53 protein-coding genes (2 of these 53 cut by a window edge) are annotated in these 55,584 nt (G+C 65.1%); 22 read left to right on the forward strand and 31 right to left on the reverse strand.

Annotated features, from left to right (window positions below):
• The 5 genes from F3J44_RS15065 to gabP all read right to left on the reverse strand — a co-directional run.
• Positions 1-70 carry the 5' portion of a DotG/IcmE/VirB10 family protein gene (locus F3J44_RS15065; RefSeq protein ID WP_167273769.1) on the reverse strand. 1,358 nt of this gene lie to the left of the window's left edge, so only the first 70 of its 1,428 coding nucleotides appear in the window; the start codon lies at positions 68-70; its stop codon lies off the left edge, out of view.
• On the reverse strand, positions 67-1,080 hold the full coding sequence (locus F3J44_RS15070) for a DotH/IcmK family type IV secretion protein (protein WP_167273771.1): 1,014 nt from the start codon (positions 1,078-1,080) through the stop codon (positions 67-69). The genes F3J44_RS15065 and F3J44_RS15070 overlap by 4 nt, the downstream gene beginning before the upstream one ends.
• Positions 1,081-1,082: 2 nt before the next feature.
• Entirely contained in the window at positions 1,083-1,847 is a 765-nt protein-coding gene (locus tag F3J44_RS15075; protein ID WP_167273773.1) for a DotI/IcmL family type IV secretion protein, read from the reverse strand.
• Positions 1,837-2,103, reverse strand: a complete 267-nt coding sequence (locus F3J44_RS15080) for a hypothetical protein (RefSeq protein WP_167273776.1) — start codon at positions 2,101-2,103, stop codon at positions 1,837-1,839. The genes F3J44_RS15075 and F3J44_RS15080 overlap by 11 nt, the downstream gene beginning before the upstream one ends.
• A gap of 983 nt (positions 2,104-3,086) precedes the next feature.
• Positions 3,087-4,478 (reverse strand): GABA permease, encoded by a 1,392-nt coding sequence (gene gabP, locus F3J44_RS15085; RefSeq protein WP_167070196.1) that lies wholly within the window; start codon positions 4,476-4,478, stop codon positions 3,087-3,089.
• A gap of 511 nt (positions 4,479-4,989) precedes the next feature.
• Between gabP and F3J44_RS15090 the strand changes: the two genes are divergently transcribed.
• A complete protein-coding gene (locus tag F3J44_RS15090) occupies positions 4,990-6,189 on the forward strand; it encodes an NAD-dependent formate dehydrogenase (protein WP_167070194.1) in 1,200 nt (399 codons plus the stop codon).
• Positions 6,190-6,191: 2 nt separating this feature from the next.
• Positions 6,192-6,668 (forward strand): HPP family protein, encoded by a 477-nt coding sequence (locus F3J44_RS15095; RefSeq protein ID WP_167273779.1) that lies wholly within the window; start codon positions 6,192-6,194, stop codon positions 6,666-6,668.
• 107 nt (positions 6,669-6,775) lie between these two features.
• Here F3J44_RS15095 and F3J44_RS15100 read toward each other — a convergent pair whose 3' ends face one another.
• From F3J44_RS15100 to F3J44_RS15110, 3 genes are all read right to left on the reverse strand, one after another.
• Entirely contained in the window at positions 6,776-7,678 is a 903-nt protein-coding gene (locus F3J44_RS15100) for a LysR family transcriptional regulator (protein WP_167273782.1), read from the reverse strand.
• 348 nt (positions 7,679-8,026) lie between these two features.
• Complete coding sequence (locus F3J44_RS15105; RefSeq protein ID WP_167273785.1) at positions 8,027-9,370, reverse strand: MFS transporter; 1,344 nt, start codon at positions 9,368-9,370, stop codon at positions 8,027-8,029.
• A gap of 122 nt (positions 9,371-9,492) precedes the next feature.
• The gene (locus tag F3J44_RS15110) at positions 9,493-10,440 is read right to left on the reverse strand and encodes a 2-hydroxyacid dehydrogenase (RefSeq protein ID WP_167273788.1); all 948 of its coding nucleotides are present in this window, start codon (positions 10,438-10,440) and stop codon (positions 9,493-9,495) included.
• 99 nt (positions 10,441-10,539) lie between these two features.
• Here F3J44_RS15110 and F3J44_RS15115 point away from each other — a divergent pair, with 99 nt between their 5' ends.
• Positions 10,540-11,427: a LysR substrate-binding domain-containing protein gene (locus F3J44_RS15115; protein ID WP_167273790.1), complete on the forward strand. Its 888-nt coding sequence runs from the start codon at positions 10,540-10,542 to the stop codon at positions 11,425-11,427.
• 73 nt (positions 11,428-11,500) lie between these two features.
• Here the strand turns inward: F3J44_RS15115 and gudD are convergent, their stop codons facing one another.
• Positions 11,501-12,850: a glucarate dehydratase gene (gudD, locus tag F3J44_RS15120; RefSeq protein ID WP_240158391.1), complete on the reverse strand. Its 1,350-nt coding sequence runs from the start codon at positions 12,848-12,850 to the stop codon at positions 11,501-11,503.
• Between the two features lie 25 nt (positions 12,851-12,875).
• A complete protein-coding gene (locus F3J44_RS15125; protein ID WP_167273796.1) occupies positions 12,876-14,228 on the reverse strand; it encodes an MFS transporter in 1,353 nt (450 codons plus the stop codon).
• A 263-nt stretch (positions 14,229-14,491) separates the two neighbouring features.
• Here F3J44_RS15125 and F3J44_RS15130 point away from each other — a divergent pair, with 263 nt between their 5' ends.
• Complete coding sequence (locus F3J44_RS15130) at positions 14,492-15,190, forward strand: FadR/GntR family transcriptional regulator (protein ID WP_167273798.1); 699 nt, start codon at positions 14,492-14,494, stop codon at positions 15,188-15,190.
• Between the two features lie 211 nt (positions 15,191-15,401).
• Here the strand turns inward: F3J44_RS15130 and F3J44_RS15135 are convergent, their stop codons facing one another.
• The 5 genes from F3J44_RS15135 to F3J44_RS15155 are packed head-to-tail and all read right to left on the reverse strand — an operon-like array spanning position 15,402 to position 21,354.
• The gene (locus F3J44_RS15135; protein ID WP_167070175.1) at positions 15,402-16,160 is read right to left on the reverse strand and encodes an ABC transporter ATP-binding protein; all 759 of its coding nucleotides are present in this window, start codon (positions 16,158-16,160) and stop codon (positions 15,402-15,404) included.
• Positions 16,157-17,218: a FecCD family ABC transporter permease gene (locus F3J44_RS15140; protein WP_370526759.1), complete on the reverse strand. Its 1,062-nt coding sequence runs from the start codon at positions 17,216-17,218 to the stop codon at positions 16,157-16,159. Before F3J44_RS15140 ends, F3J44_RS15135 begins: the two co-directional genes overlap by 4 nt.
• On the reverse strand, positions 17,215-18,324 hold the full coding sequence (locus tag F3J44_RS15145) for an ABC transporter substrate-binding protein (RefSeq protein ID WP_167070173.1): 1,110 nt from the start codon (positions 18,322-18,324) through the stop codon (positions 17,215-17,217). Before F3J44_RS15145 ends, F3J44_RS15140 begins: the two co-directional genes overlap by 4 nt.
• Positions 18,325-18,340: 16 nt before the next feature.
• Positions 18,341-19,021 (reverse strand): Fe2+-dependent dioxygenase, encoded by a 681-nt coding sequence (locus F3J44_RS15150; protein ID WP_167070171.1) that lies wholly within the window; start codon positions 19,019-19,021, stop codon positions 18,341-18,343.
• Positions 19,021-21,354 carry a TonB-dependent siderophore receptor gene (locus F3J44_RS15155; protein ID WP_167273801.1) on the reverse strand — a complete coding sequence of 778 codons (2,334 nt, stop codon included), beginning with the start codon at positions 21,352-21,354 and terminating at the stop codon, positions 19,021-19,023. The genes F3J44_RS15150 and F3J44_RS15155 overlap by 1 nt, the downstream gene beginning before the upstream one ends.
• Before the next feature lie 179 nt (positions 21,355-21,533).
• On the opposite strand from F3J44_RS15155, the gene F3J44_RS15160 reads away from it, so the two are divergent.
• On the forward strand, positions 21,534-22,256 hold the full coding sequence (locus F3J44_RS15160) for a response regulator (protein ID WP_167070167.1): 723 nt from the start codon (positions 21,534-21,536) through the stop codon (positions 22,254-22,256).
• Positions 22,253-23,617, forward strand: a complete 1,365-nt coding sequence (locus tag F3J44_RS15165) for a HAMP domain-containing sensor histidine kinase (RefSeq protein ID WP_167273804.1) — start codon at positions 22,253-22,255, stop codon at positions 23,615-23,617. The genes F3J44_RS15160 and F3J44_RS15165 overlap by 4 nt, the downstream gene beginning before the upstream one ends.
• 159 nt (positions 23,618-23,776) lie before the next feature.
• On the opposite strand, the gene F3J44_RS15170 is transcribed toward F3J44_RS15165, so the two are convergent.
• The 4 genes from F3J44_RS15170 to F3J44_RS15185 all read right to left on the reverse strand — a co-directional run bounded on the left by F3J44_RS15170 (position 23,777) and on the right by F3J44_RS15185 (position 27,157).
• Positions 23,777-24,787 (reverse strand): NAD(P)-dependent alcohol dehydrogenase, encoded by a 1,011-nt coding sequence (locus F3J44_RS15170; protein ID WP_167273806.1) that lies wholly within the window; start codon positions 24,785-24,787, stop codon positions 23,777-23,779.
• 236 nt (positions 24,788-25,023) lie between these two features.
• Positions 25,024-25,614 carry an HAD family hydrolase gene (locus F3J44_RS15175; protein ID WP_167063513.1) on the reverse strand — a complete coding sequence of 197 codons (591 nt, stop codon included), beginning with the start codon at positions 25,612-25,614 and terminating at the stop codon, positions 25,024-25,026.
• Positions 25,611-26,480 (reverse strand): acyl-CoA thioesterase II, encoded by an 870-nt coding sequence (gene tesB, locus F3J44_RS15180; protein WP_167273809.1) that lies wholly within the window; start codon positions 26,478-26,480, stop codon positions 25,611-25,613. The genes F3J44_RS15175 and tesB overlap by 4 nt, the downstream gene beginning before the upstream one ends.
• A gap of 104 nt (positions 26,481-26,584) precedes the next feature.
• A complete protein-coding gene (locus F3J44_RS15185) occupies positions 26,585-27,157 on the reverse strand; it encodes a GNAT family N-acetyltransferase (RefSeq protein ID WP_167063507.1) in 573 nt (190 codons plus the stop codon).
• A 166-nt stretch (positions 27,158-27,323) separates the two neighbouring features.
• On the opposite strand from F3J44_RS15185, the gene F3J44_RS15190 reads away from it, so the two are divergent.
• From F3J44_RS15190 to F3J44_RS15200, 3 genes are all read left to right on the forward strand, one after another.
• A complete protein-coding gene (locus F3J44_RS15190) occupies positions 27,324-28,010 on the forward strand; it encodes a histidine phosphatase family protein (protein WP_167273812.1) in 687 nt (228 codons plus the stop codon).
• 72 nt (positions 28,011-28,082) lie between these two features.
• On the forward strand, positions 28,083-28,997 hold the full coding sequence (locus F3J44_RS15195) for a histone deacetylase (protein ID WP_167273814.1): 915 nt from the start codon (positions 28,083-28,085) through the stop codon (positions 28,995-28,997).
• Between the two features lie 116 nt (positions 28,998-29,113).
• On the forward strand, positions 29,114-30,388 hold the full coding sequence (locus F3J44_RS15200) for a TIGR03862 family flavoprotein (RefSeq protein ID WP_205299910.1): 1,275 nt from the start codon (positions 29,114-29,116) through the stop codon (positions 30,386-30,388).
• A gap of 108 nt (positions 30,389-30,496) precedes the next feature.
• Here F3J44_RS15200 and F3J44_RS15205 read toward each other — a convergent pair whose 3' ends face one another.
• From F3J44_RS15205 to F3J44_RS15220, 4 genes are all read right to left on the reverse strand, one after another.
• Entirely contained in the window at positions 30,497-31,828 is a 1,332-nt protein-coding gene (locus tag F3J44_RS15205) for a DEAD/DEAH box helicase (RefSeq protein WP_167273817.1), read from the reverse strand.
• Positions 31,829-31,883: 55 nt separating this feature from the next.
• The gene (gene yedA / locus F3J44_RS15210) at positions 31,884-32,798 is read right to left on the reverse strand and encodes a drug/metabolite exporter YedA (protein ID WP_167063497.1); all 915 of its coding nucleotides are present in this window, start codon (positions 32,796-32,798) and stop codon (positions 31,884-31,886) included.
• Between the two features lie 104 nt (positions 32,799-32,902).
• Positions 32,903-33,382, reverse strand: a complete 480-nt coding sequence (locus F3J44_RS15215; RefSeq protein ID WP_167273819.1) for an NYN domain-containing protein — start codon at positions 33,380-33,382, stop codon at positions 32,903-32,905.
• 136 nt (positions 33,383-33,518) lie between these two features.
• On the reverse strand, positions 33,519-34,295 hold the full coding sequence (locus F3J44_RS15220; RefSeq protein ID WP_167273822.1) for a DUF2076 domain-containing protein: 777 nt from the start codon (positions 34,293-34,295) through the stop codon (positions 33,519-33,521).
• 155 nt (positions 34,296-34,450) lie between these two features.
• On the opposite strand from F3J44_RS15220, the gene F3J44_RS15225 reads away from it, so the two are divergent.
• A complete protein-coding gene (locus tag F3J44_RS15225; protein ID WP_167063484.1) occupies positions 34,451-35,107 on the forward strand; it encodes a YciC family protein in 657 nt (218 codons plus the stop codon).
• A gap of 11 nt (positions 35,108-35,118) precedes the next feature.
• On the opposite strand, the gene hrpB is transcribed toward F3J44_RS15225, so the two are convergent.
• Entirely contained in the window at positions 35,119-37,647 is a 2,529-nt protein-coding gene (gene hrpB, locus F3J44_RS15230) for an ATP-dependent helicase HrpB (protein ID WP_167273824.1), read from the reverse strand.
• A 117-nt stretch (positions 37,648-37,764) separates the two neighbouring features.
• On the opposite strand from hrpB, the gene F3J44_RS15235 reads away from it, so the two are divergent.
• Complete coding sequence (locus F3J44_RS15235) at positions 37,765-38,184, forward strand: polyribonucleotide nucleotidyltransferase (RefSeq protein WP_167273827.1); 420 nt, start codon at positions 37,765-37,767, stop codon at positions 38,182-38,184.
• 16 nt (positions 38,185-38,200) lie between these two features.
• A complete protein-coding gene (locus F3J44_RS15240) occupies positions 38,201-39,070 on the forward strand; it encodes a cation diffusion facilitator family transporter (RefSeq protein ID WP_167273829.1) in 870 nt (289 codons plus the stop codon).
• Between the two features lie 18 nt (positions 39,071-39,088).
• Here F3J44_RS15240 and F3J44_RS15245 read toward each other — a convergent pair whose 3' ends face one another.
• Positions 39,089-39,904, reverse strand: a complete 816-nt coding sequence (locus F3J44_RS15245) for a DUF6515 family protein (protein ID WP_167063461.1) — start codon at positions 39,902-39,904, stop codon at positions 39,089-39,091.
• A 407-nt stretch (positions 39,905-40,311) separates the two neighbouring features.
• Between F3J44_RS15245 and F3J44_RS15250 the strand changes: the two genes are divergently transcribed.
• Both F3J44_RS15250 and F3J44_RS15255 read left to right on the forward strand, forming a co-directional pair.
• Entirely contained in the window at positions 40,312-40,788 is a 477-nt protein-coding gene (locus F3J44_RS15250; RefSeq protein ID WP_003249795.1) for an Lrp/AsnC family transcriptional regulator, read from the forward strand.
• Positions 40,789-40,841: 53 nt separating this feature from the next.
• Entirely contained in the window at positions 40,842-41,045 is a 204-nt protein-coding gene (locus tag F3J44_RS15255; protein ID WP_027592638.1) for a DUF2788 domain-containing protein, read from the forward strand.
• Positions 41,046-41,117: 72 nt separating this feature from the next.
• On the opposite strand, the gene F3J44_RS15260 is transcribed toward F3J44_RS15255, so the two are convergent.
• From F3J44_RS15260 to F3J44_RS15280, 5 genes are all read right to left on the reverse strand, one after another.
• Positions 41,118-41,747: a pseudouridine synthase gene (locus F3J44_RS15260; RefSeq protein WP_167273831.1), complete on the reverse strand. Its 630-nt coding sequence runs from the start codon at positions 41,745-41,747 to the stop codon at positions 41,118-41,120.
• Positions 41,748-41,753: 6 nt separating this feature from the next.
• Complete coding sequence (gene amn, locus F3J44_RS15265) at positions 41,754-43,217, reverse strand: AMP nucleosidase (protein WP_167063450.1); 1,464 nt, start codon at positions 43,215-43,217, stop codon at positions 41,754-41,756.
• Positions 43,218-43,342: 125 nt separating this feature from the next.
• On the reverse strand, positions 43,343-44,995 hold the full coding sequence (locus F3J44_RS15270; RefSeq protein WP_167273834.1) for an acyl-CoA dehydrogenase family protein: 1,653 nt from the start codon (positions 44,993-44,995) through the stop codon (positions 43,343-43,345).
• A gap of 215 nt (positions 44,996-45,210) precedes the next feature.
• Positions 45,211-45,840, reverse strand: coding sequence for an isochorismate family cysteine hydrolase YcaC (gene ycaC / locus F3J44_RS15275; RefSeq protein WP_167273838.1), 630 nt, complete (start codon positions 45,838-45,840; stop codon positions 45,211-45,213).
• Between the two features lie 215 nt (positions 45,841-46,055).
• Entirely contained in the window at positions 46,056-48,047 is a 1,992-nt protein-coding gene (locus tag F3J44_RS15280) for a hybrid sensor histidine kinase/response regulator (RefSeq protein ID WP_167273841.1), read from the reverse strand.
• A gap of 265 nt (positions 48,048-48,312) precedes the next feature.
• Between F3J44_RS15280 and F3J44_RS15285 the strand changes: the two genes are divergently transcribed.
• The 4 genes from F3J44_RS15285 to F3J44_RS15300 all read left to right on the forward strand — a co-directional run bounded on the left by F3J44_RS15285 (position 48,313) and on the right by F3J44_RS15300 (position 51,836).
• Positions 48,313-49,110, forward strand: a complete 798-nt coding sequence (locus tag F3J44_RS15285) for a hydroxymethylpyrimidine/phosphomethylpyrimidine kinase (RefSeq protein WP_167063439.1) — start codon at positions 48,313-48,315, stop codon at positions 49,108-49,110.
• A 13-nt stretch (positions 49,111-49,123) separates the two neighbouring features.
• Complete coding sequence (gene thiE, locus F3J44_RS15290) at positions 49,124-49,747, forward strand: thiamine phosphate synthase (RefSeq protein WP_167273843.1); 624 nt, start codon at positions 49,124-49,126, stop codon at positions 49,745-49,747.
• Between the two features lie 17 nt (positions 49,748-49,764).
• The gene (hemL, locus tag F3J44_RS15295) at positions 49,765-51,048 is read left to right on the forward strand and encodes a glutamate-1-semialdehyde 2,1-aminomutase (RefSeq protein WP_167063433.1); all 1,284 of its coding nucleotides are present in this window, start codon (positions 49,765-49,767) and stop codon (positions 51,046-51,048) included.
• Positions 51,049-51,290: 242 nt separating this feature from the next.
• On the forward strand, positions 51,291-51,836 hold the full coding sequence (locus tag F3J44_RS15300) for a tetratricopeptide repeat protein (RefSeq protein ID WP_167273846.1): 546 nt from the start codon (positions 51,291-51,293) through the stop codon (positions 51,834-51,836).
• 6 nt (positions 51,837-51,842) lie between these two features.
• Here the strand turns inward: F3J44_RS15300 and F3J44_RS15305 are convergent, their stop codons facing one another.
• On the reverse strand, positions 51,843-52,169 hold the full coding sequence (locus tag F3J44_RS15305; protein WP_167063427.1) for a DUF1820 family protein: 327 nt from the start codon (positions 52,167-52,169) through the stop codon (positions 51,843-51,845).
• 162 nt (positions 52,170-52,331) lie between these two features.
• Between F3J44_RS15305 and F3J44_RS15310 the strand changes: the two genes are divergently transcribed.
• The 4 genes in view from F3J44_RS15310 to lnt are tightly spaced (at most 25 nt apart) and all read left to right on the forward strand, a layout consistent with a single transcriptional unit that may run on beyond the window.
• On the forward strand, positions 52,332-53,330 hold the full coding sequence (locus F3J44_RS15310; protein ID WP_167063424.1) for a PhoH family protein: 999 nt from the start codon (positions 52,332-52,334) through the stop codon (positions 53,328-53,330).
• Positions 53,323-53,796 carry an rRNA maturation RNase YbeY gene (gene ybeY, locus F3J44_RS15315; protein WP_167063422.1) on the forward strand — a complete coding sequence of 158 codons (474 nt, stop codon included), beginning with the start codon at positions 53,323-53,325 and terminating at the stop codon, positions 53,794-53,796. The genes F3J44_RS15310 and ybeY overlap by 8 nt, the downstream gene beginning before the upstream one ends.
• Before the next feature lie 25 nt (positions 53,797-53,821).
• Positions 53,822-54,661: an HlyC/CorC family transporter gene (locus tag F3J44_RS15320; protein ID WP_167063419.1), complete on the forward strand. Its 840-nt coding sequence runs from the start codon at positions 53,822-53,824 to the stop codon at positions 54,659-54,661.
• Positions 54,662-54,669: 8 nt separating this feature from the next.
• A protein-coding gene (lnt, locus tag F3J44_RS15325; RefSeq protein ID WP_167273849.1) for an apolipoprotein N-acyltransferase crosses the window boundary here: on the forward strand, positions 54,670-55,584 show its 5' portion. It continues 603 nt past the right edge of the window; the window shows 915 of its 1,518 coding nt (coding positions 1-915); the start codon lies at positions 54,670-54,672; the stop codon falls past the right edge of the window.

Raw genomic sequence — 55,584 nt, forward strand, 5'->3', positions numbered from 1 at the left:
GCTCGGCCACCAGGTGTTCGTCATCTTCATCGAAGCCAGCGTCGCTTGGCGGCAGGTTGTTATCACTCATTGCAGGTTCCCTTGCTCGATGAAGACAGTCACGGCTTGCCCGCCCGTGGTGAACGTGACGCTGTTCTGCAGGCCGGCGTAGCGATACACCGCAACGCCGGTGGTGCTGCGCGCAGCGTTGGTGTAGGCCGGGTACTGCGCGTCTGCCTTGGCTTTCACATACATGTTCGGGCCATAACTCCAGGCTTCCACACCGTCGAGCCCGGTCACTTTCAGGCGGTTGGCTTCCTTGGGTGGCACGCCATCGAGGAAGTAGGTCAGCGCCTCGTCGATCGACGGCATGCGCAGCATGGCCACGCTGGCGGCGGCATCCGGGTTGCGCCCAGGCACCTTGGCATCCACGCGCATGTCGACCTCTTGCTGCCCGGCAGCCAGAATCAGAATGATCGGCGTCGACAAGCCGCGCAGGGTGACCGTGACGTTGCCATAGGCCGCCGCCGTGGCTGGGTCCAGCGTGAGGATGTTGGTCGGCGCGACGCTTCCTGCCTTGCCGCTCTGGCCACCACCATCACGCCCGTCACTGAACAGCTCACGGTTGATCGACACGTTCTGGATCATCCACGGCTGGCCGGCATAATCAGAGAACACGATCGACGACTGCTGCCCTTTGCTCAGGCGCACGATGGGTGGGGCCACACCGGGGTCCAGGTTCAAGGCCAGCGTTCGGGTCACAGGCTTTGGCGGGCTCACGTAAGCGGTGGCCTTCTGCTTCTCGCGGTCGAGCCAGAGCCGCTTGATCAGCTCCACCTGGCCCGGCGTCAGTTGCGAGTCGTGCACTTCCTGGACCGTGTCACTGATGACATCCTCCGGGCGTGGATACACCACTTGAGCAGCGCTGGAGACCTGTTGTCCCAGGCCGTTCATCGGCGGCTGCGGAGGTGCGTCGCTTTCCTGCAGGGCACTGGCACGGCCCAGGTCGGCCTCGGCAGCCTCAGCGGCTTGCGTCTCGTTCGCACAGACAGGCATAGCGATGGCGCCCGCAAGCGACAATGCGATCAGATGCTTCTTCATGGTCACTTCCTTGGGGTGTACGGCGACAGCTGAACAGAATCGACGGCGATGCCTTTGGTGTTGGTGGCCGAAGCAGGGATCTGAACGATGGTCACGGCGGCGAGGAAGTCCTGGCGCGAGCGAGGCTGTTGATCACCGCCCACATAGAACTCGATGGCGATCGGCACCTGTACCAACCAGTAGTTCTGCCCGCTCGCCAGCACGCCGGCTTCTTCAACCTGGGCAACCTGGGTGGACATGGCGCGCAGGATCATCCGCCCCTTGAGAACGCGTTCAAGGTTGCCGGAGGCATCCAGGGTCTTGAGGAAGGCTTTGCGCCCCTCGTCGGTGTACCAGCGGGCCCCTGCGGCATTGAGGTTGGACCGATAGTTCACATAGTCGTAGGAATACGAGTTGACCACCGCGTCCTTGGCGTAGTCGGCCAGCGTTGCCGGCGTCACACGCGGGTTGTTCTCGGTGGACACTTCACAGATGGCGTGGTTGTCGGTGGTCGGAATCCAACGGTACTTCGGGTACCAGAACACCACGGCAGCGATGGTCAGGCCGAACACGCAGGTCAGGGCGAGCAACTGCCCCCACACCCGCTTGTTACGGCGCTTGAGGTCCAGGCACTCCAGCTGCAGGCGCTTGACCTCCCTGACGGTGGCAGCAGCTTCACCGGGCGTTTCATCCAGCGCCAGCTCCAGCAACCGCTGTTCATCCGTACCCCGCTGAACCTCTGGTGCCTCGCCACCTGGGGTTCCGTGTTGGGTTTCCTTACTCGACATTGCGGATTTCCCCTGTCGTTCCGTCGTAGATGCAAATCGAGTCGGTTCCGTCATAGAACACGACATTTTCAAAGTTCGTTTGCGTCACCAGCCAGATGGCAGCGACCGCAACGCAGGGGAGTAAACCGATGCAAGCCCACTCACCGATGTCCAGCAACACACCCAGCATCCGGTTGTAACGCCGCAGCGCGCGAACATCCACGTCCTCGCCTGCCCCGCTGCCCCATGCCGTTGTGGTTGATTCGAGTTCGTCCATATCTCGCTCCATGAAGCAGCATTTTCATTCAAAACTTAGAAAGGTGCAACAGCGAAATTTTGACAGATTGGAGTATTCCGTGCAAACCACGACGTGTTTTTGCACGCCATAGCCGCTCCAAAACCGATCAAGTTGCCCTTTCTTAACGCAGCGGCTTAACACTTGCCTCCCTACTGGGAAGGCCCAATGCAACGCAAATTCACCAGGAAATCTCAGCCAAACCCGTATATCACGCGGGTTCGCGAGGTTCGACGAACAGCAGCCGAAGGCCTGCGAAGGAACGCCGCTTTACATTCGCGCACTCAGTTTAAAAAATGTATGCACAGTCAAAAAAATGATGCTAATCCGCACCCCGTATAGGGTCTTACCAAGGCTGTAGAGACAGCGCAGCAGGCTGATTCAAGCGGCGCGGCGAGCATTGCCGGGCCTGGCTTAGGGGCGTTTGGCCGGCGAGGCTGCCGGCGGGCTAGCGAAAGGTCTACACGACATCCTCCATGACGGCCATTGCTCTAGGCCTTATCCATAGGCCCTTCCATAGACAGGGCCATTGCGTTTGCAGCATTACAGCGTCGAACCCTGTTGCTACCCCTTTGGGGATACCAGAGATCGCTGGGGGGCGGGATTTTCTACCATTCACTCATTTTTTTGCGATAGCAGCTTTTTGCCATCATTCGCTTACCACGCCCTCACAGCACACCTACCCGCAATTGCGAAAATCGTTGTAGCCCTTGGGAGCAAGGCGCTGTAGCCAATGACCGGCAGCATTCGGAGGAGTTTCGAGGGGAGTAAAAAATAATTGCAAAAAGCCATATGGAAGCCGTTTGCCAGCTCGCGAAAGGAAGCCAGAAAGCATCGAGAACACGCGGCGAAGCCCGCCAACGCCTGGCCTGCGTCACCATGCGTCGCACACCGGTGGGCTGGCAAAAAAAAACAAAGGGCACCCATCCACAGGTGCCCTTTGCCTTATTGCAAGGTGAACTCAATCACCCCATCGACCGCGCCCCCACCGCTTGCGCATGGCCCCGCGAGGTGACGATTCCAAGGAAGGAAATCACGATCGCCAGGCCCAAGGTCGAACTCACTTCCATGCGGTGCTCCGGCGTATACATCATCACCGCCAGCGCAGCGGCGATGAAGATGATCACCGCCCAGGTCAGGTACGGGAACAGCCACATGCGGAACTTCAACTCGGTGTTCTCGCGCTCCAGGCGGCGGCGCATGCGCAGCTGGGAGATGGCGATGACCAGGTACACCAGCAGCGCGATGGCGCCGGAGCTGGCCAGCAGGAACTCGAACACGCCCTTGGGTGCGAAGTAGTTGAGGATGGCGATGGCCGCGCCGATCAAGGTGCTGCCAAACACCGCCGCACGCGGCACGCCGACCTTGGAGGTGCCCTTGAGCATGGCCGGTGCATCGCCACGCTTGGCCAGCGAATACATCATCCGCGAGGCAATGTAGATCGACGAGTTCATGCAGCTGGTCACCGCCACCAGCACCACCAGGTCGACCATGAATGCCGCGTTGGGGATGTTCATGATTTCCAGTGCCCGCTGGTAGGAACCCACCACCGCCAGCTGCGGGTCGTTCCACGGCACCACGGAAATGATCACGAAGATCGACAGGATGTAGAACGTGCTGATGCGCCAGATCACCGAGCGCGTGGCCTTGGCGATGTTGCGCGACGGGTCGCTGGACTCGGACGCCGCGATGGTCACCGCCTCGGTGCCGATGAAACTGAACATCACGGTGATGAAGGCACCGACCACCGCCGCCCAGCCCTTCGGCGCAAAGCCGCCGTGCTCGGCAATCAGCCCGCTCAAGCCGCTGACTTCACGGTTGGGCAGCCAGCCCATCAAGGCGGCGAAACCCAGGCCGATGAAGCCAAGAATCGCCGTGACCTTGAGAATGGCGAACCAGAACTCGAACTCGCCGTATTTGGCCACGCTGAACAGGTTGGTGCAGGCCAGCAACAGCACCGAGGCCAGGGCGAAGATCCAGCCTGGAATGTCGGGGAACCAGGCGTTGAGCACGTGCCCTGCTGCCAGCGCCTCGATGGGGATCACCAACACCCAGAACCACCAGTACAACCAGCCGATGGTGTAGCCGGCCCAGCGGCCGATGGCCTGGTCGGCGTAGGTGGAGAACGATCCGGTATCCGGGTGCGCTACGGCCATTTCGCCGAGCATGCGCATGACCAGCACCACCAGGGTTCCGGCCACGAAGTAAGAAATTATGGTGGCGGGCCCGGCGGCCGCGATGGCATGGCCGGAACCTACGAAAAGTCCTGCGCCGATGATGCCGGCGATGGACAGCATCGTTACATGACGTGGCTTGAAACCTTGTGCAAGGTTGCCATCAGATCCCACGGTGTTCATTGATGTTGTTCTCTTTTTGCTGACACAAGGATGGACGGGCAGGCGTAGGCGAAAATATCTCCTTTTAAATCAATAAGTCGACAGGATGCAGGCGTGCTGTTGTTGATCTTTGGCACGCATCACAGTGCACATTGCCGGAGCGGTTCGGGCTTCATTTAAGCCCCGCGAGGCTGTGGGAAATTACACGAGAACGCCTCGGAACTGTTCGATCACGACAGGGCATTTCCATTCGCGCCAGATGTCGTGAATGGCATGCTCGATCGCGTCATCGGGCCATTTGGCGCTTTTGTTTTTCATCTGGATGTGTGTTGCCAGTGCCGGCCCTTTCGCGGGCAAGCCCGCTCCTACAAGGACCGCACAGCATTTGAAATCTTTGCGCCTGGCAACACCGGTTTGATAACCACCGCCTATCGCGCCATCCGATCAAACGATTGGCCCGCCTTTGCCCTCCTGGTGAACCATCGGCGCCAGCGGCCACCCTGCGCCGCTCGCCAAATCCAAGGAGAAGAAGATGGCCAAGATTGTGTGTGTGCTCTACGACGACCCGGTAACCGGTTACCCGCAAAGCTATGCCCGCGACGACCTGCCGGTGCTGGAGCGCTACCCCGACGGGCAGAGCCTGCCCACGCCCAAGGCCATCGACTTCAAGCCCGGCCAGCTGCTGGGCAGCGTTGGCGGCGAACTGGGCCTGCGCAAGTACCTGGAAAGCAACGGCCACCAACTGGTGGTGACCTCCAGCAAGGACGGCGCCGACAGCGTGCTGGACCGCGAGCTGCACGACGCCGAAATCGTCATCTCGCAGCCATTCTGGCCGGCCTACATGACCGCCGAGCGCATCGCCAAGGCGCCCAAGCTGAAGATGATCGTCACCGCCGGCATCGGCTCGGACCACACCGACCTGCAGGCGGCCATGGAACGTGGCATCACCGTCGCCGAAGTCACCTACTGCAACAGCCACAGCGTGGCCGAGCACGTCGTGATGATGATTCTGGGCCTGGTGCGCAACTACATTCCGTCCTACAACTGGGTGGTCAAGGGCGGCTGGAACATCGCCGACTGCGTGGCCCGCGCCTACGACCTCGAAGGCATGAACGTCGGCACCGTGGCCGCCGGCCGCATCGGCCTGCGCGTGCTGCGCCTGCTCAAGCCATTCGACGTCAAGCTGCACTACATGGACCGCCACCGCCTGCCCGAGAGCGTCGAGCGCGAGCTCAACCTGACCTACCACAGCACCCTGGAAAGCCTGGCCAAGGTATGCGACGTGGTCACCCTGAACTGCCCGCTGCACCCAGAAACCGAGCACATGATCAACGCCGACACGCTGAAGTACTTCAAGCGTGGCGCCTACCTGATCAACACCGCGCGCGGCAAGCTGTGCGACCGCAATGCCATCGCCGGCGCCCTGGAAAGCGGCCAGCTGGCCGGCTACGCCGGTGACGTGTGGTTCCCGCAACCGGCCCCGGCCGACCACCCATGGCGGCACATGCCGCACCATGGCATGACGCCGCACATCTCCGGCACCACCCTGTCGGCCCAGGCGCGCTATGCCGCCGGCACCCGTGAAATCCTCGAGTGCTACTTCGACAACCGGCCGATCCGCGACGAGTACCTGATCGTCCAGGGTGGCGAACTGGCGGGCGTCGGCGCGCACTCGTACAGTGCCGGCAACGCCACCGGTGGTTCCGAAGAAGCCGCGCGCTTCAAGCGTTGAGCATGACGGCCTCGACCACCGCCAGCAGCAGCTTGGCCCGGCGCCGTCCAGCAGTGATCCTGCTGGCCGGCCTCGGCTCGCTCGCAGGCCTCGGTGCGCTCGGCGCCCTCGCCCACTACAGCGGCAACGCTTGGGTGATGGGTTCGTTCGGCGCCTCCTGCGTGCTGCTGTTCGGCTTCCCGGAAGGGCCGTTTTCGCGGCCACGCAACCTGATCGGCGGGCACTTGCTGTCTACCACCGTGGGGTTGCTGGTGCTGCATTACGGTGGAACGGACTGGTACTTCATGGCCCTGGCGGGTGCGCTGGCATTGATGCTGATGCTGGCCACCGACACCGTGCACCCGCCAGCGGGGAGCAACCCGGTGATCATCTTCCTGGCGCAGCCGGGGTGGGATTTCCTGGTGATGCCGACCTTGGCGGGGGTGCTGGTGCTGTTGGTGATCAGCCAGGGTTGGCGCTGGGGTTCGAAACCTCGGTGAACCTGTGGTGGCCTCTTCGCGGGGCAAGCCCGCTCCTACAGGGGGTTGTGTTGGCCCTGTAGGAGCGGGCTTGCCCCGCGAAGAGGCCGGCACTGCCACCCCACCTATCAAGGCAGCACCCGATCCGCCCAGCCTTGCAAGTTCAGGCTCTCCAATTCCCTCAACGCCGCCGCCAGCAACGGGCTGCGCACCGCCTCGTCACGCACCAGCAAGCCCATCTCGCGGCTCAGCTCCGGCACCAGCACCCGCGCCGCCAGCGGCCCGTCCGCCTGGCACAGCACGCTGTGCGGGAGAATGCTGAACAACCCCGAATGCCGCACATGGGCACACAGCGCCGTCAGCGAATCGGTTTCCACCCGCGGCTCAACCGCCAGCCCCTGGCGCTGGAACATCGCATCGATCCCCTGCCGGCACTGCATTTTCGCCGCCAGCAGGCACAACGGTAGGTGCGCCGCCGCTTCCCAGCTCATCGGTTGGTCACCGTCGAAACTGCCCTCCCCGGCGGCCACCAGCACATAGCGCTCGCGAAACACCGTGCGCACCGAGCAGGCCGCCAATGGCTGGTCGTCCAGGTAGCTCAGGCCCAGGTCCAGCTCGAAGGTATCGAGCTTGCGCTGGATCTCCTGGGCCGACAGCGTGTGGATTTCATGGCGCATGCGTGGAAAGCGCGCCAGGCAGCGCTGGGTCAGCAGTGGCGCCAGCGGCAAGGCTGCCGGAATCACCCCCAGGCGCAAGGTGCCCACTGGGTCGCCTTCATCGGCACGGGCATCCTGGCGCAACCCTTCGCAGTCGGCCAACACCCGCCGGGCCCAGGCCAGCACCCGCTCGCCATCCTGGGTAAAGCCCTCGAAGCGCCGGCCGCGCTGGACGATGACGATGCCCAGTTCTTCCTCGATGCTGCGAATGGCGCCGGACAACGCCGGCTGCGAAACATGGCAGGCCTGGGCGGCGCGGCCGAAGTGTTTTTCCCGGGCCAGGGCGACCAGGTAGTTGAGCTGGCGAATGAACATGGCAGCAAGGGCTCCTGCCAGGCCACTCCGGCGCATCCGTGGGCCTGGTCGTGTTGTAGTTGCTGCAGTATTAGCGCATCCCTTGCTTGGGCTCAACTTGGGGGGCGCTTCGCACGACTTGCTCACGCCCACGGAACAAATCGTAAATATCTGATTTGACAAAGAATCCTGTAGGAGCGGGCTTGCCCCGCGAAGCAGGTAACGCGGTGCATGGCACCGGCTTCGCCGGTGTTCGCGGGGCAAGCCCGCTCCTACAGGGAATGGCGGCGCGCCCGCTGGCGATGCCGCTTAATCCAGCCGAATAAAAAAGCCCCGGTTTCCCGAGGCCTCTGCTGCCAAGGCGTCTGCCTACGCCTGCCCGGTTCGCTCGAAGCGCCTGGCCAGCAACAGGTAAGCGAAGATCCCCAGCACACCATGGGCGGCCACGAACCAGAGTGCGTTGTGGAACGAGCCCGTACTCGCCACCACGTAACCAATCACCAACGGGGTCACGATGCCCGCGGTATTGCCGATGCCGTTGAACACGCCACCGCACAGGCCGACCATCTTCTTCGGCGCCACATCCGACAATACCGCCCAGCCCACCGCCGCCAGGCCCTTGCCGAAGAAGGCCAGGGTCATCAAGGCGATCACTGCCGCGTTGCCGTCCACGTAGTTGGCCAACACCAGGCTGGTGGACAACGCCATGCCAATGATGAACGGGGTCTTGCGTGCCTTGGACGGGTGCACGCCACGGCGGATCAGGTAATCGGAAACGAAGCCCCCGAGCACCCCGCCGCTGAAGCCGCAGATGGCCGGCAACGCAGCGACCCAGCCGGCTTCCATGATGCTCATGCCGCGGCCCTTGATCAGGTAGATCGGGAACCAGGTGATGAAGAAGTACGTCAGCGCAGTGATGCAGTATTGGCCCAGGTAGATCGCCCACAGGTTGCGGCTGGTGAACAGCTGCATCACCTCGGCGCGGGTCGGCTTGCTCTTGGCGCTTTTGCGTTCCTTCTCCAGGTCCACCAGCGCGCCACCTTCACGCATGTAGTCCAGCTCTTCCCGGCTCAACCCAGGTGCACTGTGCGGCTCGTGATACAGGCGGAACCACAGCACGCTCAGGGCCAGGCCGAGTACGCCCATCCAGATGAACACCTGTTCCCAGCTCAGGGCGTGGGTCATCCACGCCATCAACGGGGCGAACACCACCACCGCCATGTACTGCGCCGAATTGAACAGCGCCGAGGCAGTGCCGCGTTCGCGGGTCGGGAACCAGCAGCTGACGATGCGCGAGTTGGCCGGAAACGCCGGCGACTCCACCAGGCCAAGCAAGAAGCGCATGGAGAACAGCGCCACCGCCGCCGACACCCCGGCCAGGCCCATCCAGCCCACCGTGCCCTGCAGCAAGGTGAACAGCGACCAGAGGATCAGGCTGGTGCCATATACCCGGCGGGCGCCGAAGCGGTCGAGCAGCATGCCGCCTGGCACCTGGCCAAGGGCGTAGGCCCAGGCAAAGGCGGAGAAGATCATGCCGAGCATGACCGGGTCGAGGTTGAGGCTTTTGAGCACCTCGGTGCCGGTGATCGACAAGGTGGAGCGGTCGGCGAAGTTGATCACGGTGATGACGAAGATCAGTGCCAGGACCTGGAAACGATGACGGCCGGTCCCGGCCATGGCCTGCGGTGCGGCGACGGCGGATTTGCTGTTCATGTGGACCCTCTTGCTTCTCGGTGGAAGCGATTGTTCTTGTACAGAGAAGGTGTGGCCCATGGGCCTGTGGTGGTTGGGCGTTGTGGTGGTTGTGCCGGCCTCTTCGCGGGGCAAGCCCGCTCCTACAGGGAGACCTGGTTTGGCGGCACCTCGCCGCTGAAGCAGGCTTCTAGGTTGTTCAACACCATGCGCCCCATCGCCAAGCGGGTCTGCAGCGTGGCGCTACCGCGATGCGGCTGCAGGCTCACCTGGTTCAAGTCGCGCAGCGCTGGCGGCACATGCGGCTCATCGACGAACACATCCAGCCCGGCCCCGGCAATGCGCTGTTCACGCAGGGCGGCTTCCAGCGCCAGCTCATCGACCAACTTGCCGCGCGCCACATTGATCAAATAGCCCTGCGGCCCCAGCGCATCGAGCACTTCGCGCGTCACCAGCACCTGCCCGCCATCGGCCGAGGCGGCCACCACCAACACATCCACCGAGCGCGCCAGCGCCACCAGGTCAGGCTCATAGCAGTAGCCCGTGTGGGGTTGCTCACGGCGCCCGTTGTAGGCAATGCGCATGTCGAAGGCAGCGGCGCGGCGGGCGATGGCCTTGCCGACCTCGCCCAGGCCAACGATGCCCAGCGCAATACCGCTGACCTGGCGCGCCAGTGGCAGGTTGACCGTGCCCCACAGGCCATCGCGTACCAGCCGCTCACCCTCCCCCATGCGCCGCAGGGTGTTGATGATCAGCCCCATGGCCAGGTCGGCCACATCGGCGGTGAGCACGCCCGGCGTGGTGGTGACGTAGATGCCGCGGCGGGCGGCGTGGTGCAGGTCCACCGCGTCGGTGCCGATGCCACTGATGGCGATGATTTCAAGCTGTGGCAGCTGGTCCATCAGCGCGTTGGACAAGCCCTTGGCGCCGCCGGTGACCACAGCGCGAATGCGCGGGCCTACCTCGTCGAGCAGCGCTTGCGGGTTGGCGTACTGGTACAGGCGATGCACCTGGTAGGCGCTGGCCAGCTGGGCATCGATTGCCTCGGGCACGGGCTGGGTCAGCAACACATCGATGGCGTGGTCGTTCATCGTGGACATCCGGCAGTTCGAAGACATGAGTCGATGCTAGGCCGGCATTTGATACAGGTCTAATATAGATGCTGGATTGAATAATTCAGGAATTGAATCATGGAGCTGCACCAGCTGCGCTGCTTCGTCGCCGTTGCCGAAGAGCTGCACTTCGGCCGCGCCGCCACCCGCCTGCACATGACCCAGCCGCCGTTGAGCCGGCAAATTCAGCTGCTGGAGCATTCACTGGGGGTGCTGTTGCTGGAGCGCAACAACCGCCAGGCACGCCTGACCCTGGCCGGGCAAAGCTTTCTGGAAGATGCCCGGCGCATCCTGCACATTGCCGAAACCGCCAGCCATTCGGCGCGGCGCATCGCCCACGGCGAAGCAGGCCGGCTGACCCTGGGTTTCACCGCCGTGGGGGCCTACAGCATGATCCCGCGCTTGCTGGTGCACGCCGGGCACACCCTGCCGGACATCGAGCTGGTGCTCAGCGAGAGCGTTTCCAGCACCCAGGTGCACGACCTGGAAGCGAGCCTGATCGACATCGGCCTGGTGCGCCAGGTGCTGCCCAGCGCACGGGTGGAGTACCTGCCGATCCACCGCGAGCCGTTCGTGGCGGCGCTGCCGGCCGGGCACCCGCTGGCGCTTCGTGAACGGATCACGCCCAGCGATTTCCATGGCCAGCCGTTCGTGATGTATAGCGCCGGCGAAGGGCGGTACCTGCATGACCGCATCGCCAACCTGTTCGCCACGCACCAGGTTCAGCCGCGCTATCAGCACCGCTTGGGGCAGACGCACTCGATTCTGGGGTTGGTCAATGTGGGGCTGGGGTGTGCGGTGGTGCCGGCCTCGGCGCAGGCGTTGAGGCTGGAGCAGGTGGTGTTCAGGCCGCTGGTGGGAATGGAGCAGCAGGCGGAGATATTCCTGGCGTTTTGCCGGGATAATCCGAACCCGGTGTTGGGGGCGTTTGTGGAGATGGCGCGGGCGTTTTTTGCAGGGGGGTAAGCAGGGCCGGCCTCTTCGCGGGGCAAGCCCGCTCCTACAAGAGCGGGCTTGCCCCGCGAAAGGGCCCCACGCCTCAACGCACCAAGCAAGGCCGCTTGTTATCGAAGCTCCACCCCGGAATCAGGAACTGCATCGCCACACTGTCATCCCGCGCCCCCAAGCCCATGTTGCGGTAGCACTCATGGGCCTTGGCCAGCTGGTCCTCATCCAGCTCCACCCCCAGCCCCGGCCGCGCCGGCACCCGCACATGGCCATCGACGATGCGCAGCGGCTCGCGGGTCAGGCGCTGGCCGTCCTGCCAGATCCAGTGGGTGTCGATGGCCGTGATCTCACCCGGCGCCGCCGCCGCCACCTGGGTGAACATCGCCAGCGAAATATCGAAGTGGTTGTTCGAATGCGAACCCCAGGTCAGGCCCCAGTCGTTGCACATCTGCGCCACCCGCACCGAGCCTTGCAAGGTCCAGAAGTGCGGGTCGGCCAATGGGATATCCACCGACTGCAGCTGAATCGCATGGCCCATCTGCCGCCAGTCGGTAGCGATCATGTTGGTGGCGGTCGGCAGCCCGGTGGCCCGGCGGAATTCAGCCATCACCTCACGGCCCGAGTAACCGTTCTCGGCACCGCACGGGTCTTCGGCATAGGCCAGCACATCGTGCTTGTCGCGGCACAGGGCAATGGCTTCCTTGAGCGACCAGGCGCCGTTCGGGTCGAGGGTGATGCGTGCGTCGGGGAAGCGCTCGGCCAGGGCCGTCACCGCTTCCATCTCTTCCTCGCCACGCAGCACGCCGCCTTTGAGCTTGAAGTCGCTGAAGCCGTAACGCTGCCTCGCCGCCTCGGCCAGGCGCACCACCGCTTCAGGCGTCAGGGCCTTTTCATGGCGCAGGCGGAACCAGTCGTCGTCGGCATCGGCTTCGTTGCGGTAAGCCAGGTCGGTTTGCTGGCGGTCGCCAATGTAGAACAGGTAACCCAGCATCTTCACCGCCTCGCGCTGCTGGCCTTCGCCAAGCAACGCGGCCATCGGTACGTTCAGGTGCTGGCCGAGCAGGTCGAGCAGTGCCGACTCGATGGCGGTCACCGCGTGCACGGTAATGCGCAGGTCGAAGGTTTGCAGGCCACGGCCAGCCGCGTCGCGGTTGGCGAAGGTCTGGCGCATGGCGTTGAGCATGCGCTGGTAGTGGCCAATCGGCTGGCCGACCACCAGGCTGCGGGCATCTTCCAGGGTTTGCCGGATCTTCTCGCCGCCCGGCACTTCGCCAAGGCCCGTGTTGCCCGCGCTGTCTCGCAGCACCACGACATTGCGGGTGAAGTACGGGCCATGGGCGCCACTGAGGTTGAGCAGCATGCTGTCGTGGCCGGCAACGGGGATCACACGCAGGTCGGTGACCACTGGGGTGCTGCTGTGAACGGCGGGATTGGTCTGCATATTCATGGTTGTTGTCTCGCAGTCATCAGTGGGTCTGGCCCAGGGCCGAGGGGGCCTTGAGGTCGTCAGAGGTGGCGCCCTTTGGGCGCATGCGTACGAAGAAGATGGCAATGGCCGCCAGCAGCGAGGTCACGGCCAGGCCATACAGCCCGCCCTGGATCGACCCGGTCTGCTGCTCCAGCAGGCCAAAGGTGGTGGGCGCAACGAAGCCGCCGAGGTTGCCCACCGAGTTGATCAGCGCAATCACTGCCGCGGCGATGCGGGCATCCAGGTAGCCCTGGGGAATCGGCCAGAACAGCGACGAGGCCGACTTGAAACCAATGGCCGCAAAACACACCGCGACGAAGGCGAACACCGGCCCGCCGGTGGTCGACATGAACATGCCGATGGCAGCCACCACCAGTGCCCCGGCAACCCAGGCCTGCTGGAATTTCCAGCGCATCGAGCCGGCGGCGAAGGCGTACATGGCGATGATCGAGATCAACCAAGGGACCGAGTTGAAGAAGCCGACCTGCAGGTCGCTCAAGTCTCCCATGCGCTTGATGATGCTCGGCAGCCAGAAGGTGGCGGCGTAGATGGTCAACTGGATGCAGAAGTAGATCAGGCAGAACAGCACGATCTGGCGGTCCTTGAGCAGGCTCCAGGCCGACGGCTTCACCGCACCGACTGCCTCGCGCTCACGCTGCTCGCGGTCGATGGTGCCCACCAGCGCGGCCTGCTCGGCCTGGCTCAGCCACTTGGCGTCCTGGGGTTTGGAATCGAGCCAGAAGAACACGAAGAAGCACAGCGTCACCGAGGCCATGCCTTCGATGAACAGCATCCATTGCCAGCCGTGCAGGCCCAGGCCCTGAACCTGCATCAGCGCCCCGGCCAGCGGGCCGGAAATCAGCGAGGCGAAGGCCGAACCGCTGAGGAAGATGGCAATTGCCTTGCCGCGCTCGGCAGCCGGCAGCCAACGGGTGAAGTAGTAGATCACACCGGGGAAGAAGCCCGCCTCGGCCACGCCCAGCAAGAAGCGCAGCACGTAGAACTGGGTTTCGTTCTGCACGAAAGCCATGGCCGTGGCCACCAGGCCCCAGGTGAACATGATGCGGGTCAGCCACAGGCGCGCGCCGACCTTTTGCAGCAGCATGTTCGACGGCACTTCGAACAGGGCATAGCCGATGAAGAACAGCCCCGCGCCGAACCCATAGGCGGCTGCGCTGATGCCCAGGTCGCTTTCCAGGTGTGGGCGCACGAAGCCGATGTTGACGCGGTCGAGGTAGTTGACGATGAACATGATGACGAACAGCGGCAGGACGTGGCGCTTCACCTTGGCCACGGCACTGGCCAACGCGTCGCCTTCAGTCCGGGCAGACGGAGCGAGGGTGTCGTTCACTTGTGGATCTCCCACTAATTGTTTTTGTGCGGGTCGTAGTTGTCTGACATGGCAGTGGGAAAGAGCATATGCGCGACAAAGTTGTACGACAAGATACCGATTGTCGCCGAATGAGCAAAGTACAAGCTAATAAACAGCAATAATGACGCGATCATGCTAATAACACGCAAAACACTCAGCAACGCCGCAGGGAAAAACCGCGCAAAAAATAATTTTCTCGATTAACTTGTCGTACAAGATAGCCAACCCATCGGGATTGCCCCATGCCCCAGCCATCCGCCAAACGCAGCCACAGCCGCGCCCATGACCTGGTGTCGAGCCTGACCCAGCAGATTCTCCTGGGCACCTTCAAGCCTGGGGACAAGCTCCCCTCGGAAAACACCTTGGTACGCGAGCATGGCGTCAGCCGCACCGTGGTCCGTGAAGCGCTGTCGAAGCTGCAGGCCTCAGGCCTGGTGGAGCCACGCCACGGCATCGGCACCTTCGTCATGGAGCGCCAGGCCCAGGCGGGTTTGCGGGTGGGGGCGGAGAATGCGGCAAGCGTGCGCGACTTGCTGGAGTTGCGCATTGGGCTGGAGGGCCAAGCCGCTGCCCTGGCCGCCGTGCGGCGCAGTGATGAGCACCTGTCGCGCATGCGCCAGGCGCTGGATGACTACCAGGATCTGGCAGCGGCCGGGGACAGTTGCATCGAGGCGGACCGGCGCTTTCACCTGCTGATTGCCGAGGCCACGGGGAACCTGTATTTCAGCGAGATGATGGGGCAGTTGGGCAATGGGCTGATCCCGCGTAACCGCATGGCCTTCGCCGAGCGTGCCGGGGCGAATCTGGCCAGGCATGCGTACCTTGCGAACCTGGAGCATGAGGCGATTTTGAATGCCATCCGCCGGCAGGACCCGGATGCGGCCCGGGCGGCGATCTGCCTGCACGTGTCCAACAGCCGGGATCGGTTATTGCCCGATTGAGGCCAGCGCTGCATGGCCCGTGCTTCGCCCCTGTTCGAGGACGGTGGGTGATGAACGGGTAGGAGCGAGCGCAGCTCGCGATGGGCTGCAAAGCAGCCCCGGCATCCTGTGCCGCGAAGCTGAAAAACTGGGGCCGCTGCGCGCCCCATCGCGAGCTACGCTCGCTCCTACCGGGCCGGCGCAAAGCCGTGCGCGAGGCCGGCACAGGCCATTACAAGGCCCGATCCACCAACACCTGCAAACGCCCCTGGGAACACTGCTCGACCCGCGCCTGAACACCGTACACCTCGGCCAGCAGCTCAGGCTGCAGCACCTCCCCCGGCGCCCCACAGGCCACCACCCTGCCCTCGCGCAACACCACCAGCCAATCGGCATGGCTGGCCGCCAGGTTGATGTCATGCAGCACCGCCACCGCCAGCAAGCGGTGCGCCACCACCCGCTCGCGCACCGCGCCCATCACCCGCAACTGGTAATGCAGGTCCAGCGCACTGGTCGGCTCGTCGAGCAGCAGCACTTGAGGATTACGCGCCAGCAACTGCGCCAGCGCCACCAGCTGGCGCTGGCCACCGGACAGGCTGTCCAGCGAACGGTCGGCCAACGCCTCGATGCCCAACTGGCGCAACGCCTCGTAGGCAGTTCCCAGCAGGTCATCGGCACCACTCACCCGCAGCGCCGCGACAATGCTTTCCAGCACCCCCAAGGCAATGCCCGGCGGCAGTTGCTGCGGCATATAGGCCAACCGCCGCGAGCGCTCGGCAAAGCTCAGCCGGGTCACGTCCTGGCCATCCAGGCTCACGCCACCCTTCATCCGCTCCAGCCCCGCCAGCGCCCGCAACAAGGTCGACTTGCCCGCACCGTTCGGCCCCACCAGGGCCACCAGGCTGCCCGCCGGCAATTCCGGCAAGCTCACCCCGTGCAAAATCTGCCGCGCGCCATAGGCCACGGCCAGCTCATCGATCAACAGGCTCACAGCTTTCTCCCCCGGCGGAACACCAGCACCACGAACACCGGCACCCCCACCAGCGCGGTCACGATACCCACCGGCACGATCACCCCCGGCAGAATCAGCTTGCTGGCAATCGACGACAGCGACAGCATCAACGCCCCCACCAGCGCACTGGCCGGCAACAGGAAACGCTGGTCCTCACCCACCAGCAAGCGGGCGATATGCGGCCCGACCAGGCCAACGAAACCGATGGTGCCCACGAACGCCACCGCCGTGGCCGACAACAGGCTGATGCGCAGCAACGACGCCAAGCGCAGGCGCCGGGTGTCCACGCCAAAGCTGCGCGCGCGGTCCTCGCCCATGCGCAGCAAGGTCATCGCCGGTGCGGCGCGCAACGAAAACGGCAGCAACATCCCCAGCACCAGGGCCAGGATGCCAAGCTTCTGCCAGTTGGCCCGGGCCAGGCTGCCCAGGGTCCAGAACACCAACTGCTGCAGCACGTCCTCGGTGGCCAGCAGCTGCAGCAGCGACACCAGCGCATTGCAGCTGAACACCAGGGCAATACCAAACAGCACCAGGCTTTCCACACCGGCGCCGCGCAAGCGCGACATGGCCTGCAGCAGCACCACCGACAGGCAGGCGAAGGCGAATGCCATCACTGTCACCTGGGCACTGGGCGCCAGCCAGGCAATGCCCAGCGGGTAGGCGATTGCCAGCGAAGCACCCAGCGCCGCCGACGACGACACGCCCAGGGTGAAGGGGCTGGCCAGCGGGTTGTCGAGGATCGCCTGCATCTCGGCGCCCGCCAGCGCCAACGCCGCGCCCACCAGCACCGCCATCAGCGAATACGGCAGGCGCACGTTCCAGATAATCACCCGCTCGGTGGCACTCAGGGTTGCCGGGTCGAAGATGCCGTGCACCAACTGCCCCAGGCCCATGCCCGAGGCGCCGCTGGCCAGGTCGCCGAGCACCGACAACAGCAACAAGGCCGCCAGCGCGGCCACCAGCATCGCCCGCCGCCAGAGCAGGCGGCGGTAATGCCAGGCCGCGAGCGCGGCGCCGTCCTGGGCCAGCGCGGTCACTTGGCGTCGACCCAGTACTGGCCGTCCAGGCCTACCTTGAGCATCTGGTTGATTTCAGCCATGGTCGCCAACGGGTCGACATCGGCGAAGCGCTCGGGGTGAACCCAGCGCGCCATGGCCTCGATGGCGAGGATGTTGAACGGCGAGTTGTAGAAGTCATGCCACAGGCCATGGGCCTGCCCGGCCTGAATCGGCCGCAGTGGCGCGAACTCGGGGCGTGCAGTGATCTTGGCCAGGCTCTGGCGCGCGGTGTCGGTGGACACGCCGGCCCCCAGCAGCACGCCCGGTGCACGGTTACCCGTGGCGATGTACACGTCCGGGTCGGCCTGCAGCACGTATTCGACGCTCACATCGCCCAGCGCCCCCGGCACCACATCGGCACCGATGTTATGCCCACCCACGGCCTCGACCACGCTGCCCAGGCCGCTCTTGCCGGTGGTGTGCCCCGGTGCCTGCCAAACGCCTGCCAGCAGTTCGAGGAATACCTTGGGCCGCTCGCCGGCCTTGAGCGTGGCCACGCTGTCGGTGATGTGCTTGAGGTGGCGGTCGTACAGGCTCAGGTATTGCTGGGCCTGTTGCTCACGCCCAAGCAAGGTGCCCAGCGCCTGCATGCTCACCCGAGTGTTCTGGATGGGGTGAACGCGAAAATCGATGAACAACACCGGCACCCCGGCTTTTTCCAGCAGGTCGGCCACCGGGCTGTGCTGGGTGGGGCCTTCACCGGCAATGCTGAAGATCGCCAGGTCCGGCTTGAGCGCCAGAATCTGCTCGGCGCTCACGCTTTGCTCGGAGGCCTGGCCGATCAGCGGCAGCTTGGCCACTTGCGGGTACAGCTTGGCGTACACCTCGTAGGTGTGCGGGTCGAGCAGGCGCATGTCGTTCTGCCAGCCGACCACGCGCTGGAACGGGTTGTCGCGGTCGAGCAGGGCCAGGGCGAAGAACAGCCGCCCTTCCCCCAGCACGATGCGTTGCGGCGCGTGATCGACCTCGACCTTGCGCCCGAGCACGTCGGTGACTTCCACGGCGCTGGCGCGCTGGGCCATGCCCAGGCACGCCCCCAGCACCAGCAACAACGGCAGCAGGCGCCGCCAGAAAGGTTGGTTCATCGGTGACCTCCCAAGGTCAGGTATCGCCCCAACGGCGGAGCAGGTTGTGGTAAACCCCGGTCAACTCAAGCAGCGAGCCCGCGTCGGCCCCTTGGGCGGTGAGGCGCTGGATGGCCACGTCCATGTCCAGCAGCAGGCTGCGCTGGCTGTCTTCGCGTACCAGGCTCTCGATCCAGAAGAAGGCCGCCAGGCGCTCGCCACGGGTAACCGGTTCTACCCGGTGCAGGCTGCTGCCCGGGTACAGCACCAGGTGGCCGGCTGGCAGCTTGACCGCGCGCTCACCGAAGGTGTCGCGGATCACCAGTTCGCCACCGTCATAGGTGTCGGGGTCGGCCAGGAACAAGGTGGCCGAAAGGTCGGTGCGTACCCGTTCGCGCACGCCCTTGATGCCGCGTATGGCGTTGTCGACGTGAAAGCCGAAGCCCTCGCCTGCGCCATAGCGGTTGAACAGCGGCGGGTAGATGCGCTTGGGCAGGGCCGCGGACATGAACAGCGGGTTGTCCGACAGCCGCTGCAGAACCAGCCCGCCAAGCTGGCGGGCGACCGGGTCGTCCTCGTCCAGCTGGCGGTTGCGCTTGGCCTGGGCCGACTGGATGCCGGCCGTGGCCTTGCCGTCGACCCAGGGTTGCGCCAGCAATTGCTGGCGCAATGCATCCAGTTCGTCGGCACTGAACAGCCGGTCGATTTCCACCAACATCAGAAGGTGTAGTCCACGCTGGCCGTCACGGTACGCCCGGCACCCGGGATGCCGTACAGCTGGAAGCCATCGAGCGAGGCGCCGACACGGCTGTAGTAGAACTTGTTGAACAGGTTCGAGACGTTGAGGTTGACCGTGGTCTGGCTGTCGACCTTGTAGCGCGCGGCCAGGCTGTGCAGCCAGTACGACGGCGCCTTCTCGTGGTCACGGGTGGAGATCGTGTAGACCCCGGACGCGCCATTGGCGTAGCTGCTGTTGTTGTTCAGCCCGCCCACGTACTTGTTGTCGCTGTAGCGGCGCCGGCCCACATAGTCGGCGCCATAGCTGACGCTGAGCTGGTCGGTGAGGTCGTAGGTGGTCCACAGGTTGGCCGTGAGGTCAGGAACGTTCTTGGCTTCCTCGCCCTTGTTGTCGCCCTTGGTCTGGCGGCTCTTCATTGCCGCGAACCCGGCATAGGCCGACCAGCGGTTGGTGATCTGCCCCTGCAGGCCCAGCTCGATACCGTCCACGCGCTTGGCCGGCAACGAACGCACTGGCGCGCTTTCGCCTTCGGTGTATTCCCAGCTGTCTTCAAGCTCGGTGCGGAACAGCGCGGCGGTGAGGTTCAGGCGCTCGTCGAACAGCTCCCACTTGGTGCCCAGCTCATAGGTTTTCGAGACGGCCGGTTTGTAATCCTCGGTGCCGGCGGCGCCGTAGATCTGGTTGTTGGTGCTGGCGCCCACCGCCGAAGGCTGCGCCGCCTGGCTGTAGGACACATAGATGCTGCCGTTGGGCAATGGCTTATAGACCAGGCCCACGCGGCCACCGAAGGCATCGTCGCTGCTGCTGGTGCTACCGGTGCTGCGGTCGGTGTCGACATCCCAGTGGTCATAACGCAGGGCGGTCAGCAACTGCCATTGCGGGCTCAGGGTCATGGTGTCGGACACGTACAGGGCGGCATCCTTGACCACGCTGCGCGGGTCGCCATAGCCCTTGTCGGTGCTGGTGGACGCGAAGTGGTGCGACGGGTTGGCCAGGTCGAAGAACATGTTGCCGTCCGGCACGTCCAGGGTCTTGTGCAGGCCGCCGTAGGTTTCGCGGTACAGCTCGATGCCGGTCACCGCCTCGTGGTGGATGCCACCGGTGTCGAGGTTGAAGCGCAGGTCGGTCTGGTTGTCGACGATCTCGTAGCGCTTGGACTGGCCGAAGTCGCTGCCGCGCAGGTAGCCATAGCCGCTGCTGCTGTTGGCGTAGTCGGTGTAGGCATTGATGCCGTTGACCGAGCTCAGGCCACCGACGCCGACGTAGCCCAGGCTGGCGCAGCGGGTGCCGGTGCAGGTCTTGTTGCCATTGGCGTCGGCGGCGATGAAGCGCGCCGGCGAGAGCACGGCCCAGTTGTCGGTCTGCTGCCAGCGCAGCTGGTTGCGCAGGGTCAGGTCGTCATTGAAGTCATGTTCCAGCAGGCCGGTGAGCGAGCGGGTTTCGCTGCGCTGGGTGTAGAGGCTGGAGTCGCCGTACCAGGCATCGCGAGACACCCCAGGCATGCGGTGGCCGTTGGTGCCACGCTGGATAGGCACACCGCCGTCCGGGGTGTTCTTGTCCTTCTGGTAGAACGCGTCGATCCACAGCCGGGTATCGGTGCCCAGGCCAAAGCCGAACGAGGTGGCGAAGCCCCAGCGGTCGTAGTCCACCTCGTCGCGCTCGGACACGGCGTTGTAGTGCTTCATCAGGTTGATGCGCACGGCAGTGGTGTCGTTGAGCTGGCGGTTGATGTCGGCGGTCAGGCGCTTGTAGTTGTCGGTGCCGATACCGGCCGACAGCTTGCCGGCGTCGCCCAGGTGGGCACGCTTGCTGACCAGGTTGACGCTGCCGCCTACGGCAGATACGCCCGACTCGACCGAGCCTGTGCCCTTGTACACCTCGGCCTGTTCCAGGTTGAAGGTGTCGTTACGGCTGGCCATGCCGGCATCGCGCACGCCATCGACGGTCATGCTCTGCTCGGCGGCAAAGCCGCGAATCGAGAACAGGTCGCCCCAGCCCAGGTTGCCCTCGCCAGACATGAAGGTGATGCCCGGCACGTTGCGCAGCACGTCCTGCAGGCTCTGGGCATTCTGTTCATCGAGCACGGCACGTGGGACTACACTGATGCTCTGCGGCGCGTCCAGCAGCGGCGTGGTGATCTTGCTCGACGTCACGCTGTCGACCTTGTAACGGTCTTGCTTGCCAGTCACCTGGGTGGCGGGCAGGTCGAGCGCCTGGGTGTCGGCAAGGGCCGGCAGCGCGCAGGCGCCGAGCACCATACCGAAGGCCGGGGCGAGGGTCACCGGCAGCCGCTGGAGGGACGCATGGGGCATGTGAATTCCTTAAAGAAAATCAGTCTCATTTGTGTTGCGCATTCTAATGATGGCCACCAGCCCTTCGGTGTCCGCAAATGTACCGGCGTGCAGTCCCTCGCCACTGCAACACATTCCGTTACATTCGCGTTGCAAGAGGCGGTGTAAGGTGCCTCCCATCCATGCTCTGCAGGTGCCTGATGACCAAGCCCGACCACATCCTGATCGTCGATGACGACCCCGAAATCCGCCAACTGCTCTCCACCTACCTGGATGAAGCAGGCTTTCGCACCTCGGTAGCCGGCGAAGGCCGCGAGATGCGCAAGCGCCTGGAAGAACACCGGGTCGACCTGGTGGTGCTCGACCTGATGCTGCCCGGCGAGGACGGCCTGAGCCTGTGCCGTGAGCTGCGTGTGCGCAGTAACATCCCCGTCATCATGCTGACCGCCCGCGGCACCCTGGTGGACCGCATCGTCGGCCTGGAAATGGGCGCCGACGACTACCTGGGCAAGCCGTTCGACCCACGTGAACTGCTGGCCAGGATCAAGGTGGTGCTGCGCCGCACGCAAAGCTTCCCCGAGCGCGCCCGCCTCGATGAAGCAGGCACCCTGCGCTTCGCCGGCTGGCGGCTGGACACCACCACCCGCCAGCTGCGCTCGCCGGCCGGGCTGGTGATCAGCCTGGGCAATTCCGACTACCGCCTGCTGCGCCTGCTGCTGCAACACCCCAACCGCGCCCTGAGCCGGGACTTCTTGCTCAACCATGTGTTCGACCGCGAGCGCGAGCCGTTCGACCGCAGCATCGACGTGTGCGTCAGCCGCGTACGCCAGCACCTGGGCGACGACCCACGCAACCCGGCGCTGATCCGCACCGTGCGCAACGAGGGCTACATGCTTACGGTTGACGAAGTGCTCAGCGAATGAAGCGCTGGTGGCCCCGTTCGCTGCAGGGGCGCATGGTGCTGATTCTGGTGGTGGGCGTACTGGCCTCGCAGTTGCTGACCAGCAGCATCTGGTACGAAGTGCGCCAGACCCAGGTGCTGGAGATTCCCCTGCGCCTGCTGGCCGGGCGCCTGGGCGACCTGCTGCGGGTGGCCCACGACCAGCCGGCGCAACTGCCGGCCATGCTCGACGCCATGGAGTCGCCGCGCTGGCACCGCCTGCCGGCAGCCCCGGCCCCCGGCAACGCGGTGGAACCGGCCCAGCAACGGCTGTTGCAGGAACTGCTGGCGGCGCGCACCACTGGGCCTGCCCCAGTGCGCCTGCTGGGGCTGGAGATCGTCGATGGCGAAGGCCGCCCGGGCGGCGCGCCCTTGCTGCTGCGCGGGGCACCGGCCAGCGTACGTGCCGTGGTCGAACTGACCCTGCCCGATGGCCAACCCTTGTACCTTGAAACCGTCGAGGGTCAGGGCTGGCGCAATGCGTCGATCGGCTCGCTGGTATTCGACTTCATCTTCCGCATCTACCTGCTGCGCACCATCGCCGTGGTGCTGATCGCCCTGCTCGCCGTGCGCCTGGCCTTGCGCCCGCTCAAGCAGATGGCAGCGGCCGCCCAGGCGCTGGGGCAAGACATCCACCGCCCGCCGCTGAGCCTGGATGGTCCGCAGGAAGTGCGCCAGGCCGCCCAGGCGTTCAATGCCATGCAGCGCCGGCTGATCGACAGCATTGCCGAGCGCACGCGCTTCTTCGCGGCCGTTTCCCACGACCTGCGCACGCCCATCACCCGCCTGCGCCTGCGCACCGAACTGCTGCCTGACGAAAACCTGCGCCAGCGCTTTCGCGGCGACCTGGAGCATATGGAAGACATGGTGTCGGCCAGCCTGGATTTCCTGCGCAGCGGCGAGCTGGAAAATGCCCGCGAGCCTGTGGATATCGACGCGCTGTTGATGGCGCTGCAGGCCGACTTCGAAGACCTGGGCTGCGAGGTGCGGGTCAGCGGCCACGCCCTGCCCTTCAGCGCCCACCCCAGCGGCCTGCGTCGCTGCCTGCAAAACCTGCTGGACAACGCCCGGCGCCACGCCCCGGGGCCGGTGGACATCGAGGTGCGCGATACCCCGGACCGGCTACGCATCCAGGTGGCCGACCGTGGCCCCGGCATAGAGGCCGAGCACCTGCAGCGGGTGCTGGAGCCGTTCTACCAGGCCGACCCGTCACGCAGCAGCGGCGGCCACGGGTTGGGCTTGAGCATCGCCGCCAGCATCGCCAGCGCCCATGGCGGCAGCCTGAAGCTGGGGCCGAGGATCGGCGGTGGGCTGCTGGTGACCCTGGACCTGCCGAGGCGCTGATCAGCGCCAACCTGGTAGGAGCGAGCGCAGCTCGCGATGGGGCGCGCAGCGGCCCCGGGTTTCCAGCTTTCTGGCCCATGATGCTGGGGCTGCGTTGCAGCCCATCGCGAGCTGCGCTCGCTCCTACCAGGCCCCCAGGCCCACCCAGGCCCACCGCCACTACCACGTCAGGCAAATCTTGCCGAAGTGCCGGTTGCTCTCCTGGTAACGGAACGCCTCGACGATCTGCTCCAGTTCAAAATGCTTGTCGACCACCGGCCTGAAGCCATTGGCATCAATCGCCCGCACCATCGCCTGTTGCTGCGCGCGGCTGCCCACCAGCACGCCTTGCAGGCGAATCTGGCGCACCAGCGCCTGCACCAGCGGCAGCTGCCCGGCTACGCCGGTGAGGATGCCGATCAGCGACACGTGCCCGCCAATGCGCGCAGCGATCATCGATTGCTCCAGGGTTGCCGGGCCGCCCACTTCGATCACATGGTCGACACCCCGGTTGCCAGTAAGCTCGCGCACCTTTTCGCCCCAGGCCGGGTTGGCCTTGTAGTTGATCAGGTGATCGGCGCCCAGGGCCTTGAGGCGTTCGAGCTTGGCATCGCTGGACGAGGTGGCGATCACCGTGGCACCGGCCAGCTTGGCGAACTGCAGGGCGAAGATCGACACACCGCCGGTGCCTTGCACCAGCACGGTATCGCCGGGCTTCAAGTGGTCGTCGCTCATCAATGCGCGCCAGGCGGTGAGCCCGGCAGTCGTCAGGGTGGCGGCCTCGGCATGGCTGAAGCCCTGGGGCGCCAGGGTGAAGGCGGTGGCCGCTGCCGTGACCTGCTCGCGGGCATAGCCATCGATGCCGTCGCCGGGCACGCGGGCGAAGCCTTCGACCTGTGCCTGGCCGTCGAGCCAGTCGGGGAAGAAGGTGCTGACCACGTTGTCACCGACCTTGAATTCGCTCACGCCCGCGCCAACGGCCAGCACCTCACCGGCGCCATCGGCCATGGGGATGCGCCGCTCGCTCGGACCCCACATGCCGCTGACCACGGCGAAGTCGTGGTAGTTGAGGGAGCTGGCGTGCAGTTGGACGGTGATCTCGCCGGGCTTGGGCGCTGGCGCTTCGCAGGTGCCTAGCTCGACCTTGTCGTAGCCGCCGCCGGGTTGTACATAGATGGCCTTGCTGGTCATGACTGGGGCTCCTTTAAGGGGAAAGACTGGGGTTCAGCATAGTCAGTGCGGGCCTCTTCGCTTTGTAGGAGCGGGCTTGCCCCGCGAACACCGGCGCAGCCGGTGCCATGCACCGCGGTGCTTGCTTCGCGGGTCAAGCCCGCTCCTACAGGATTCTCCGTTAAATCAGATATTTGCGATTTGTTCCATGAGAGCGGGCTTGCCCCGCGAAGAGGCCCGCAAAGGCACCAGATGCCTCAGCCCAACAACCCCCGCAACGCCCGACAATCGGCCGCATGCCAATCCACCAGCTCCGGCCACGGATTATCCGGCAAATTCACCAGCACCGTGCGCGCACCAGCCGCCCGCCCGCAGTCCAGGTCAAAGCGGTAATCCCCAACCATCACCAGCTCGCTGGGCGCCACGCCCCAGGCACTGGCAATCTTCAACAGCCCATCCGGGCTCGGCTTGGGCTCGGCTTCATCGCGCCCGAGAATGTGCGCCACCTCGAAGCAATCGGCCAGGCCAATCGCCTCCAGGGTCACATGGGCCAACTCCCGCGCGTTACGGGTCAGAATCCCCAGCCGGCAACCACGCCCGGCCAGCTCGCGTACCAGTTCCACCGCCCCGGTGGCAGGCGTCGAAGCAATCGCCAGGTCGCGTTCGTGCTCCAGCAACCAGGCATGCTTGGCCGCCGCCTCGGCGGCCGGCAGCGCGGCCAGGTGCGTCAGGATGTCGTCCTCGGGTGGAATACCCAAGGCCACGCGGATAGCGGCGAAGTCATGCACCGCCACGGTCAGGGTGCCGTCCATGTCGAACACCCAGTTACGGACTTCAGCCAGGCTCATGCCCAATCCTTGCGATGGCGAATCAGCCCTTCCTGGGACGACGACGCCACCAGTTGGCCGGCGCGGTTGAAGATGCTGCCGCGGCAGAAGCCACGGGCGTTGCCGGCCCATGGGCTGTCGGTGGCGTACAGCAGCCACTCATCGGCACGCAGGTTGCGGTGGAACCACAGCGAATGGTCGAGGCTGGCGATCTGCATGTCGCGCTGCCACACCGACTTGCCGTGGGGCATCAGCGAGGTGGTCAGCAGGCCGAAGTCCGAGGCATAGGCCAGCAGGTACTTGTGCAGCGCCGGCACGTCCGGCAGCGAGCCGTCGGCGCGGAACCAGGCGTACTTCACCGGGTCCCCCGGCTTGGGGTTGAACGGGTCGCGCTCGGTAACCGGGCGGATCTCGATCGGCTTGGCGCACAGCACCTTGTCGCGGATGCGCTCGGGCAGTTTGTCGGCATGGGCACGGGCCAGCTCGACCTCGGTCGGCAGGTTCTCCGGGCCGACCACATCGGGCATCTGCACCTGGTGCTCGAAACCTTCCTCGTCGTACTGGAACGAGGCGCTGCAGGTGAAGATCGGCTGGCCTTTCTGGATGGCCGTCACCCGCCGGGTACTGAAGCTGCCGCCGTCACGCACGCGGTCAACCGAGTACACCACCGGCAGGCTGGCGTCGCCCGGGCGCAGGAAATAGCCGTGCAGCGAGTGCACGTGGCGCGCGTCCTCGACCGTCTGGCTGGCGGCCGACAGCGACTGGCCCAGCACCTGGCCACCGTACAGCTGGCGAAAGCCCAGGTCCTGGCTGCGGCCACGGAACAGGTTCTCCTCGATCGATTCGAGGCTCAACAGGTCGACCAGGTCGTCCAACACATGACTCATCGGGGGTTCTCCATAGGCGCGAGCCTGGCTCGCGATGCATCGCCTTGGCGGCGCTCGATCAGGCAAATGATACAGGGTTTGTCATCGACGCCGCGCATGGCCGCTCATTCAGTGCGCAGGGTCTGCTCCCAGTGGGCGCGGTCCATGCGGTACAGCACATGGGGCCGCAGCGGGTGGCCGGTGGGCAGGCGCGGGTGTTCGAAATCGCCGTCCTGGTCACGGACCATGCCAATGGCCTGCATCACTTTCTGTGACGGCAGGTTGCTCTGGCTAGTGAACGACACCACCTGCTCCAGGCGCAATTGGGCGAAGGCACAACGCAGGCAGGTCCATGCCGCCTCACTGGCGAAGCCCAGCCCCCAGTGGCGGCGGGCCAGGCGCCAGCCAATCTCCACCGCCGGGGCAAAGGGCGCGTCGAAATTGACCTGCAGCAGCCCCGTCATACCGATGAAAGCACCGCTATCCTTACGTTCCAGTGCCCACAGACCATAGCCGTACTCGTTGAAGTGCCCGCGGATCCTGCCGATCAGCGCCGCCGCTTCCAGCCGCGTCATCGGCGCCGGGAAGTAGCGCATCACCTGCGGGTCGGCGCACAACGCGGCGAACTCGCGCAGGTCGTCGTCGTGCCATTGGCGCAGCACCAGGCGTGCGCTTTCCAGGTGGAGGATGGGGGTCATGGGGCGTGCTCCGGTTTTACCGACCTGCACTTTACAGCGTAGGCGCAGCCAGGGCTTTCACCCAGCCCGCAGCGGCCTGAATAGAATTTTCACACGCGCTTCACCAGCCCCCGACAGACGGTTTAGCACACTGCCATCACCCACCGCCGCGCCATTGGAGTGACGCATGCAGCCGAGCAACACCTTGGGCCATCCCGCCATCCACGCCCGTCGCAAGCGACGCCTGTCGCGCAAAGCCCTCGGTGCCGCCCTCGGCCTGTGCATGGTCATTGCGGCAGTGACCACCTGGCTGGCGACGAGGACCCATATCGTGGACCTTGGCAACGAGCAACAGTTGAGTGAAAGCGGCCTGCTGCAGGACTGGGCCGAGGGCGCGGTGATCGTGATGATCCGCCATGCCGAACGCTGCGACAGTGCGCCCGGGCCGTGCCTGGACGACCCTACCGGCATCACCGTGGCCGGCGCCGAAGCGGCCACCCGGGTTGGCCAAGGCCTCAAGCAACTGGGCCTGGCCAACAGCGACCTGCTCAGCAGCCCGAAACTGCGCACCCAGCAGACCGCGCACTTCATCCTCGGCCAGGCCATGCCCAGCGAGGCCTGGCTGGAAAGCTGCGACAGCGGCTTCGCCAAAGAGGCGCTGGCACGCAAGCGTGCTGGGCACAACCTGGTGTTGGTGACCCACAACGGCTGCATCGACCACTTCGCCCGCCAGCAGAAGGTGGCCGGTGGCGAGCGCGAGAGCGGCTATGCCAGCGCCCTGTTCGTTTCCGTCGATGGCAACGGCAAGGCGCGGATCCTTGGCCGCCTGAACGAGCCGGACTGGCAACGGGTACTGGCCAGCGCCGGGCGATAAGCAAACGGCCGAGGTCCCCAAACCCTCCTCGGCCATGGCAAGATCAGCGCTGGCCCTGATTGCGAACTCCCCATGCCGTTGCCGCTGATCTACCACGATGACTACAGCCCGGAATTCCCCGCCGAGCACCGTTTCCCGATGGACAAGTTTCGCCTGCTGCGCGACCACCTGGTGGCCAGCGGGCTGACCACCGACCAGGCCCTGCTGCGCCCGGAAATCTGCCCCAACGACATCCTTGCCCTGGCCCACGAGCGCAGCTACATCGAGCGCTACATGAACGGCGAACTGTCTCGCGAGGACCAGCGCCGCCTTGGCCTGCCCTGGAGCGAAGCCCTGGCACGGCGTACCGTGCGGGCGGTGGGTGGCTCGCTGCTGACTGCCGAGCTGGCCCTGCAGCATGGCATTGCCTGCCACCTGGCCGGTGGCACCCATCACGCCCACTACGACCACCCCGCCGGTTTCTGCATCTTCAACGACCTGGCCGTGATCAGCCGTTACCTGCTCGAAGCCGGCCGCGTGCACCGGGTGCTGATCTTCGATTGCGACGTACACCAGGGCGATGGCACCGCGCGCATTCTTCACGACACCCCCGAGGCGATCACCGTTTCGCTGCACTGCGAGCAGAACTTCCCTGCGCGCAAGGCCCACAGCGATTGGGACATTCCCCTGCCGCGCGGCATGGGCGATTCCGCCTACCTGCAGGTGGTGGAAGACGCCCTGAACTACCTGCTGCCGCTGTACCAACCCGACCTGGTGCTGTACGACGCCGGGGTCGATGTGCACAAGGACGATGCATTGGGCTACCTGCAACTGACCGATGCGGGTGTGGCCGCGCGGGACGAAAAGGTGATGTGCCACTGCCTGGGCCGGGATATCCCAGTGGTGGGCGTAATTGGTGGCGGCTACAGCAAGGACCGCGAAGCCTTGGCCAGGCGCCACGGCATCCTTCACCACAGCGCGGCGCGGGTGCTCGGTTGTTCACAATGACTGTGGAACCGCTTGTGGATAACCTGCGGGAAAGCGGCTGCAGCCCTTGTATCACGCTGGCTTCAGAATAGTGTTCATTTTTTGTACAGTGCTTGAAGCCGCCAGGCTGCGCTAGAATGCGCATTCTTTTCCACAGCCTGCTGCCCGCCATGCCCAATAACCACCCCGCATCCCCTCCCCTGGCCGTCGTCATTGGTGCCGGCCCGGCCGGCCTGATGGCTGCCGAAGCCCTGGCCCAACAGGGCCTGGCCGTGCAGGTGTTCGACGCCATGCCGTCGGTGGGGCGCAAGTTCCTGCTGGCAGGCGTGGGCGGCATGAACATCACCCACTCGGAAGCTTATCCACAGTTCGTCTCGCGCTATGCCGAACGCCAGGGGGAAATCGATGCACTGCTGCAGGACTTCGATGCCGATGCCCTGCGCCAGTGGATTCACGGCTTGGGTATCGACACCTTCGTCGGCACCTCGGGCCGGGTGTTCCCCACCGACATGAAAGCCGCGCCGTTGCTGCGCGCGTGGCTCAAGCGCCTGCGCGACAGCGGGATAGTTATCCACACCCGTCACCGCTGGCTGGGCTGGCATGCCGACGGGACGCTGCGAATCGCTTATCCACAGGGTGAATTGCAGCTGAAAGCCGATGCCGTGGTGCTGGCCCTGGGTGGCGGCAGTTGGGCGCGGCTCGGTTCAGACGGCGCCTGGCAGCCGTTGCTGGCCGAGCGGGCTGTGGATATCTCGCCGCTGCGGCCGAGCAACTGCGGCTTCGAGGTGGCAGGCTGGAGCCCACTGCTGGTGGATAAGTTCGCTGGCGCGCCGTTGAAGAACATCGCCCTGAGCATGCCGGGGCTGGCGCCGCGCAAGGGCGAGTTCATCCTCACCGCCCAGGGTGTCGAAGGCAGCCTGGTGTATGCCTGGTCGGCGCCGCTGCGCCAGGCCCTCGAAGGCAACGGGCAGGCCACGCTGTTGCTCGACCTGCTGCCCGACAAGCCTGTGGATAAAATCGCCCAGGCCCTGGCCAAACCGCGTGGGTCGCGTTCAATGGCCAAGCACCTGCATGGCCAGCTGGGCATCGACGGAGCCAAGGCCGGGTTGCTGCGGGAGCTGACCGACCCGGCGACGTTTGCCGACCCCCTGGCGCTGGCGCGGGCGATCAAGGCGCTACCGATCAACCTGGTACGCACACGGCCGCTGGATGAGGCGATCAGCAGCGCCGGCGGGGTGCGTTTCGAAGGGCTGGATGAAGGGTTGATGCTGCGGGGGATGCCGGGGGTGTTCTGTGCAGGCGAGATGCTTGACTGGGAAGCGCCTACCGGTGGCTACCTGCTGACCGCGTGCTTTGCCAGCGGATTGCGCGCCGGGCGGGCGGCGGCGGGTTGGTTGAAATCCCGCAGCTAGTTGGGCTGCGCATCGCGAACTGCGCTCGCTCCTACCAAACGCCTAGCCGGCCCTGACCTGGTAGGAGCGAGCAGAGCTCGCGATGCGCCGCACAAGCGGCGCCAAGGCTTAGGGTTTGCGCTTGCGCGGCCCGCTGTTGAAGCTCGGTACCTTGCGCACGGCCTTGACCGGCGGCTCGGCGGCGCCGGCCTCGGCGCTGTCCAGCCAACGCCCCAGGCCACGCTTGGCGCTGTTCTCCTTGGGCTTCTTGGGCTTCTTCGGTTTCTTGACCACCTGGCCACTGGCATCGGTCATCGGCACCCGGTGCTCAGGGATGAAATCCGGTTCCTCATGGCGCGGCAAGGTCTGCCGGGTCAGCACCTCGATCGCCGAGAGCAGCTGCACTTCATCGGCGCACACCAGCGAAATCGCCTCGCCCTTGTTACCCGCCCGGCCAGTACGGCCGATGCGGTGCACGTAGTCCTCGGCCACGATCGGCAAGTCGAGGTTGACCACCAGCGGCAGGTCATCGATGTCCAGGCCACGGGCCGCGACATCCGTCGCCACCAGCACCTGGATTTCACGCGCCTTGAAGCTGTCCAGCGCACGCTGGCGGGTGGCCTGCGGGCGGTCGCCGTGGATGCCGTCGGCGTTCACGCCCTCGGCCAGCAGCCGCTCGACCAGCTGGTCGACGCCGTTGCGGGTCTTGGCGAACACCAGCACCTGCTTCCAGCGCTGCTTGCGCATCAGGTGAACGAACAAGTCGGCCTTGCGCTTTTTATCCACCGGCACCAGCCATTGTTTGACCGTGGTGGCGGCAGCGTTGCGCGGGCTCACTTCAATGCTCAGCGGGTCGTTCAGGGCAAGGCCTGCGAGCATGCGGATCTGGTCGGAGAAGGTGGCGGAAAACAACAGCGTCTGGCGTTTGCGCGGCAAGGCGGCGTACACCGCCTGCAGTTCCTCGGCGAAGCCCAGGTCAAGCATGCGGTCGGCTTCGTCGAGCACCAAGGCCTGCACCTGGTTGAACTTTACGGCGTTCTGGCGGAACAGGTCGAGCAGGCGGCCTGGCGTTGCCACCAGCAGGTCGACACCACGGCGCAGGCGCATCATCTGCGGGTTGATGCTGACACCGCCGTATACCGCATAGGTGCTCAGCGGCAGGTTCTCGGCGTACTCGCGCACGTTGGCGTGTACCTGCTCGGCCAGTTCGCGGGTTGGCACCAGCACCAGCGCGCGGATCGAGTTGCTGGCGACCTTCTCCCCTTCCAGGGCCAGGCGCTGCAGCACCGGCAGGGCGAAGCCGGCGGTTTTGCCGGTGCCGGTCTGGGCGGCGGCCATCAGGTCGCGGCCGGCCAGCACGGCGGGAATGGCCTTGGCCTGGACCGGGGTGGGCGTGGTGTAGTCGAGCTGCTGCAGGGTGCGCAGCAGCGGTTCGATCAGGCCGAGTTTGGCGAAATTCATGGCAATACCGTCAGGGGGTTCAGCGAAGGCGGCAAGTTTACCGCATCGCCCCTGCCTACTTGCAGATTTCGCCCTTCGCCGGCTGCGCTGGCGCCTTGCGCCACTGCGGCAGGCCGATCAGCACCACGGCACCAATGATCACCGCCATGGCCAGGCATTCTTCAGCGCCGATGTGTTCGCCAGCGAAGACGATGCCCAGCAGCACCGCCACCGCCGGGTTGACGTAGGCATAGCTGGTGGCCGCTGCCGGGCGCACGTGCTTGAGCAGGTACATGTAGGCGCTGAACGCCAGGATCGATCCGAACAGCACCAGGTAGGCCAGCGCGCCCCAGCCAGCGGCGCTGGGCATTTGCGTCATGCGTTCACCGGACAGCGCACTGCCCAGCAGCAGCACCGCGCCGCCGACCAGCATCTCGGCGGCGCTGGCCATGGGGCCCTGGGGCAAGGGCAAGCTCTTGCTCCACACCGAGCCGAACGCCCAGGACGCGGCGGCGAACAGGATCAGCGCCGCACCGATGGGGCTGGCCTGCAGGTTGGAGCCAAGGTTGAGCAAGCCGATGCCAAGCAGCCCGAGCAGGATCCCGGCCCATTCCAGGCGTGAGTTGCGATGGCCGAACAGCAGGCCAAACAGCAGGGTGAACAACGGCACCGTGGCCACGGCCAGTGCCGCGACGCCGGATGCCACCCCAGCGTGCTCGGCCACCGTCACGCCACCGTTGCCGCAACTGAGCAACAGAAAGCCCACGGCACCGGCCGCCCGCCACTGTGGCCAGGTCGGCGCCGGTACTCCGCGCCAGCGCAGGAAGCCGTAAAGCAGGCCGCCGGCAGTCAGGAAGCGCACACCGGCCATCAGCATCGGCGGCCAGGACTCAACGCCAATGCGGATGAACAGGTAGGTGGAACCCCACACCAGGTACAACGCCAGGAAGGCGCCGATAAGCAACAGCGGGAAACGACGGGAGGCAGGCATGGCAGGGAACTCGGACATCCGTTTTCGGGTGACTGATTGTAGGGGGCTGCCAGCGTAAAGATAAGTTACAAAACAGGCTGAAATGGGCGGCACACTTCTGCGCCTCAATGCCTCAACAACAACCGGCCTTCAATCGGCACATAACGGCTGGCCGCACGAATCAGCGACAGCGCCGTCAGCCCCGGCACGCCATACACCACGGCCTCGGTCCCATGGCGCTGGATCACCCGCTCCAGCAGCAGGTCGAAATCCCCATCACCGGAGGCCAGAACCACCTGGTCGACCCGGCTGGCCGCATCGATCACATCAAGGGTGATACCCACGTCCCAGTCACCCTTGGCCGAGCCGTCACTGCGTTGGATAAAAGGCTTCAAGCGCACCTCGAAGCCGAGGTTGCGCAGAATCTGCTGGAACTGCTGCTGCTTGCTGTCACCTCGGTCGATGGCATAGGCCACGGCCTCGACTATCTCGCCTTCACGGCTGACGGCGTTCCACAGTGCGGTGTAGTTGAAGTGGCAACCGTGGGCCTGGCGCACGGTGTAGTAGAGGTTCTGCACGTCGGCGAACAGCGCAATCTTTTTCACCTGGAAACCTCGTCGTCTGAAAACTTCGCGGGCAAGCCCGCTCCCACAGGACCTCACTCGATCACTGTAGGAGCGGGCTTGCCCGCGATTAGGGGCGCGATGCGCCCCCAGGAATGCCAGCAGTATGCCAGACCGGTCAGACGTACGTATCGTCGTCCGAGAAGAACCCGCCATCGTCGTTGCCATAGTCGGTGTCGGCAAAACCACCCTGGTCATTGCCCCAGCCGCCGTTGTCAGCCACGTGCTCCTGCCCGCCCTGATCGTTCCAACCCGCGGTATCGCTGGCAGACGCCGGTTCTTCCTTGATCACTTCCACCACTTCCTCAGGCTGCGAGTGGTGGTTGAACAGGCTGCTGATGCCTTGCGCCAGCAGCACGCCACCGGCCACGCCGGCTGCGGTCTGCATCGCGCCGCCGAGGAAACTGCTGGCACCGCTGCGCGCCGGGGCGGCACCGAAACCCGCTTGCGGCTGTTGCATCTGCGCCTGGGGCTGCTGGGCAAAACCCGGGGCACTCGGCTCGCGCCAGCCGCCACCGGACGGCACCGGCGCACTGGCCTGGCGTGGCTGTGGTGCCGGCTCTGGGTTGCTGCGTGCGCCACCACCAAAGATGCTGGAGAGGAAACCGCCTCCGCCATTGCCGCTGCTGCTGGCCGCGCTGGCACGGTTGGCCTCGGCCTGGGCACGGGCCTGCTGCAAGTCGGCTTGAAGTTGCTTGTTCTGCTCGTCCAGGCGCTTGATGGCCGCTTCCTGAACCAGAATCGCCTGGGCCATGTAGTAAGGCGCAGCCGGCTGCTGGCGCACGTGCTCCTCGATGCACGCCTGGGCCTGGGCATCACGGGGCTGGCTGGGGTCTTCGGCTTGCTTGATGCGGCCGAACAGGCCGTCGATCAGGGTTTGTTCATCAGTGTTCATGGGGCTACCTCGTGGGCTAGCAGGACATCGGACGTGTCAAAGATGGGGCGCTCCAGCGGCGGATTCAATCACCAGGCGGGTGAAACTTTTTTCAGCAAGTTACCGCTCTGGGCTAAAGTGACACCCCTGCTTCAATTGCCATGCGATGTTGACCGATGAATCCGCTGAGCGTTCTGCGCGACTCCCTGTACTTCTTCCGCCGCCACCTGGCGAACATCATCCCGCTGTGCCTGCCGCTGGTGGTGCTGGAGGCCCTGGTGACCCAGCTGCTGTACCGCCAGCTGGGCGACCAGGCCTCCCCGGCCTACGGCATGCTCGTCAGCCTGCTGTTCTACCCGCTCTACAGCGCAGCGTTGATTCTTTACCTGCACACCCGCAGCAACGGCCAGGACGTGCCGCGCCGCGACCTGTTCGCCCGCGCCGTGCAGCTATGGCCGCAGCTGGCGTTGCTGATTCTGATCAGCTCGCTGCTGATCATGGCGGGCCTGGCGCTGTTCGTTTTCCCTGGCGTGTGGATCATGATCAACCTGGTGTTCGCCGAGTACCTGCTGGTGCTGCGCGGCCTGCCGGTAGTGCAGGCGATGCGCGAGAGCGCGCGCATGACCACCGGGCACTTCCTGCGCATCATGCTATGCGTGCTCGGCGTGCTGGCGCCGATCTGGCTGATCGACGGCCTGCTGCTGATGGCCTTCCCCGACCCCGCCCCCGGCATGGAACTGGCCATGGACAGCCTCAGCGGTTTCCTGCAGCTGTTCAGCACCGTGGTGCTGTACCGGCTGTTCATGCTGCTGGAAACCCAGCCCGCGCAGTGACCATCAGGGGCTCAGGTGCCCCTTGGCTTGGCCCGTGCAGTGGCTTCGGCCACCAACGGGTCGTCTGGCCAGTAATGCTTGGGGTAACGCCCCTTGAGGTCCTTCTTCACTTCGGCATAAGTGGTACGCCAGAAGTTGGCCAGGTCTTGGGTGACCTGCACCGGCCGACGTGCCGGTGACAGCAGGTGCAGCTTGACCAGCTGGCGGCCCTGGGCGATGCGCGGGGTATCGGCCAGGCCAAACAGCTCTTGCAGGCGCACGGCGAGAATCGGCGGATTTTCGCTGTAATCCAGGCGGATGTTCGACCCAGACGGCACGCCAAGGTGTGTCGGGGCCTGTTCCTCCAGGCGCTGGGGCAGTGGCCAGGGCAGCAGGTTGCGCAGCATCGACGAGAGGTCCAGGGCGGCAAAGTGGCTCAGGCGCGAAACCTTGCCCAGGTAGGGTTGCAGCCAGTCTTCCAGGCTGGCGAGCAGGGCCTCGTCGCCCAGGTCGGGCCATTCGCTGTGGCCGTCCTTGTCCAGGTCCAGCTGGCGCAGCAGCGACACACGTGCCTGCCATTGGCGCAGCTCCGGGGTCCAGGTCAGCAGGTTCAGGCCTTTGCGCCGCACCAGCCCAAGCAGGGCCTTGGCCCGGGCTTCGTCATCCAGCCCGGGCAGTGGTTCGCGGCTGAGCACCAGTTCGCCGACCTTGACCTGGCGCTCGGCGCGCAGCACCTGCTCGCGCTCGTCCCAGTCGAGGATATCCACCCGCTCGACCTGCTCGGCCAACACGCCATCGAGCAGCGCCGGGTCGAACTCGGCGGCGAGGTAGATACGCTCTTCGCGTTGGCCTTGGCGGCTGCCCAGGTCGGCGATCACCAGCCACGGGCATTTCATCAACGCATCGGCCTCGCTGAACAAGGCCGCACGGCCATTGGCCAGGCGATACTCGGCCCCGCCTTCGCGGCGCTGCTGGGCGACCCGGTCAGGGTAGGCCAGCGCCAGTAATGCGCCAAGCCAGCGCGGGTGGTCGGGGTCGGCAACCGCCGCAGCGGGTTTGCCACGCAACAGGCCGCGGTACTGGCGGGCAAGCTGCCGGGCCCGTTGCACGCCGCCCTGGCTGGCGCGGCTGGCCTTGTCCTGGCCGCTGACCAGCGCCAGCCGGCTGTGCAAGTCGGCGCCGCCGCCGCGCTGGATATCGCGCTCACCCAACAACGCCGCTACATCGCACGCCATGCTCGCCAGCCCCAGGTGCTGGCCGCGCAACAGCAGGTGGGCGATGCGCGGGTGCGCTGGCAACTCGGCCATGGCCTGGCCATGTTCGCTGAGGTTGTCGCGGCTGCCCGGCTTGAACGCGCCCAGGCGCGCCAGCAGGTCCTGGGCCTGGGAAAAGGCCGCCGGCGGCGGCTGGTCGAGCCAGCGCAACTGCTCGGGGGTAACGCCCCAGCGCGCCAGTTGCAGGGCCAGGCCCGCCAGGTCGGCCTGAAAGATTTCGGCACTGCCATGGGCGGCCAGTTGCTCGTGCTGGGCCTCGGACCACAGCCGGTAGCACACCCCGGGCTCCAGGCGCCCGGCGCGGCCGGCACGCTGGGTGGCACTGGCGCGGGAAATGCGCTGGGTGTCCAGGCGGGTCATGCCGCTGCCGGGGTCGAAACGCGGCACCCGGGCAAGGCCTGCGTCGATCACCACGCGCACGCCGTCGATGGTCAGGCTGGTTTCGGCGATGTTGGTGGCCAGTACCACCTTGCGCAGGCCCTGGGGCGCCGGGTCGATGGCTGCGCGCTGGGCATTGAGGTCGAGTTCGCCGTGCAGCGGGCACAGCAGCACATCTGGCCGCTCGCCCAAGGCGTCCTGCAGGCTCTGGTGCACGCGGCGGATCTCGGCCTGGCCGGGCAGGAACACCAGCACGCTGCCAGGCTGCTCGGCGAGCGCCAGCAGCACGTTGTCCAGCACCCGTGGCTCGATGAACTCGCCCGGCTGGAACGGGCGGCCCCAGCGGATATCCACGGGGTGCATGCGGCCCTCGCTACTGACCACCGGCGCATCGCCCAACAGGCGCGACAGGCGCTCGCCCTCCAGCGTTGCCGACATCAGCAGGATCTTCAACGGCGGCTCGTCGCGCAGCAGTTCGCGGCCATTGAGGCTCAGCGCCAGGGCCAGGTCGGCGTCCAGGCTGCGCTCATGGTATTCGTCGAATATCAGCAGGCCCACGCCGTCGAGCGCGGGGTCGGCCTGCAGGCGGCGGGTGAGGATGCCTTCGGTAACCACTTCGATACGGGTGTTGGGCCCGACCTTGCTGTCCAGGCGAATGCGGTAGCCCACCGTTTCACCCACTTTTTCCCCCAGCTCGCTGGCCAGCCGCTCGGCCGCCGCACGGGCGGCCAGGCGGCGGGGTTCAAGCATGAGGATGGTTTGCCCGGCCAGCCAAGGCTCGTGCAGCAGCGCCAGCGGCACGCGGGTGGTCTTGCCGGCGCCGGGCGGTGCTTCGAGCACGGCTTCGTCGCGGTTTTCCAGGGCCTGGCGCAGGGCCGGCAAAACGGCATCGATTGGTAATGAAATCATGGTGGTCCTCGAACAGTGCGGCGAGTATAACGGCGAACCGAGCCTGCTCTATCATGGTCTTAGCATCAGGTGCTGGCGCTTCGCCCACCCTGCAGGACACCTTTTCCGGAGATTTACATGCGCATCCCATCCCGCGTCATTGGCGGCGCCCTGATTGCCACCCTGCTCACCCAATTGACGGCCTGTGGCACGCTGTTCTACCCAGACCGCCGTGGCCAGATCGACGGCAAGGTCGACCCGGTGATCGTTGCGCTCGACGCAATCGGCATCCTGTTCTACGTCATTCCTGGCCTGATCGCCTTTGGCGTTGACTTCGCCACGGGCGCTATCTACTTCCCTGGCGGTACCACGGCCCAGGTCGCGCCCGCCAAGCTGCAACAGGCCATCACCCCCGACGGCAAGGTCGACAACCTCAAGCTGCAGGCCATTCTGGAAAGCGAACTGGGCCAGCGCCTGCCGCTGGACGACCCACGGTTGATCCAGCACCGCGGCAGCGTGGAACAGCTGGCGGCGCTTGGCCTGGTGCCGGCGGCCTGAGGACGATTTCCCGCACATGACCACCTCGGCCGAACACCAGCGCCTGCTGCGCCTGGCCACCCGCGCGTCGTTGGCGGTGGCCAGCATCCTGGTATTGAGCAAGGCGGTGGCCTGGTGGCTGAGCGGTTCGGTCAGCCTGCTGGCCGGGCTGACCGACTCGGCGCTGGATGCCGTGGCGTCATTTCTCAACCTGCTTGCGGTGCACTATGCCCTGCGCCCGGCCGATGACGACCACCGGTTCGGCCATGGCAAGGCCGAAGCCTTGGCCGGCATGGCCCAGGCGCTGTTCATCGGGGTGAGCGCGGTGTTGATCGGGGTGCAGGCGGCCGAGCGCCTGCAGGCGCCGCAACCTCTGGGTGACACCGCCATCGGCATCGCGGTGATGCTGCTGTCGCTGGCACTGACCGTCGCCCTGCTGCTGTTCCAGCGCAAGGTCATCCGCCTGACCGGCTCGACGGCAGTGCGGGCAGACTCGCTGCATTACCGCTCCGACCTGCTGCTGAACGGCAGCATCCTGCTTGCCCTGTTGCTGGCAGGTTTTGGCTGGCCGCAACTGGACGCACTGTTCGGCCTGGGCATTGCCTTGTACATCCTGTGGAGTGCGGTGCAGATCGCTCGGGAAAGCACCGCCATCCTCATGGACAAAGCGCTGCCCGACGCCATTGGCGAAGCCATGGTCGAGTTGGTGCTGGGCATACCGGGCGTCAAAGGCGTGCACGATCTGCGCACGCGGGTGTCGGGCAACCAGTGGTTCGTGCAACTGCACCTGGAACTGCCGGGGCAATTGCCGCTGCACGAGGCGCACGCCCTGTGCGTGCGCGCCTCGGCAGTGATCCGCCAGCAGTACCCGAAAGCCGACGTGTTGGTGCACGCCGACCCGGTGTAACCCCGCGCCCGCAAGTGCTCAGTTCACGCTGTAGCCTCGGCCACTGAAGCAGGCCCCCAAGGCCCGGCGGTAGTTGCTTGCCACTTCCGCTGGCGGTGCGTATGGCGCGGTTGCCGGGTCGAAGCCCGACTGGCTGACCGCCCAGCGGTGGCACTGGTAGCGGTCCTGGTCCTGCTGCTCCTGGCCCTGCCCATACATCGGGTACGCCACCACGTCATACACATTGTTCGCCGGTGCCGCTGCCGGCAGCGGCGCGGGTGCGCCAACCGGCGGGTTCACCACCACGTATTCCTGGCTGTCGGCCAGGTACTGGTAATAGGTGTCGGCTACCAGGAAGAACAGCGCACCGCCCAGCCAGACCTCCCGCGCATAGGAGGGCAGGTAGCCGACCCGCACACCATAGGGTGGAGTCACCACGACGTAGCCACCGCCATGGGGGCGGTACCAGTAGCCACCGGAATAGAAGTAGTCCTGGCCGCGGTAAGGCACTTTCCAGTAGCGGTCCGGGAAGCGGTCGACATTGTGCCCAGGGCGGTACTGCGGGCCTGGCCCCCAGCCATTGCCATGGCCGTCCGGGCGGCCCTGCCAATCGCCACCGGGGCGCTGGCCAGGGCCGCCGGCTTGCCAGTGGCGGTTGTCGCCGTTGCGCCGGGGAATGTCCTGGTAGTAACCCTGCCGGGCAGGCTCGGTCTGGCGCACCTGGTCACGCGAACCGAGCGGGCGACGGGGGCCACCGTCTTCATGGCCCTCGCCCGGCCCCTCGGCCATGGCCCCGAGGCTCAGGCTCAAACCCAGCAAACCAACACCTGCCAACTGCCAGATGCGCGACTTCATGTTGTTCCTCACGGTGAATAAACCAGCATGCTGCCAGTCTAACGCGGCGGCGGCGCCCCTGTACGCCGCTGCCAGATGAAATCGCGGCCATGAAAAAAGGGAGGCCATGGGGCCTCCCTTTGGAATTTGTCGTCCGTGCTCGGCACTTGTGATGCCGGCTCACCTCACAGCGTCTTCTGGACGCTGTGTAGCCCGGGGGCCTGGCAGATCCTGTTGGATGGCCGGGCCGCGACCGCCCGCCTAGGGCGCGTCGCCGTGGACTGATGTCCGGGCAGTGATTCTGGAGTTAAAGATACGGGAGCAGGTGCGGCAGAGGATTGCGAAGATTGCTCAGATAAATAGCACTTGCGCAATTTTTAACCCTGGATCGATAATTCACCGCAATCCGAACAGAAAAGGCCATTTCCATGAGCAAACTTGACCGCTACGACCTGAGCATTCTTGCCGAATTGCAGCGCGATGCGCGCATCTCCAACCAGGAGCTGGCCGAGCGCATTGGCCTGTCGCCATCGCCATGCTCGCGTCGGGTCAAGCAGCTGGAAGACGACGGCTATATCTCGCGCCAGGTCGCCCTGCTCGACCGCAAGAAGCTTGGCCTGAGCCTCACGGCCTACGTGCTGATCGGCATGGACCGGCACACCCCCGAGCGCTTCGAAACCTTCGAGGCGGCCATTCGCAACCTGCCACAGGTGCTTGAATGCAGCCTGGTCACCGGCATGGACGCTGACTACCAGCTGAAGGTGGTGGTGCCGGACATGGACCATTACCAGAAGCTGCTGCTGGGCAGCCTGACCCGTATCGAAGGGGTCACCAGTGTGCGCTCGAGCTTTGTGCTCAACCAGGTGCTGGCCAGTACCGAGCTGCCATTGACCCACCTCCGTTAATTGCGCGCTGGCAGGCGTATACTCGGCCGATTTAGCCTGCCAGGAGAGCGCCGATGGACCCCGCCGTATTCGAAGAATGGATGATGATCATCCTGGTGACCGTGTTGATCGGGTTCATGGGTTTCATCGTCTGGGACTTGGCGAAAAAGTCCAAGGCCGGCCGGTTCGGTACGCTGATTCTGTTCTTTGTGCTTGGGCTTGGGGTGCTGGCCTTCATTATCAAGAGCGTGGTGGTGGCGTTTCTCGAAGGGGTATAGGCCTGCAAGGGCCTGTTCGCGGGGCAAGCCCGCTCCTACATCAAGTGGGAGCGGGTTTACCCGCGGATGGGCCTAAAGCTTGGGCGCTACTTCACGCCAGCAACCTTGTTCAAGCCCATCCAGCGCCCAGTCGCCAATCCGCACCCGCACCAGACGCAAGGTCGGCAGCCCCACTGCCGCCGTCATGCGCCGCACCTGGCGGTTGCGCCCCTCACGGATCACCAACTCCAGCCAGCAGGTCGGCACGCTTTTGCGAAAGCGTACCGGAGGGTTGCGCGGCCACAGTTCGGGTTCTTCGAGGCGCCGTGCCTCGGCCGGCAGGGTCGGGCCATCATTGAGCTGAACGCCATCGCGCAGGCGCTGGATCTGCTCCTCGCTCGGCTCGCCCTCTACCTGCACCCAATAGGTCTTGGGCAACTTGTGCTTGGGGTCGGCGATGCGCGCCTGCAGCCCGCCATCGTTGGTCAATAGCAGCAGGCCTTCGCTGTCGCGGTCCAGGCGCCCGGCCGGGTACACGCCCGGGATATCGATGAAATCCTTGAGCGTCGCCCGCCCTTCACCGTCGCTGAACTGGGTCAGCACGTCGAAGGGTTTGTTGAACAGGATCAGGCGCGGCTCGGCCGGCGGCGCCTTGGCCTGGCGACGGGGGCCGGCAGGCCGCGCCTGGGGACGGCGCGGCTTGGAACGGGGTGGCAGTGGCATGGATCCTCAGCGGAACGGCGGCTCATCGAAGCTGCGCAGTTTACGCGAGTGCAACGAATTGAGCTCGGTGCGCAGCAGGTCGAGGGCGGCAATGCCGATTTTCAAGTGCTGGCTGACCGCCCGGTTGTAGAAGGCGTTGGCCGAGCCCGGCAGCTTGATCTCGCTGTGCAGGGGTTTGTCGGATACGCACAGCAACGTGCCATACGGCACCCGCAGGCGATAGCCCTGGGCAGCGATGGTGCCGCTTTCCATGTCCACCGCCACGGCCCGCGACAGGTTGATCAGCGGCCGCTCCTGGGCCCAGCGCAGTTCCCAGTTGCGGTCGTCGTAGGTCAGCACGGTGCCGGTGCGCAGGCGCTTCTTCAGTTCCTCGCCGCGCTCGCCGGTCACTTGCGCCGCGGCTTCCTGCAGGGCCAGTTGCACCTCGGCCAGGGCCGGAATCGGAATGTTCGGCGGCACCACGCGGTCGAGAATACCGTCGCGGCGCATGTAGGCGTGGGCCAGCACATAATCGCCGATGGTTTGCGACTGGCGCAGGCCACCACAGTGGCCAATCATCAGCCAGCAGTGCGGGCGCAGCACCGCCAGGTGGTCGGTGATGTTCTTGGCATTGGACGGGCCGACACCGATGTTGACCAGGGTGACGCCGTCACCGTCGGCCGCGATCAGGTGGTAAGCCGGCATCTGGTAGCGGTGCCAGATCACGCTGGCCACCAGGGCCTGGGCCTCGCCGTGGTCCATGCCCTTCTCGATCACCACGTTGCCTGGCAGCACCATGCGCACGAAGCGTGGGTCTTCGCGCAACTGCTCAAGGCCGTGGCTGATGAACTGGTCGACGTAGCGGTGGTAGTTGGTCAGCAGGATCCATGGCTGCACATGGCGCCAGTCGCTGCCGGTGTAGTGCACCAGGCGGCGCAGCGAGAAGTCCACGCGGGCGGCGTCGAACAGCGCCAGCGGCAGGGTTTCGGCGTTGCCCCAGTCGTACAGGCCATCGGCGATATTGTCGGTGGCGGCGGACAGGTCGGTGCTGGGGAATACGCGGGCGAGCTCTGCGGCAGTGATACCGCTGCCGGCCAGCTCATCACCCTGGTCGACCACATAGGGGTAAGGAATGTTCTGTTCGCTGACGCCAACTTCCACGGTTACCGTGTAGTCGTGCATCAAGGGCCGCAGCTGGTCCAGCAGGTAGCCACGAAACGCCGCAGGCTGGGTGACCGTGACGCTGTAGGTGCCGGCCACCTGGACCTTGGCATAGGCGCGGGTGGTGGCGGCGACTTCACCGTGGCTGTGGTAGGTCAGGCGCAGTGCCGGGTAGCGGAACAGGGCATGCTCATCGGCATTTGGCTCGGTACGGTCCTTCAGGTAGCGCTTGAGGGCCTGGCTCAGCGCCCCGGTGGCCTGGTCATGCAGGGCCGCCAGACGGTCGACGGCCTGTTCGGGGGTATCTACGACTACAAAAGCTTGGCTCACACTGGGCTTCCTGTCTGGACATGCATGCCAGCCATCTTGCCTGCCTTCTTGGGTAAATTCACCCCCATTGATCGGTGTTGCCTGATTCACGGGTCAAGCCCGCGCCTTCAAGCGAAGCAGGCAACTCAACCGGCCCAGGCCGGCGTCGACCTTGCCACCAGGGCTTGCACGTCAACCCCGCGGGGCAATGCGCCGTACACCCTGCCCCCGCCTGCCAGGCGGCTGCCGATGAACGCATCGCTGACGGTTGCATTGCCCGCCTCCAGCAGCAACTTAGCCTGCAGCGCCAGGGCAATGTCTTCGGTCAGTTGCCGCGCCCGGTACTGGATGTCGCTGGTGTCGGTGAATGCCCCTTTCAAATTGCCGATATGCGCTGCCAGGCGCGGGTCACCGTGGCCGTCGCCCAATTCGGCGAACAGTGCATCGAGCACCCCTGGCTCCTTGGACAAGGCCCGCAGCACATCCAGGCACTGCACATTGCCCGAGCCTTCCCAGGTCGAGTTGACCGGCGCCTCCCGGTACAGGCGCGGCAGGATACTGTCCTCGACATAGCCAGCACCGCCCAGGCATTCGGCGGCCTCGTTGATCATGGCCGGCGCCCGTTTGCAGATCCAGTACTTGCCCACCGCCGTGACCAGGCGGGCGAAATGCGCTTGTTGCGGGTCGTCAAGCTGCTCCAGGGCCTGCCCCATGCGCAGGCTCAGGGCCAGCGCCGCCTCGCTTTCCAGGGCCAGGTCAGCCAGCACGTTCTGCATCAGAGGCTGCTCGTTCAATACCCGGCCGCCAACCTTGCGGTATGCGCAGTGGTGGGTGGCCTGGGTCAGTGCCTGGCGCATCAGGGCGCTGGAACCGACCATGCAATCGAAGCGGGTCATGGCCACCATCTCGATGATGGTTGGCACGCCCCGCCCCTCCTCACCCACCATCCAGGCCAGGCCGCCGCGGAACTCCACTTCGCTGGAGGCGTTGGAGCTATTGCCGAGTTTGTTCTTCAGGCGCTGGATGTAGAACTGGTTACGGTTGTCATCCGGGCGGTGGCGCGGCAGCAGGAAGCAGCTCAGGCCCTTGTCGGTCTGGGCCAGGGTCAGGAAGGCGTCGCACATGGGCGCGGAGCAGAACCACTTGTGCCCAACCAGCTCATAGGGTTGGCCAGGCCCCGGGCTGCCGACCGGGTAGGCGCGGGTGGTGTTGGCGCGCACGTCGGTGCCGCCCTGCTTTTCGGTCATGGCCATGCCGATGGTCACCCCGGCCTTGTGCCGGTCCCCGACATTGCGTGGGTCATACTCGCGGGCAAGGATCTTCGGCAACCAGTATTCGGCAAGCTCAGGCTGCAGCCGCAGTGCGGGCACGGCAGCAAAGGTCATGGTCAACGGGCAGCCGCTGCCGGCTTCGGCCTGGCTGTGCAGGTAGGTCATCGACGCCCGCGCCACGTGGGCGCCAGCGCGCGGCTCGGCCCAGGGCAGCGAGGGCAGGCCATGTTCGACGGCGGTGCGCATCAGTTGATGATAGGCAGGGTGAAATTCGACCAGGTCAATGCGGTGGCCGAAGCGGTCGTGGCTGCTGAACTCGGGCTTGTGTGCGTTGGCCAGGAACCCGGCGGCCATCAGCGGGCCACCGGCCAGGGCACCGTAGGCATCGATCCGCGATTCGGCCCAGCCGGCCCCGAAGTGCCGTGACCATTGCTGCAGCGGCAGGTCGAGGCGGTACAGGTTGGCGCCATCGAGCGGCGGTGGCTGGTTGGTGACTTCGTGGGTTTCAGCGTACTGGTGCAGGTTCATCGAGAGCTCCTGGATCCGGGCGTGTCTGAATGGCCCAGTGAAGCACTCGCGGGGGGATGTCACAACAATGATTGGGCGCTGCTTTGCAGCGCATCGCGAGCTTTGCTCGCTCCTACGGGGGGTTGTGCAGTTGTGCAGTTGTGCAGTTGTGCAGTTGTGCAGGGCCCGGGTAGGAGCGAGCAAAGCTCGCGATGCGCCGCGCGAGCGGCGCGCTCTTACTTGCCAGCCGTCAAAGCGTTGTAGCTGGTCATCAAGTTGCGGTAGTCCGGAATATGGTTGGAGCACAGCGCCGCCAGGCCTTCGATGTCGTTGCGCCAGTCGCGGTGCAGCTCGCAGGCCACGCCGAACCAGGTCATCAGTTGAGCGCCCGCCTGGCTCATGCGGTCGTGGGCGGCATCACGGGTCATTTCGTTGAAGGTGCCGGAGGCATCGGTTACCACGAACACGTCGAACTCTTCTTCCAGGGCCGACAGGGCCGGGAAGGCGACGCACACTTCGGTGACCACGCCAGCGATGATCAGCTGCTTCTTGCCGGTGGCCTTCACCGCTTTCACGAAATCCTCGTTGTCCCAGGCGTTGATCTGGCCTGGGCGGGCGATGTATGGGGCGTCCGGGAACAGTTCCTTGAGTTCCGGCACCAGCGGGCCGTTGGGGCCTTGCTCGAAGCTGGTGGTGAGGATGGTCGGCAGGTTGAAGAACTTGGCCAGGTCCGCCAGGGCCAGCACGTTGTTCTTGAAGGCATCCGGCTCGATGTCGCGCACCAGGGACAGCAGGCCAGCCTGGTGGTCGACCAGCAGTACGGCGGCGTCGTCTTTGTTCAGGCGGTTGTATTTGAAGTTAGTCATTTGGGTAGCTCCTAAGGGTTTTGATTTTCAGTAAGTTGGGTGTTTCGCGTTGATGGGAGAAGATTAAAACCATCACCTTTGGAGCGGTAGATAGTGGTTTTTGGCTTTAGCGTTCTGTTTTAGGAACGATGGATTGGCGCTGCTGTGCAGCGCATCGCGAGCTTTGCTCGCTCCTACCCGGCCTGCGTAATCCAGTAGGAGCTCGCGATGCGCTGTCAGAAGCGTGTAGCGCCCGAAACGGTCCTGCCGGAGGGCATCTGCATCTGGGAGATTTCCAGGTTCAGGCTCAATTCGAAGCGGCTGCCCAGGCCGCGGGTCGACTCGTGGGACAGCTTGCCGCCCAGCAGCTCAGCGAGCTTCCGGCAGATCGACAAGCCAATGCCCAGGCCCCCGTAACGCCGGGTCATCGAGCCATCGACCTGGAAGAAGCGCTGGTAGAGGATCGCCTGGTCCAAGTCATCGAAACCGATGCCGCTGTCGCTGACGGTGAAGGTCAACGCCAGGCTGTCGGGCCCCAGGCGCCGCCCGCGCACCTGCAGCATCACCCCACCCTGGTGGGTGAACTTGAGCGCATTGTCCAGCAGGCAGCCCAGGCAACGAGCCACCTTCTGCGCATCGCCCAGCAGGTCGTCGGGCAGTTCCGCAGGGATGTCCAGGCTCAGGTACAGGCCCTTGCCCAGCGCCATCCCGGCATGCCCGGCCCGCAGGTCCTGGAGCATGCCCCGCAGGCTGAAGGGGGCGGCCTGGGCGCGCAGGCGGCCGGCCTGCAGCTCGGTGAGGGTGAGGATATCGTCGACCATGTCCATCATGCCCTGGGCCGAACCCACCGCCGTGCGGTGGTATTGCGCCATCTCGGCGCCCATGGGCAGCGTCTGCATCAGTTCCAGTGAACCGATCACACCGTTCATCGGCGTGCGCAGCTCGTGGGTCACGGTGGCGAGGAATTCGTCCTTGAGGTGGTTGCTGCGCGCCAGCTGCTGGTTCAAATGCTCCAGCGTGCGCCCGGTTTCACGCAGGGTCTGCGATTGGCGTTCGCGCATGCTGTTGATGCGGTCCGCCAGGGCCAGCGACAGCAGCGCCACCTCCAGGGCCGAGCCCAGTTGGCTGGCGTACATGGTGACGAACACGTTCGGCAGGTAGCCCAGCACCATCAAGGTGTTGACCAGCCCACCCAGCAGGAACGCGCTCCAGGCGATGATGAACCAGCGCGCTACCCGCACGCCGCGAACCCAGGCATACAAGCCGGCGCTGAAGATGCTCACGGTGAACAGCAGGGCCAACACCGTGGCCATGCGCAAGGCAATGCCGTAACGCATGCTCACGGCCAGCACCATCACCAGCACGCCACCGAGCATCAGCAACTGCAGCAGGCGGTCATAACCACGGCTGAGCTTGCCCAGGCGCAGGAAATGGCGGGCGAACTGGCAGCCGAACAGGCCTGCGGCGCCAATGAAGAAGGGCGTGGCGGCATTCGCCCACCAGGGGCTGTCCGGCCACAGGTAGGCCACCCCGGCACCGTTCACCGACACCTGGTAGAGGCCGAACGATGCAATATAGAGGATGTAGTAGAGGTAACTGACATCGCGCACGCTGAGGTACAGGAACAGGTTGTACACCAGCATCACCAGCAGCACGCCGTAGATCATCCCCAGCACATACAGGCGGGTCGGCTGGTCTTCCATGTAGGCCTCGGCCGACCACAGCGCCAGCGGCGCCTGCACCGACCCTTGGCTGTGCAGGCGCAGGTAGGCGGTGGTTGACTGGCCAGGGGCGAGCGGCAACTCGAACAGGTAGTTGTTCTGGCGGATCTGCCGGGTGTCGTAGGGCAAGGCGTCGCCGGTGCGCTGGGCCAGGCGAAACACGCCATCGGCATCCGGCAGGTAGAGCTCCAGGTGGTCCATCGGCGGATAGGCCAGTTCCAGCAACCACTGGCGTGGCGTGGCATCGGCCGTGGCAACGTAGTGCAGGTCGACCTTCAGCCAGAACACTGAAGTCGAGTAACCGGCATTCAATACATCGGCATCGTGGGTGCGAAAGCGGCTGGCGAAGATCGGCGCACTGACCTGGGCGATGCTGGCACTGCCCTCGCGGTCCTCAAACACCTGCATGACCTTGCCCAACGGAATGTGCCGGGTACCTGCGTCGAACTCGACGGCACCGGCCAGCATGGGCAACAAGCCCAGAAGCAACATCAGCAAATTACGCATACAGCCCCAGCATGGCCTGCCCGGTCGCGTCGCAATGGCCTCCCTTCCCTTTGAGACGACGAAATCCCGCAGTACCTGTTCATCGAGTTATCCGAGCACTCTAGCATAGCTTTCCAGCCCCGATAGCAGCCACTTCAATTTCCAGAAAAAAGGCTCTAGAACGGCACTTTCAGAGCATTCATACATATGTTTCTGACCATACGATCAACAAATCACCTTTGTAGGACGATCCGCGCAAATCGGTTTGGTGGTAAGCTCGCCGACCATGAATACCTACAGCTCCCGCCCCGTTGTCCTCTGTCTCTCCGGCCACGACCCAAGTGGCGGTGCCGGCTTGCAGGCAGATATCGAAGCCCTGATCGCCCAAGGCTGTCACGCCGCACCCGCCGTGACCGCCCTGACCGTGCAGGATACCGTCGACGTTTCCGACTTCCGCGTGCTCGACCGCGAGTGGGTACTGGCCCAGGCCAACGCCGTGCTCGCCGACTCCACCGTGGCGGCCGTGAAAATCGGCATGCTCGGTTCGATCGCGATGGTCGACACCGTCGCCGAACTGCTCGCCGCCCACCCACACCTGCCGCTGGTCTGCGACCCGGTGCTGCGCGCCGGCGGCGGTGGCCGCCTGGGCAAGGACGAGGTTGGCTATGCCCTGCGCGAGCGCTTGCTGCCGCTGGCCGCCATCGCCACCCCTAACCTGCCGGAAGCACGTATCCTTGCCGAGCTGCCCGAGGGCACGGCCGACGAGTGCGCCGAGAAACTGCTGCCGTATTGCAAACACCTGCTGATCACCGGCGGCCACGGCGACGAAGACGAAATCCACAACCGCCTGTACAGCCGCGACGGCCAGCGCCACACCTGGACCTGCCAGCGCCTGCCAGGCAGCTATCACGGTTCGGGCTGCACCCTGGCCAGCGCCCTGGCCGGCCGCCTGGCCCTGGGCGAGCAGCTGCAAAGTGCGGTGCGCAGCGCCCTTGACTACACCTGGCGCACCCTGCGTGACGCCGAGCAGTTGGGCAAGGGCCAGTTCGTCCCGCGCCGCCTGCCCCTGGACTTCTGCTCCTGACACGAGGCTTTCAATGAAGCTACGCGGCCTGTACGCCATTACCGATAGCCAGCTGCTTGCCGGCCGTTTCCTGTCCCACGTCGAAGCCGCGCTGGAAGGTGGCGTCTGCCTGCTGCAGTACCGTGACAAAAGCGATGATGCCGCCCGCCGCCTGCGCGAGGCCGAAGCACTGATGAAGCTGTGCGAGCGCTACGGCACCCAGTTGCTGATCAACGACGACGCCGAACTGGCCGCGCGCCTGGGCGTCGGCGTGCACCTTGGCCAGACCGACGGCCCGCTGACCCCAGCCCGCGCCCTGCTCGGCCGCCAGGCAATCATCGGCTCCACCTGCCACGCAAGCCTGGAGCTTGCCGCCCAGGCTGCCAGCGAAGGTGCAAGCTACGTGGCCTTTGGCCGCTTCTTCAATTCCGTTACCAAGCCGGGCGCGCCGGCCGCCAACGTCGAACTGCTGGAGCAGGCCCGCGCCCAGGTGAAACTGCCGATCGCGGTGATCGGCGGCATCACCCTCGACAACGCCGCCCCGCTGGTCGCCCACGGCGCCGACCTGCTGGCGGTGATCCATGGCCTGTTCGGTGCCGACAGCGCGCAGGAAGTCACCCGCCGCGCCCGCGCCTTCAACGCCCTGTTCGCTTCCTGATTTCGAGAGAAGATCCCATGTCCCGTTCCGAATCCCTGTTCGCCCAAGCCCAGAAGCACATTCCTGGCGGCGTCAACTCACCGGTCCGCGCGTTCAAAAGCGTGGGCGGCACCCCGTTGTTCTTCAAGCATGCCGAAGGCGCCTACGTTGTCGACGAAGATGACAAGCGCTACGTCGACTACGTGGGTTCCTGGGGCCCGATGATTCTCGGCCACGGCCACCCGGACGTGCTCGACGCCGTGCGCCGCCAGCTGGAGCACGGCCTGTCCTACGGCGCGCCGACCGCGATGGAAACCGAGATGGCCGACCTGGTCTGCTCGCTGGTGCCGTCGATGGAAATGGTGCGCATGGTCAGCTCCGGCACCGAAGCGACCATGAGCGCCATTCGCCTGGCCCGTGGCTACACCGGCCGTGATGCCATCATCAAGTTCGAAGGTTGCTACCACGGCCACTCCGACAGCCTGCTGGTAAAAGCCGGCTCCGGCCTGCTGACCCAGGGCGTGCCAAGCTCGGCAGGCGTACCGGCCGACTTCGCCAAGCACACCCTGACCCTGCCGTTCAACGACATCGCCGCCGTCGAGAAGACCCTGGCCGATGTTGGCCAGACCGTCGCCTGCATCATTGTCGAGCCGGTGGCCGGCAACATGAACTGCGTACCGCCAGCGCCTGGCTTCCTCGAAGGCCTGCGCGAGCAGTGCGACAAGCACGGTGTGGTGCTGATCTTCGACGAAGTGATGACCGGTTTCCGCGTCTCCCTCGGCGGCGCCCAGGGCCACTACGGCATCAAGCCGGACCTGTCGACCTTCGGCAAGATCGTCGGCGGCGGCATGCCGGTCGGCTGCTTCGGTGGCAAGCGTGAAATCATGGGTTGCATCGCCCCGCTGGGCCCGGTGTACCAGGCCGGCACCCTGTCGGGTAACCCGCTGGCCATGGCCGCTGGCCTGACCACCCTGAAGTTGATCAGCCGCCCAGGCTTCCATGACGAGCTGAGCGCCTTCACCAGCCGCATGCTCGATGGCCTGCAGCAACGCGCCGATGCCGCTGGCGTACCGTTCGTCACCACCCAGGCAGGCGCGATGTTTGGCCTGTACTTCAGCGGTGCCGACGATATCGTCACCTTCGACGATGTGATGGCCAGCGACGCCGAGCGCTTCAAGCGCTTCTTCCACCTGATGCTCGACGGCGGTGTGTACCTGGCGCCGAGTGCGTTCGAGGCTGGTTTCACGTCCATTGCCCATGGCGAGAAAGAGCTGCAGATCACCTTGGATGCGGCTGAGAAGGCGTTCGCTGCGCTGAAGTGATGGGTTGGCGGTACCGGCCCCTTCGCGGGGCAAGCCCGCTCCTACAGAAATTGCACATGCGCCTGTAGGAGCGGGCTTGCCCCGCGAAAGGGCCGGCACAAGAAAAAAATCCCACCGCACAACCAGCCAACTCCCCCGCCCAAACAGAATTTCGAGTAAAACTTTGTAAGGTTGGCGCTGCTTATCCCATAATGTGCCACCAGAGACATTGGCCGCAGCTTTGCAGAGGTAAGTCGATCCCCATGAACCGCACCGGCCGCGCCCTGACCATGGGCTGCCTGTTGCTTCTTCAGCCCCTGCTGGCCCTGGCGGAGGGCGGAAACTCGTTGCTGATTCCGGCAACGGGCCGCTGCACGCTCAATGTTCAGCCAGAAGACCTGCAGAACGCGCTGAAAGCCTGCGAGGAAACGGCGGCGACCGGGGACGCCCAGGCGCAGTACGAGCTGGGCGAGTATTACTACACGCTGACGCCGAAAAACCTGAAAAAGGCCCTGGACTGGTTCGAGAAGGCATCCCTGCAAGGCCAGGCCGACGCCCAGTATCGCCTCGGCGCCATGTTCTTCCACGGCGAAGGGGTCAAGGCCAACAACGTGCAGGCCTATATCCTGCTGAAAATGGCCGCGGTCAACGGCGCCGAGGATGCCCTGGACATGGCCGACGAAGTCACCGAACGCATGCCCCGCGAGGAGCTGGAGCACGCTACCCAGGTGCTCGGCCAGATTTTCCGCAAGTACCTGCTGGAACTGCAGAACGCCGAAGGGCGCACGCCGTTCTCGCCCCTGCCCTGAGCTGCCCTACTTCTCCGGCATCGGCATCGGGAACGGCATCACGTTGCCGCCGCCCTTGGCCTCGCTGATCTTCGCCGTGCCCAGGCGCTCCACTTCATCGATGCGGATGATCGAATGCATCGGCACGAAACTGCGGATCACGCCCTCGAACTGGGCCTTGAGCTTTTCCTCGCTCGGGTCGACCACCACCTGGGTGCGCTCGCCGAAGACGAACTCCTCGATTTCCAGAAAGCCCCACAGGTCGCTCTGGTAAATCTGCTTGGCGTACATCTCGAAGACCTGCCCCTGGTTGAGGAAGATCACTTTGTAGATGGCGGGTTCGCGTTTGCTCATGGCTGGCGGGATAACATATGCGTAAGAAAGGGGGTGCATGATACCCGCGAAGCGGCTGGAACAGGCAGTACATACCGTTGAACGTTTCAGTGCTTTCGCCACTGCCCATCAAGGGTTATTCTTGAGTTCACCTTCATTGCCGTCGAGCGGCTAAAAACGACCTTGAACGCACCCATACAACCCCATCGTTTCATCCTCGAACCCTTCGAGGCCCACCGTTTCGCCAACTTGTGCGGCCAGTTCGACGAGCACCTGCGCCTGATCGAACAACGCCTGGCCATTGAAATCCGCAACCGCGGCAATCAATTCGAGCTGATCGGCGAACCCAAGACCACCAGTGCCGCCGAACAGCTGCTGCGCCGCCTCTATCGCGAGACGAAGGGCACCGACCTGTCGCCGGAAACCGTACACCTGTACCTGCAGGAGTCGGCGGTCGAGCACATGGACAACCCGGCGGTCAACGAAGTCAGCGTGTCGCTGCGCACGCGCAAGGGCAACATCCGCCCGCGCGGCCTCAACCAGCAGCGCTACGTGAAGGAAATCCTCGCCAACGACATCAACTTCGGCATCGGCCCGGCCGGTACCGGCAAGACGTACCTGGCCGTGGCCTGCGCCGTCGATGCGCTGGAGCGCGAGCAAGTGCGCCGCATCCTGCTGGTGCGCCCGGCGGTCGAGGCTGGCGAAAAACTCGGCTTCCTGCCTGGTGACCTGGCGCAGAAGATCGACCCGTACCTGCGCCCGCTGTACGACGCCCTGTACGAAATGCTCGGCTTCGAGCACGTGGCCAAGCTCATCGAGCGCCAGGTGATCGAGATCGCCCCGCTGGCCTACATGCGTGGCCGCACCCTGAACAACAGCTTCATCATCCTCGACGAAAGCCAGAACACCACCCTTGAGCAGATGAAGATGTTCCTCACCCGTATCGGCTTCGGCTCCACCGCGGTGATCACCGGCGACATCACCCAGGTCGACCTGCCACGCGGCACCAAGTCGGGCCTGGCCCACGTGATCGAGGTGCTGCGCGACGTACCGGGCATCAGCTTCACCCACTTCCAGCCCAAAGATGTGGTTCGTCACCCACTGGTGCAGCGTATCGTCGAGGCCTACGACCGCTTCGATGCCCGCCAGGCCAAGCCCGAGGCAACCGGCAAAGATGCTTGAACTTGACCTGCAACGGGCCACGGACGCCGCCGCCCCGGATGACGCCGCCTTCCGCCGCTGGTGCGAGCTGGCCTTGCGCCAGCGCACGGCCGACTCGGAAATGACCATCCGCCTGGTCGACGAAGCCGAAGGCCGCGAGTTGAACCACACCTACCGGCACAAGGACTACGCGACCAACGTGTTGTCCTTCCCGGCCGAAGTGCCCGACGAACTGCTGGACATCCCCCTGCTCGGCGACCTGGTGATCTGCGTTGCCGTGGTCGAGCGTGAAGCCGCAGAACAGGGCAAGGCGCTGGAAGCGCACTGGGCGCACCTGGTTATCCACGGTTGCCTGCACCTGCTGGGCTACGACCACATCGACGACGATGAGGCCGAAGAAATGGAAGCGCTGGAACGGGAATTGCTGGCAGAACTGGGTCACCCCGACCCGTATGCCGACGATGAAACCGACACAATCACACACTGATACACCAAGGATCACGAGAACCGCCATGAGCGAAGATCGATCGAGCAACGGGCAGAAGTCCTGGCTGGGTAAACTGACCCAGGCTTTTGCCCATGAGCCGAAAAACCGCCAGGAGCTCCTTGAGCTGCTGCGCGAAGCCCATCAGAACAAGCTGCTCGACAGCGAAGCGCTGACCATTGTCGAAGGCGCCATCCAGGTCGCCGACCTGCAGGTGCGCGACATCATGGTGCCGCGCTCGCAAATGATCAGCATCAAGGCGACCCAATCGCCGCGCGAGTTCCTGCCAGCGGTGATCGACGCCGCGCACTCGCGCTACCCGGTGATCGGCGAAAGCCATGACGATGTGCTCGGGATCCTGCTGGCCAAGGACCTGCTGCCGCTGATCCTCAAGGAAAACGGCGACAGCTTCAACATCAAGGACCTGCTGCGCCCGGCCACCTTCGTGCCGGAGTCCAAGCGCCTCAATGTACTGCTGCGCGAGTTCCGCGCCAACCACAACCACATGGCCATCGTCATCGACGAATACGGCGGCGTGGCGGGCCTGGTCACCATCGAGGACGTGCTGGAGCAGATCGTCGGCGACATCGAGGACGAGCACGACGTCGAGGAAGACAGCTACATCAAGCCCCTGCCCAGCGGCGACTTCCTGGTCAAGGCGCTCACCCCGATCGACAACTTCAACGAATTCTTCGACAGCACCTTCTCGGACGATGAATTCGACACGGTGGGTGGCCTGGTGATGAGTGCCTTCGGCCACTTGCCCAAGCGCAACGAAACCACCGAGATCGGCGCCTACAAGTTCCGTATTCTCAACGCCGACAGCCGGCGGATACACTTGCTGCGCCTGACCCCGATCACCCGCTAAGGACAAACATGCGTTGGATCACCCGCCCCGGCTGGCCCGGTAACCTGCTGGCCCTGGCGGCCGGCGCATCGACCCTCCTGGCCCTGGCGCCGTTCGACATCTGGCCGCTGGCGCTGCTGTCCATCGCCATGCTTTACCTTGGCCTGCGCGAGCTCAGCCCGCGCCAGGCCATGTGGCGTGGCTGGTGCTTCGGCTTCGGCCTGTACGGTGCCGGCACCTGGTGGATCTACGTCAGCATGAACACCTACGGCGGCGCCTCGCCGGCACTGGCGATCGGCCTGCTGCTGGCGTTCTTCGCCGCCCTGGCCTGGTTCTTCGCCTTGCCCACCTGGCTGTGGGCGCGCTGGCTGCGGCGCAACGAGGCGCCTTTGGCCGACGCCTTGTGCTTCGCGGCCCTGTGGCTGCTGCAAGAAGCCTTCCGTGGCTGGTTCCTGACCGGCTTCCCTTGGCTCTATGCCGGCTACAGCCAGCTCGATGGCCCGCTGGCGGGCCTTGCCCCGCTGGGTGGCGTGTGGCTGGTGTCGTTCGTACTGGCATTGACTGCCGCCCTGCTGTGCAACCTGCACCGCCTGCGCTCACGCCCGTCGTTCCTGGCCGTGGGCGTGGTGCTGCTGCTGGCGCCCTGGGCCCTGGGCCTTGCGCTCAAGGGCCACGCCTGGACCAAGCCTGCCGGCGACCCGCTCAAGGTGGCGGCCCTGCAGGGCAACGTCGAGCAGGAAGTGAAATGGGACCCGGCGCACGTCGACGCGCAACTGGCGCTGTACCGCGACATGAGCTTCAGCTCCAAACCGGTTGACCTGCTGGTGTGGCCGGAAACCGCGGTGCCGGTGCTCAAGGACCAGGCCCAGGGCTACATCGACGTGATGGGCCGCTTTGCCGCCGACCGTCATTCGGCCCTGATTACCGGTGTGCCGGTGCGTGAA

The sequence above is a fragment of the Pantoea sp. Tr-811 genome (assembly GCF_011752535.1).
In the GTDB taxonomy this organism is placed as follows: Bacteria; Pseudomonadota; Gammaproteobacteria; order Pseudomonadales; family Pseudomonadaceae; genus Aquipseudomonas.

Bases quoted from the DNA above. Each gene is read 5' to 3' on its own strand.
- F3J44_RS15145 (WP_167070173.1), bottom strand. From the start codon at position 18,324: ATGAACCAACCTTTCTGGCGGCGCCTGCTGCCGTTGTTGCTGGTGCTG.
- F3J44_RS15305 (WP_167063427.1), bottom strand. From the start codon at position 52,169: ATGAGCAAACGCGAACCCGCCATCTACAAAGTGATCTTCCTCAACCAG.
- F3J44_RS15220 (WP_167273822.1), bottom strand. From the start codon at position 34,295: ATGAACACTGATGAACAAACCCTGATCGACGGCCTGTTCGGCCGCATC.
- tesB (WP_167273809.1), bottom strand. From the start codon at position 26,480: ATGAGTCATGTGTTGGACGACCTGGTCGACCTGTTGAGCCTCGAATCG.
- F3J44_RS15165 (WP_167273804.1), top strand. From the start codon at position 22,253: ATGAAGCGCTGGTGGCCCCGTTCGCTGCAGGGGCGCATGGTGCTGATT.
- F3J44_RS15270 (WP_167273834.1), bottom strand. From the start codon at position 44,995: ATGAACCTGCACCAGTACGCTGAAACCCACGAAGTCACCAACCAGCCA.
- F3J44_RS15300 (WP_167273846.1), top strand. From the start codon at position 51,291: ATGAACCGCACCGGCCGCGCCCTGACCATGGGCTGCCTGTTGCTTCTT.
- F3J44_RS15075 (WP_167273773.1), bottom strand. From the start codon at position 1,847: ATGTCGAGTAAGGAAACCCAACACGGAACCCCAGGTGGCGAGGCACCA.
- hrpB (WP_167273824.1), bottom strand. From the start codon at position 37,647: ATGATTTCATTACCAATCGATGCCGTTTTGCCGGCCCTGCGCCAGGCC.
- F3J44_RS15190 (WP_167273812.1), top strand. From the start codon at position 27,324: ATGCAGCCGAGCAACACCTTGGGCCATCCCGCCATCCACGCCCGTCGC.
- F3J44_RS15250 (WP_003249795.1), top strand. From the start codon at position 40,312: ATGAGCAAACTTGACCGCTACGACCTGAGCATTCTTGCCGAATTGCAG.
- F3J44_RS15280 (WP_167273841.1), bottom strand. From the start codon at position 48,047: ATGCGTAATTTGCTGATGTTGCTTCTGGGCTTGTTGCCCATGCTGGCC.
- F3J44_RS15130 (WP_167273798.1), top strand. From the start codon at position 14,492: ATGCCCCAGCCATCCGCCAAACGCAGCCACAGCCGCGCCCATGACCTG.
- F3J44_RS15240 (WP_167273829.1), top strand. From the start codon at position 38,201: ATGACCACCTCGGCCGAACACCAGCGCCTGCTGCGCCTGGCCACCCGC.
- thiE (WP_167273843.1), top strand. From the start codon at position 49,124: ATGAAGCTACGCGGCCTGTACGCCATTACCGATAGCCAGCTGCTTGCC.
- F3J44_RS15205 (WP_167273817.1), bottom strand. From the start codon at position 31,828: ATGAATTTCGCCAAACTCGGCCTGATCGAACCGCTGCTGCGCACCCTG.
- F3J44_RS15115 (WP_167273790.1), top strand. From the start codon at position 10,540: ATGGAGCTGCACCAGCTGCGCTGCTTCGTCGCCGTTGCCGAAGAGCTG.
- gudD (WP_240158391.1), bottom strand. From the start codon at position 12,850: ATGCAGACCAATCCCGCCGTTCACAGCAGCACCCCAGTGGTCACCGAC.
- F3J44_RS15255 (WP_027592638.1), top strand. From the start codon at position 40,842: ATGGACCCCGCCGTATTCGAAGAATGGATGATGATCATCCTGGTGACC.
- F3J44_RS15185 (WP_167063507.1), bottom strand. From the start codon at position 27,157: ATGACCCCCATCCTCCACCTGGAAAGCGCACGCCTGGTGCTGCGCCAA.
- F3J44_RS15200 (WP_205299910.1), top strand. From the start codon at position 29,114: ATGCGCATTCTTTTCCACAGCCTGCTGCCCGCCATGCCCAATAACCAC.
- F3J44_RS15150 (WP_167070171.1), bottom strand. From the start codon at position 19,021: ATGTTGGTGGAAATCGACCGGCTGTTCAGTGCCGACGAACTGGATGCA.
- F3J44_RS15080 (WP_167273776.1), bottom strand. From the start codon at position 2,103: ATGGACGAACTCGAATCAACCACAACGGCATGGGGCAGCGGGGCAGGC.
- F3J44_RS15095 (WP_167273779.1), top strand. From the start codon at position 6,192: ATGACGGCCTCGACCACCGCCAGCAGCAGCTTGGCCCGGCGCCGTCCA.
- F3J44_RS15235 (WP_167273827.1), top strand. From the start codon at position 37,765: ATGCGCATCCCATCCCGCGTCATTGGCGGCGCCCTGATTGCCACCCTG.
- gabP (WP_167070196.1), bottom strand. From the start codon at position 4,478: ATGAACACCGTGGGATCTGATGGCAACCTTGCACAAGGTTTCAAGCCA.
- F3J44_RS15100 (WP_167273782.1), bottom strand. From the start codon at position 7,678: ATGTTCATTCGCCAGCTCAACTACCTGGTCGCCCTGGCCCGGGAAAAA.
- F3J44_RS15225 (WP_167063484.1), top strand. From the start codon at position 34,451: ATGAATCCGCTGAGCGTTCTGCGCGACTCCCTGTACTTCTTCCGCCGC.
- ycaC (WP_167273838.1), bottom strand. From the start codon at position 45,840: ATGACTAACTTCAAATACAACCGCCTGAACAAAGACGACGCCGCCGTA.
- F3J44_RS15285 (WP_167063439.1), top strand. From the start codon at position 48,313: ATGAATACCTACAGCTCCCGCCCCGTTGTCCTCTGTCTCTCCGGCCAC.
- F3J44_RS15260 (WP_167273831.1), bottom strand. From the start codon at position 41,747: ATGCCACTGCCACCCCGTTCCAAGCCGCGCCGTCCCCAGGCGCGGCCT.
- F3J44_RS15090 (WP_167070194.1), top strand. From the start codon at position 4,990: ATGGCCAAGATTGTGTGTGTGCTCTACGACGACCCGGTAACCGGTTAC.
- F3J44_RS15105 (WP_167273785.1), bottom strand. From the start codon at position 9,370: ATGAACAGCAAATCCGCCGTCGCCGCACCGCAGGCCATGGCCGGGACC.
- F3J44_RS15320 (WP_167063419.1), top strand. From the start codon at position 53,822: ATGAGCGAAGATCGATCGAGCAACGGGCAGAAGTCCTGGCTGGGTAAA.
- F3J44_RS15070 (WP_167273771.1), bottom strand. From the start codon at position 1,080: ATGAAGAAGCATCTGATCGCATTGTCGCTTGCGGGCGCCATCGCTATG.
- F3J44_RS15160 (WP_167070167.1), top strand. From the start codon at position 21,534: ATGACCAAGCCCGACCACATCCTGATCGTCGATGACGACCCCGAAATC.
- yedA (WP_167063497.1), bottom strand. From the start codon at position 32,798: ATGCCTGCCTCCCGTCGTTTCCCGCTGTTGCTTATCGGCGCCTTCCTG.
- F3J44_RS15245 (WP_167063461.1), bottom strand. From the start codon at position 39,904: ATGAAGTCGCGCATCTGGCAGTTGGCAGGTGTTGGTTTGCTGGGTTTG.
- ybeY (WP_167063422.1), top strand. From the start codon at position 53,323: ATGCTTGAACTTGACCTGCAACGGGCCACGGACGCCGCCGCCCCGGAT.
- F3J44_RS15175 (WP_167063513.1), bottom strand. From the start codon at position 25,614: ATGAGCCTGGCTGAAGTCCGTAACTGGGTGTTCGACATGGACGGCACC.
- F3J44_RS15110 (WP_167273788.1), bottom strand. From the start codon at position 10,440: ATGAACGACCACGCCATCGATGTGTTGCTGACCCAGCCCGTGCCCGAG.
- F3J44_RS15155 (WP_167273801.1), bottom strand. From the start codon at position 21,354: ATGCCCCATGCGTCCCTCCAGCGGCTGCCGGTGACCCTCGCCCCGGCC.
- F3J44_RS15170 (WP_167273806.1), bottom strand. From the start codon at position 24,787: ATGACCAGCAAGGCCATCTATGTACAACCCGGCGGCGGCTACGACAAG.
- hemL (WP_167063433.1), top strand. From the start codon at position 49,765: ATGTCCCGTTCCGAATCCCTGTTCGCCCAAGCCCAGAAGCACATTCCT.
- F3J44_RS15195 (WP_167273814.1), top strand. From the start codon at position 28,083: ATGCCGTTGCCGCTGATCTACCACGATGACTACAGCCCGGAATTCCCC.